The 55711-nt window shown below is 74.2% G+C and carries 54 protein-coding genes and 1 pseudogene (1 of these 55 cut by a window edge); 29 read left to right on the top strand and 26 right to left on the bottom strand.

The window, feature by feature from the left end; genetic code table 11:
- The 6 genes from thpD to ACZ66Z_RS19100 all read right to left on the bottom strand — a co-directional run.
- Window positions 1–122, bottom strand: the 5' portion of a protein-coding gene (gene thpD, locus ACZ66Z_RS19125; RefSeq protein ID WP_469935374.1) for an ectoine hydroxylase. It extends 775 nt beyond the left edge of the window; only the first 122 of its 897 coding nucleotides appear in the window; the start codon lies at window positions 120–122; its stop codon lies beyond the left edge, outside the window.
- Between the two features lie 52 nt (window positions 123–174).
- Window positions 175–594 carry an ectoine synthase gene (locus ACZ66Z_RS19120; protein ID WP_469935372.1) on the bottom strand — a complete coding sequence of 140 codons (420 nt, stop codon included), beginning with the start codon at window positions 592–594 and terminating at the stop codon, window positions 175–177.
- A gap of 37 nt (window positions 595–631) precedes the next feature.
- Window positions 632–1897 carry a diaminobutyrate--2-oxoglutarate transaminase gene (ectB, locus tag ACZ66Z_RS19115; RefSeq protein ID WP_469935732.1) on the bottom strand — a complete coding sequence of 422 codons (1266 nt, stop codon included), beginning with the start codon at window positions 1895–1897 and terminating at the stop codon, window positions 632–634.
- Between the two features lie 109 nt (window positions 1898–2006).
- On the bottom strand, window positions 2007–2537 hold the full coding sequence (ectA, locus tag ACZ66Z_RS19110; protein WP_469935370.1) for a diaminobutyrate acetyltransferase: 531 nt from the start codon (window positions 2535–2537) through the stop codon (window positions 2007–2009).
- 331 nt (window positions 2538–2868) lie between these two features.
- Window positions 2869–3672 (bottom strand): endonuclease I family protein, encoded by an 804-nt coding sequence (locus ACZ66Z_RS19105; RefSeq protein WP_469935368.1) that lies wholly within the window; start codon window positions 3670–3672, stop codon window positions 2869–2871.
- A 198-nt stretch (window positions 3673–3870) separates the two neighbouring features.
- On the bottom strand, window positions 3871–4335 hold the full coding sequence (locus ACZ66Z_RS19100) for an Lrp/AsnC family transcriptional regulator (protein WP_030689075.1): 465 nt from the start codon (window positions 4333–4335) through the stop codon (window positions 3871–3873).
- 120 nt (window positions 4336–4455) lie between these two features.
- Between ACZ66Z_RS19100 and ACZ66Z_RS19095 the strand changes: the two genes are divergently transcribed.
- The 3 genes from ACZ66Z_RS19095 to ACZ66Z_RS19085 all read left to right on the top strand — a co-directional run bounded on the left by ACZ66Z_RS19095 (window position 4456) and on the right by ACZ66Z_RS19085 (window position 9049).
- Entirely contained in the window at window positions 4456–5571 is a 1116-nt protein-coding gene (locus ACZ66Z_RS19095) for an asparaginase (RefSeq protein ID WP_469935366.1), read from the top strand.
- Window positions 5572–5857: 286 nt separating this feature from the next.
- A complete protein-coding gene (locus tag ACZ66Z_RS19090; RefSeq protein ID WP_469935364.1) occupies window positions 5858–7291 on the top strand; it encodes an aspartate ammonia-lyase in 1434 nt (477 codons plus the stop codon).
- 108 nt (window positions 7292–7399) lie between these two features.
- The gene (locus tag ACZ66Z_RS19085) at window positions 7400–9049 is read left to right on the top strand and encodes a GMC oxidoreductase (protein WP_469935362.1); all 1650 of its coding nucleotides are present in this window, start codon (window positions 7400–7402) and stop codon (window positions 9047–9049) included.
- A gap of 54 nt (window positions 9050–9103) precedes the next feature.
- Here the strand turns inward: ACZ66Z_RS19085 and ACZ66Z_RS19080 are convergent, their stop codons facing one another.
- From ACZ66Z_RS19080 to ACZ66Z_RS19065, 4 genes are all read right to left on the bottom strand, one after another.
- The gene (locus ACZ66Z_RS19080) at window positions 9104–9592 is read right to left on the bottom strand and encodes a carboxymuconolactone decarboxylase family protein (protein ID WP_469935360.1); all 489 of its coding nucleotides are present in this window, start codon (window positions 9590–9592) and stop codon (window positions 9104–9106) included.
- The gene (locus ACZ66Z_RS19075) at window positions 9589–10668 is read right to left on the bottom strand and encodes an NAD(P)H-dependent amine dehydrogenase family protein (RefSeq protein ID WP_469935358.1); all 1080 of its coding nucleotides are present in this window, start codon (window positions 10666–10668) and stop codon (window positions 9589–9591) included. The genes ACZ66Z_RS19080 and ACZ66Z_RS19075 overlap by 4 nt, the downstream gene beginning before the upstream one ends.
- A gap of 80 nt (window positions 10669–10748) precedes the next feature.
- A complete protein-coding gene (locus tag ACZ66Z_RS19070) occupies window positions 10749–11189 on the bottom strand; it encodes a GNAT family N-acetyltransferase (RefSeq protein WP_469935356.1) in 441 nt (146 codons plus the stop codon).
- A gap of 73 nt (window positions 11190–11262) precedes the next feature.
- Window positions 11263–12675, bottom strand: a complete 1413-nt coding sequence (locus ACZ66Z_RS19065) for a pyridoxal phosphate-dependent decarboxylase family protein (protein WP_469935354.1) — start codon at window positions 12673–12675, stop codon at window positions 11263–11265.
- Between the two features lie 279 nt (window positions 12676–12954).
- On the opposite strand from ACZ66Z_RS19065, the gene ACZ66Z_RS19060 reads away from it, so the two are divergent.
- Complete coding sequence (locus ACZ66Z_RS19060; protein WP_469935352.1) at window positions 12955–13752, top strand: hypothetical protein; 798 nt, start codon at window positions 12955–12957, stop codon at window positions 13750–13752.
- A 117-nt stretch (window positions 13753–13869) separates the two neighbouring features.
- Here ACZ66Z_RS19060 and ACZ66Z_RS19055 read toward each other — a convergent pair whose 3' ends face one another.
- Window positions 13870–15249 (bottom strand): NAD(P)/FAD-dependent oxidoreductase, encoded by a 1380-nt coding sequence (locus ACZ66Z_RS19055; RefSeq protein WP_469935350.1) that lies wholly within the window; start codon window positions 15247–15249, stop codon window positions 13870–13872.
- 146 nt (window positions 15250–15395) lie between these two features.
- Here ACZ66Z_RS19055 and ACZ66Z_RS19050 point away from each other — a divergent pair, with 146 nt between their 5' ends.
- Entirely contained in the window at window positions 15396–15968 is a 573-nt protein-coding gene (locus ACZ66Z_RS19050; protein ID WP_469935348.1) for an NADPH-dependent FMN reductase, read from the top strand.
- A 6-nt stretch (window positions 15969–15974) separates the two neighbouring features.
- Here the strand turns inward: ACZ66Z_RS19050 and ACZ66Z_RS19045 are convergent, their stop codons facing one another.
- The 3 genes from ACZ66Z_RS19045 to ACZ66Z_RS19035 form a co-directional block, all read right to left on the bottom strand.
- A complete protein-coding gene (locus tag ACZ66Z_RS19045) occupies window positions 15975–17198 on the bottom strand; it encodes a hypothetical protein (RefSeq protein ID WP_469935346.1) in 1224 nt (407 codons plus the stop codon).
- A 170-nt stretch (window positions 17199–17368) separates the two neighbouring features.
- Window positions 17369–17950, bottom strand: a complete 582-nt coding sequence (locus ACZ66Z_RS19040) for a dienelactone hydrolase family protein (protein ID WP_469935344.1) — start codon at window positions 17948–17950, stop codon at window positions 17369–17371.
- Window positions 17951–18061: 111 nt separating this feature from the next.
- Window positions 18062–18331, bottom strand: coding sequence for a hypothetical protein (locus ACZ66Z_RS19035; protein ID WP_469935342.1), 270 nt, complete (start codon window positions 18329–18331; stop codon window positions 18062–18064).
- 192 nt (window positions 18332–18523) lie between these two features.
- Between ACZ66Z_RS19035 and ACZ66Z_RS19030 the strand changes: the two genes are divergently transcribed.
- The 6 genes from ACZ66Z_RS19030 (at window position 18524) to ACZ66Z_RS19005 (ending at window position 24807) form a co-directional block, all read left to right on the top strand.
- Window positions 18524–19732, top strand: a complete 1209-nt coding sequence (locus ACZ66Z_RS19030) for an RNA ligase (protein WP_469935340.1) — start codon at window positions 18524–18526, stop codon at window positions 19730–19732.
- Window position 19733: 1 nt separating this feature from the next.
- Window positions 19734–20651 carry a phosphatase domain-containing protein gene (locus ACZ66Z_RS19025; protein ID WP_469935338.1) on the top strand — a complete coding sequence of 306 codons (918 nt, stop codon included), beginning with the start codon at window positions 19734–19736 and terminating at the stop codon, window positions 20649–20651.
- Between the two features lie 143 nt (window positions 20652–20794).
- Window positions 20795–21517 carry a ribonuclease H family protein gene (locus ACZ66Z_RS19020; protein WP_469935336.1) on the top strand — a complete coding sequence of 241 codons (723 nt, stop codon included), beginning with the start codon at window positions 20795–20797 and terminating at the stop codon, window positions 21515–21517.
- Between the two features lie 288 nt (window positions 21518–21805).
- Window positions 21806–22489, top strand: coding sequence for a GNAT family N-acetyltransferase (locus ACZ66Z_RS19015; RefSeq protein ID WP_469935334.1), 684 nt, complete (start codon window positions 21806–21808; stop codon window positions 22487–22489).
- Window positions 22490–22807: 318 nt separating this feature from the next.
- A complete protein-coding gene (locus tag ACZ66Z_RS19010) occupies window positions 22808–23887 on the top strand; it encodes an enoyl-CoA hydratase/isomerase family protein (RefSeq protein WP_469935332.1) in 1080 nt (359 codons plus the stop codon).
- On the top strand, window positions 23884–24807 hold the full coding sequence (locus ACZ66Z_RS19005; RefSeq protein ID WP_469935330.1) for a glutaminase: 924 nt from the start codon (window positions 23884–23886) through the stop codon (window positions 24805–24807). Before ACZ66Z_RS19010 ends, ACZ66Z_RS19005 begins: the two co-directional genes overlap by 4 nt.
- A gap of 21 nt (window positions 24808–24828) precedes the next feature.
- Here the strand turns inward: ACZ66Z_RS19005 and ACZ66Z_RS19000 are convergent, their stop codons facing one another.
- Window positions 24829–25437 carry a TetR/AcrR family transcriptional regulator gene (locus tag ACZ66Z_RS19000; RefSeq protein ID WP_469935329.1) on the bottom strand — a complete coding sequence of 203 codons (609 nt, stop codon included), beginning with the start codon at window positions 25435–25437 and terminating at the stop codon, window positions 24829–24831.
- Between the two features lie 92 nt (window positions 25438–25529).
- Here ACZ66Z_RS19000 and ACZ66Z_RS18995 point away from each other — a divergent pair, with 92 nt between their 5' ends.
- The gene (locus tag ACZ66Z_RS18995) at window positions 25530–25955 is read left to right on the top strand and encodes a DUF4345 domain-containing protein (RefSeq protein WP_469935327.1); all 426 of its coding nucleotides are present in this window, start codon (window positions 25530–25532) and stop codon (window positions 25953–25955) included.
- 58 nt (window positions 25956–26013) lie between these two features.
- Here the strand turns inward: ACZ66Z_RS18995 and ACZ66Z_RS18990 are convergent, their stop codons facing one another.
- A complete protein-coding gene (locus tag ACZ66Z_RS18990; protein ID WP_469935325.1) occupies window positions 26014–26682 on the bottom strand; it encodes a lysophospholipid acyltransferase family protein in 669 nt (222 codons plus the stop codon).
- Between the two features lie 178 nt (window positions 26683–26860).
- Here ACZ66Z_RS18990 and ACZ66Z_RS18985 point away from each other — a divergent pair, with 178 nt between their 5' ends.
- Window positions 26861–27307 carry a hypothetical protein gene (locus ACZ66Z_RS18985; RefSeq protein WP_469935323.1) on the top strand — a complete coding sequence of 149 codons (447 nt, stop codon included), beginning with the start codon at window positions 26861–26863 and terminating at the stop codon, window positions 27305–27307.
- 146 nt (window positions 27308–27453) lie between these two features.
- Window positions 27454–29739 (top strand): protein translocase subunit SecD, encoded by a 2286-nt coding sequence (gene secD, locus ACZ66Z_RS18980; protein ID WP_469935321.1) that lies wholly within the window; start codon window positions 27454–27456, stop codon window positions 29737–29739.
- Window positions 29740–29797: 58 nt separating this feature from the next.
- Here secD and ACZ66Z_RS18975 read toward each other — a convergent pair whose 3' ends face one another.
- From ACZ66Z_RS18975 to ACZ66Z_RS18960, 4 genes and pseudogenes are all read right to left on the bottom strand, one after another.
- Window positions 29798–30196: a nuclear transport factor 2 family protein gene (locus ACZ66Z_RS18975; RefSeq protein ID WP_469935319.1), complete on the bottom strand. Its 399-nt coding sequence runs from the start codon at window positions 30194–30196 to the stop codon at window positions 29798–29800.
- Between the two features lie 43 nt (window positions 30197–30239).
- Entirely contained in the window at window positions 30240–30518 is a 279-nt protein-coding gene (locus ACZ66Z_RS18970; protein ID WP_469935317.1) for a hypothetical protein, read from the bottom strand.
- A gap of 90 nt (window positions 30519–30608) precedes the next feature.
- Window positions 30609–31929: pseudogene (gene mgt / locus ACZ66Z_RS18965) on the bottom strand (macrolide-inactivating glycosyltransferase).
- Window positions 31896–32648 carry an FAD-dependent monooxygenase gene (locus ACZ66Z_RS18960; RefSeq protein WP_469935315.1) on the bottom strand — a complete coding sequence of 251 codons (753 nt, stop codon included), beginning with the start codon at window positions 32646–32648 and terminating at the stop codon, window positions 31896–31898. Before ACZ66Z_RS18960 ends, mgt begins: the two are co-directional and overlap by 34 nt.
- A 140-nt stretch (window positions 32649–32788) precedes the next feature.
- Between ACZ66Z_RS18960 and ACZ66Z_RS18955 the strand changes: the two genes are divergently transcribed.
- From ACZ66Z_RS18955 to ACZ66Z_RS18945, 3 genes are all read left to right on the top strand, one after another.
- Window positions 32789–33247, top strand: a complete 459-nt coding sequence (locus ACZ66Z_RS18955; RefSeq protein WP_469935730.1) for a TetR/AcrR family transcriptional regulator — start codon at window positions 32789–32791, stop codon at window positions 33245–33247.
- A 115-nt stretch (window positions 33248–33362) separates the two neighbouring features.
- Window positions 33363–34130 (top strand): NPP1 family protein, encoded by a 768-nt coding sequence (locus tag ACZ66Z_RS18950; RefSeq protein ID WP_469935313.1) that lies wholly within the window; start codon window positions 33363–33365, stop codon window positions 34128–34130.
- 97 nt (window positions 34131–34227) lie between these two features.
- Complete coding sequence (locus ACZ66Z_RS18945) at window positions 34228–36291, top strand: CASTOR/POLLUX-related putative ion channel (protein ID WP_469935311.1); 2064 nt, start codon at window positions 34228–34230, stop codon at window positions 36289–36291.
- Between the two features lie 72 nt (window positions 36292–36363).
- Here ACZ66Z_RS18945 and ACZ66Z_RS18940 read toward each other — a convergent pair whose 3' ends face one another.
- Window positions 36364–37134: a class I SAM-dependent methyltransferase gene (locus tag ACZ66Z_RS18940; protein WP_469935309.1), complete on the bottom strand. Its 771-nt coding sequence runs from the start codon at window positions 37132–37134 to the stop codon at window positions 36364–36366.
- A gap of 243 nt (window positions 37135–37377) precedes the next feature.
- Between ACZ66Z_RS18940 and ACZ66Z_RS18935 the strand changes: the two genes are divergently transcribed.
- The gene (locus tag ACZ66Z_RS18935; RefSeq protein ID WP_469935307.1) at window positions 37378–38577 is read left to right on the top strand and encodes an alpha-hydroxy-acid oxidizing protein; all 1200 of its coding nucleotides are present in this window, start codon (window positions 37378–37380) and stop codon (window positions 38575–38577) included.
- Here the strand turns inward: ACZ66Z_RS18935 and ACZ66Z_RS18930 are convergent.
- Together ACZ66Z_RS18930 and ACZ66Z_RS18925 are read right to left on the bottom strand one after the other, a co-directional pair.
- Window positions 38540–39787 (bottom strand): FUSC family protein, encoded by a 1248-nt coding sequence (locus ACZ66Z_RS18930; protein ID WP_469935305.1) that lies wholly within the window; start codon window positions 39785–39787, stop codon window positions 38540–38542. The genes ACZ66Z_RS18935 and ACZ66Z_RS18930 overlap by 38 nt on opposite strands.
- A gap of 223 nt (window positions 39788–40010) precedes the next feature.
- Entirely contained in the window at window positions 40011–40568 is a 558-nt protein-coding gene (locus ACZ66Z_RS18925; protein ID WP_469935303.1) for a mycothiol transferase, read from the bottom strand.
- 191 nt (window positions 40569–40759) lie between these two features.
- On the opposite strand from ACZ66Z_RS18925, the gene ACZ66Z_RS18920 reads away from it, so the two are divergent.
- On the top strand, window positions 40760–41323 hold the full coding sequence (locus tag ACZ66Z_RS18920; protein WP_469935301.1) for a hypothetical protein: 564 nt from the start codon (window positions 40760–40762) through the stop codon (window positions 41321–41323).
- Window positions 41324–41334: 11 nt separating this feature from the next.
- Here the strand turns inward: ACZ66Z_RS18920 and thpR are convergent, their stop codons facing one another.
- Both thpR and ACZ66Z_RS18910 read right to left on the bottom strand, forming a co-directional pair.
- Window positions 41335–41952 carry an RNA 2',3'-cyclic phosphodiesterase gene (thpR, locus tag ACZ66Z_RS18915; protein WP_469935299.1) on the bottom strand — a complete coding sequence of 206 codons (618 nt, stop codon included), beginning with the start codon at window positions 41950–41952 and terminating at the stop codon, window positions 41335–41337.
- Between the two features lie 82 nt (window positions 41953–42034).
- On the bottom strand, window positions 42035–42790 hold the full coding sequence (locus tag ACZ66Z_RS18910) for a TetR/AcrR family transcriptional regulator (protein ID WP_469935297.1): 756 nt from the start codon (window positions 42788–42790) through the stop codon (window positions 42035–42037).
- A 153-nt stretch (window positions 42791–42943) separates the two neighbouring features.
- On the opposite strand from ACZ66Z_RS18910, the gene ACZ66Z_RS18905 reads away from it, so the two are divergent.
- From ACZ66Z_RS18905 to ACZ66Z_RS18895, 3 genes are read left to right on the top strand one after another with little or no spacing between them, the layout of a single operon-like run.
- Window positions 42944–44449, top strand: a complete 1506-nt coding sequence (locus ACZ66Z_RS18905) for a flavin-containing monooxygenase (RefSeq protein WP_469935295.1) — start codon at window positions 42944–42946, stop codon at window positions 44447–44449.
- Window positions 44446–45405: an AurF N-oxygenase family protein gene (locus ACZ66Z_RS18900; RefSeq protein WP_469935293.1), complete on the top strand. Its 960-nt coding sequence runs from the start codon at window positions 44446–44448 to the stop codon at window positions 45403–45405. The genes ACZ66Z_RS18905 and ACZ66Z_RS18900 overlap by 4 nt, the downstream gene beginning before the upstream one ends.
- 54 nt (window positions 45406–45459) lie before the next feature.
- A complete protein-coding gene (locus ACZ66Z_RS18895; RefSeq protein ID WP_469935291.1) occupies window positions 45460–47097 on the top strand; it encodes an FAD-dependent oxidoreductase in 1638 nt (545 codons plus the stop codon).
- On the opposite strand, the gene ACZ66Z_RS18890 is transcribed toward ACZ66Z_RS18895, so the two are convergent.
- Window positions 47094–47258, bottom strand: coding sequence for a hypothetical protein (locus ACZ66Z_RS18890; protein ID WP_469935289.1), 165 nt, complete (start codon window positions 47256–47258; stop codon window positions 47094–47096). The genes ACZ66Z_RS18895 and ACZ66Z_RS18890 overlap by 4 nt on opposite strands.
- Before the next feature lie 552 nt (window positions 47259–47810).
- Between ACZ66Z_RS18890 and ACZ66Z_RS18885 the strand changes: the two genes are divergently transcribed.
- The 7 genes from ACZ66Z_RS18885 to ACZ66Z_RS18855 all read left to right on the top strand — a co-directional run.
- Window positions 47811–50162, top strand: a complete 2352-nt coding sequence (locus ACZ66Z_RS18885) for a collagenase (RefSeq protein WP_469935287.1) — start codon at window positions 47811–47813, stop codon at window positions 50160–50162.
- A gap of 78 nt (window positions 50163–50240) precedes the next feature.
- The gene (locus tag ACZ66Z_RS18880; protein ID WP_469935285.1) at window positions 50241–51200 is read left to right on the top strand and encodes a proline racemase family protein; all 960 of its coding nucleotides are present in this window, start codon (window positions 50241–50243) and stop codon (window positions 51198–51200) included.
- Window positions 51201–51331: 131 nt separating this feature from the next.
- Entirely contained in the window at window positions 51332–52261 is a 930-nt protein-coding gene (locus tag ACZ66Z_RS18875) for an ornithine cyclodeaminase family protein (RefSeq protein WP_469935728.1), read from the top strand.
- 68 nt (window positions 52262–52329) lie between these two features.
- Window positions 52330–53496 carry an NAD(P)/FAD-dependent oxidoreductase gene (locus ACZ66Z_RS18870; protein WP_469935283.1) on the top strand — a complete coding sequence of 389 codons (1167 nt, stop codon included), beginning with the start codon at window positions 52330–52332 and terminating at the stop codon, window positions 53494–53496.
- A gap of 32 nt (window positions 53497–53528) precedes the next feature.
- Window positions 53529–53843 (top strand): (2Fe-2S)-binding protein, encoded by a 315-nt coding sequence (locus ACZ66Z_RS18865; protein ID WP_469935281.1) that lies wholly within the window; start codon window positions 53529–53531, stop codon window positions 53841–53843.
- The gene (locus ACZ66Z_RS18860; protein ID WP_469935279.1) at window positions 53824–55293 is read left to right on the top strand and encodes an FAD/NAD(P)-dependent oxidoreductase; all 1470 of its coding nucleotides are present in this window, start codon (window positions 53824–53826) and stop codon (window positions 55291–55293) included. Before ACZ66Z_RS18865 ends, ACZ66Z_RS18860 begins: the two co-directional genes overlap by 20 nt.
- Before the next feature lie 73 nt (window positions 55294–55366).
- On the top strand, window positions 55367–55711 hold a 345-nt coding region (locus ACZ66Z_RS18855), incomplete at its 3' end, for a dihydrodipicolinate synthase family protein (protein ID WP_469935277.1).

Below are 55711 nucleotides of genomic sequence, written 5' to 3'. Positions count from 1 at the left end.
GTCCAGAAGGGGCCGGGAGTGCCGGGCTCGGACCACACCACGGGGTCCTTGCGGCCGATGAGCTCCTCCCGGGAGCCGCGGGTGGGGTAGAGGTCGACGGGACGGGCGGGTGCGGAGGTCATGGGGCGGGGTGCTTCCTTTCGCGCGAGGGGTCGTCGGAGGTGCGGGCCGGCCTCAGGCCTGGCCGTCGTGGTCGGGCTCCGGTTCGGTGAGGAGCGGGTAGACGCCGTTCTCGTCGTGGTCCTCGCGTCCGGTGACGGGCGGGTTGAAGACGCACAGGCAGCGGAAGTCCTGCTTGACCTTGAGGGTGTGGCGTTCGTGCCCGTCGAGGAGGTACATCGTTCCGGGCAGGATCGTGTACGTGCGTCCGGACTCGTGGTCGGTGAGCTCGGCCTCGCCGGCGGTGCAGACGACGGCCTCGACGTGGTGGGCGTACCACATGGAGGTCTCGGTGCCGGCGTACAGCACGGTCTCGTGGAGGGAGAAGCCGACCCGCTCGCGGGCCAGCACGATGCGCTTGCTCTCCCAGGTCCCGGACGCGGCCCGGACGTGCCGCTCGGTGTTCTCCAGCTCGTCGAAGGTACGGACGATCATGGGCGGTGGCCTTTCGGGTGGATCTGTCGGTGCGGTCTCAGGCGGAGTGGCGTACGGAGCGGGCCAGCATGCCGAGCCCCTCGTCGAGTTCGTCGTCCGTCGCGGTCAGCGGCGGCAGCAGCTTGACCACCTCGCCGCGCGGCCCCGAGGTCTCCAGGAGCAGACCGATCTCGAAGGCCCGCCGGCACACGGCCGCGGCGCGCTCCCCGTCGGCGAACTCCAGGCCCCACACGAGGCCGCGTCCGCGCACCGCCAGGCCGGAACGGCCGTCGTCGCCGCACAGGTCGAGCAGGGCGCGCTCGACCCGGTCGGCCCGGCCCAGGGTGCGTTCGCGCAGGGCGCCGTCGCGCCAGTAGGCGTCGAGGGCGGCCGTGGCGGTGACGAAGGCGGGGTTGTTGCCGCGGAAGGTGCCGTTGTGCTCGCCGGGCTCCCACAGGTCGAGCTCCGGCCGGAACAGGCAGAGGGACATGGGCAGCCCGTAGCCGCTGATGGACTTGGACAGGGTGACGATGTCGGGCGTGATGCCCGCCTCCTCGAAGGAGAAGAAGTCGCCGGTGCGTCCGCAACCCATCTGGATGTCGTCGACGATGAGGAGCATCTCGTGCCGGCGGCAGAGCTCGGCCAGCGCGCGCAGCCACTCGGCCCGTGCGACGTTGATGCCGCCCTCGCCCTGGACGGTCTCGACGATCACGGCCGCCGGGTGGTCGAGGCCGGAGCCGGAGTCGGCCAGGAGCCGCTCGAACCAGAGGAAGTCGGTGACCTGTCCGTCGAGGTAGTCGTCGAAGGGCATCCGGGCGGCGTGGTGCAGCGGGACGCCCGCTCCGGCGCGCTTGGCGGCGTTGCCGGTGACGGCCAGCGAGCCGAGCGACATGCCGTGGAAGGCGTTGGTGAAGGAGACGACCGTCTGGCGCCCCGTGGCCTTGCGGGCGAGTTTGAGGGCGGCCTCCACGGCGTTGGTGCCGGTGGGGCCGGGGAACATCACCTTGTAGGGCAGGGCGCGGGGTTCGAGGATCGTCTCGCGGAAGGTCTCGAGGAAGGCGCGTTTGGCGGTCGTCGACATGTCGAGGCCGTGGGTGATGCCGTCGTCGGCCAGGTAGTCGAGGAGGGCGCGCTTGAGCACCGGGTTGTTGTGGCCGTAGTTGAGCGAGCCCGCCCCGGCGAAGAAGTCGAGGTACGGGCGGCCGTCCTCGTCGTACAGCCGGCTCCCGCCGGCGCGTTCGAAGACGACGGGCCAGGCACGGCAGTAGCTGCGGACCTCCGATTCGACGGTTTCGAAGACGGAGGGGGCGGCGATGTCGGTCAGGGTCACGGAGTCTCTTCTCCAGGGTGTGGTGCGAAGGGGCGGTGCGGATTCGGCTCTGGACGCCGGGGCGGCTCGGGACGCCGGAGCGGCTCGGGGCGCCCGGAGCGGCTCAGGACGCCGGAGGTGCGAGGGGACCGATGCGGTACAGCACCTCGGCCTCGTGTTCCGCCACGGGGAAGGAGGCGGACGGGAAGAGGACCTCGCGTGTCAGGTCCGCCCCGTGCCGGCGGGCGTAGGACCGGAAGAGCCGGTCGGACGCCAGGTTTCCCGGTGTGACGGTCGCCTCCATCCGGTCGAGTCCGTGCTCGGCCGCCACTCGGGCGGACAGAGCGTCGAGCAGGGTCCCGGCTACCCCGCTTCCGCGGTACGAACCCTTCACGGCGACCTGCCAGACGAAGAGCGTCCCGGGGGCGTCGGGCCGCAGGTAGCCGGTGACGAAGCCGACCGGTCGTCCGGAGGCGTCACGGGCGACGGCGGTCGTGTCGGCGAAGTCGCGGCACCACAGCAGGTAGCTGTAGGGCGAGTTGAGGTCGAGTTCTCCCGAGCCGCGGGCGATCCGCCAGAGTTCGGCGCCGTCCGCGATCTCGGCGGGGCCGACGGAGAAGCCGCCGACCGTGGATGTCAAAGGGGCAGTGGTCATGGGCGCCGAAGCTACCGAGCGGGCCGCGGAACTTCCTGGGTCGAAGGTCTTGTTCGGGGCGGTGATGACGTGATAGATGCGCCGACCGCTTCCGGGGTGAGAATCCACTCCCGAGCGCATGGCAAATTCAATCAAAAACGGTCAAAGTCACCGTTTATAACGGATGGATAACGCCTTTTTCTTGTCGGAGTCAGTCTTTCAAAAACGTGAGATGATTCGCGATTTCGCGTTTGAAGGCGTCGGTAGCGGTCATGCGTACGGGTCGACATGGCGGGAGCCGGGCCGGACGCGTCGCGTCCGGCCCGGCTCCGTCACGTCCGTGGCGCTCGGGCTACCAGATCGCCTCGACCCACTCCGGGTGGTCGATGAACGGGTTCCGATTGTGCTGGTAGGTGGTGTAGATGACGTCGTTGCGACGCTCCTCGAAGGCGCTCGGCGGGTCCTGCTCGTTCCACTGCTTCAGGACCGAGAGACGGCCGTGGAAGGGGACGCTGCCGTTCGTGGAGGACTCGTTGGGCTCCAGGTTCGGCCAGCCGTCGTCGCCCTCGTAGCGTACGGCCATGTAGAGGATCATGCGGGCCACGTCGCCCTTGTCCGCGTCCCGCGGCTCGAAGGAGTCGCCGTCCGTGTAGCTGCCGGGTGCGCCGCCGACCGCGCTGCCGCCGTTGTCCCAGTCCTTGTTGCCACGGGTGCTGTTGACCTGTACGTCGCAGGCGCGCAGGTGGTGCAGGTCGGTGCCGGGGCCGGCCGAGGTGCCGAAGTTCCCGTGGGACTGGGCCCAGGTGTGCTCGCGGTTCCAGTCGCCCACGGAGCCCCCGTTGAGGGACTTGCTGCGCGAGGCGCCGCTGTAGAGCAGGATCACGTTGCTGGTGTTGTTCGGGTCCTGGTCGGTCGCCTTCAGGGCGTTCCAGACCGCGTCGTACGAGATCTTGCTCTGGCTGCTGACGATGGTGTGCAGCGAGGACTTGAGGCTCGTGCCGGTCTTGCCCATCGCGTTCTTGTAGTACGTGGTGTCGTACGCGGTGGTCGTGGCGCTCGCGGGAGTCGCGGTGACCGTGGGGAGCGTGATGCCGACGAGGGTGGCGGCGACGGCGGTCGCCCACACCTTCCATCTGCCGGTCCGCACAACGGACATGGGGGGCCCTTTCCCGGGGACGGCACGCGCGGGACGGCGGGCGTCGGCTCGACGACGCCTTTGTCTACGCGTGTTGACTTCGTGTCACCGGGAGGGTGGCACACGTCAGGTACCTGTCATGTAACGGGGAGGAGGCTGTTTCGTGACGTTCTCGCATAGAGTGCAACCCCCCGCGCCCCGGGAGGAGTCACGGGGACCTCAGGCGCCCCGGACGTCCACCGGCATCCCCTTCGGCTCCTTGATCCGCTTCATGATGATCTGCGAGTTGACCTCGGTGACCCCGGCCAGCGTCGTCAGCCGTTCGATCCACAGCCGCTCGTACGCCGCGAGGTCCGCCACCGCGATCCGCAGCAGACAGCCGGGGCTTCCGAACAGCCGGTACGCCTCGATCACGTCCGGCACGTCCTGGAGCGCCTCCTCGAAGGCCTCCACCGTCTCCCGGTCCCGCTTCACCTCCACCGAGACGAGGACCTCGAAGCCGCGCCCCACCGCCTCCGGGTCGATGATCGCCCGATAGCCCTGGATCACCCCGTCCTGCTCCAGCTGGCGGACCCGCCGCAGACAGGGGGAGGGGCTGAGCCCGACCCGCTGGGCCAGCTCCTGGTTGCTCAGTCGGCCGTCGTTCTGGAGCTCGCGCAAGATGTGGAGATCAATCCGGTCCATGGCGCAATTATCCACCACGATGAAACAGAACAGCGGCTCATTTCGCAATCGTCTTGCGCACCGCCTGACCTATCGTTGCGACCGCAGGAGACAGCTGGGTACGGAGTGAGGACGGCAGGCATGAAGCGGACGAACGACGGAGGAACGCGCAGGATCGTCGTCATCAGCACCGGCGGCACGATCGCCAGCCGCTGGCAGGGCACCGGCTACGCGGCCGACGCCTCCGGCGACGACGTCCTGGCCACCGCGCCCCTCCCCGAGGGCGTCACCGTCGAGGTCGTCGACCTGTTCAACGTGAACAGCTCCCGCATGACCTCGGCCCACCAGCTCGCCCTCCTGCGCACCGTCCACGAGACCTTCGCCGACCCCGGCGTCGACGGCATCGTCGTGACCCACGGCACCGACACCCTGGAGGAGACGGCCTTCCTCCTGGACCTCCACCACGCCGACTCCCGCCCGGTCGTCCTCACCGGCGCCCAGCGCCCCTTCGGCACCGGCGACGGCGACGGCCCCGGCAACCTCTACGACGCGCTCCAGGTCGCCTCCTCCGTCCGCGACCTCGGCGTCCTCGTCGTCTTCGACGGACGCGTCCACGCGGCGCGCGGCACCGTGAAGACCCGGACCCTCGCCGCCGACGCCTTCTCCGACCCCTCCGCCGAGCGCCTCGGCCGCGTCGGTTTCTCCCGCGTCGACATCGAGCGGCAGCCGGAGCGTCCCGCCCCGCTGCCCCTGCCGGCCGCCGCGCGGACCGCGGCACCCGGGGCCGCCGACGCCGCCCCGCTGCCCCGCGTCGACATCGTCACGCACCACTCCGACGGCGACCCGTTCCTCCTGAACGCGGCCGTCTCCGCCGGCGCCCGGGGCGTCGTGCTCGTCGCCACCGGCGCGGGCAACGCCACGCCCGAGATCGCCGCCGCCGTCGCCGACGCGGTGGCCCGGGGCGTCCTCGTCGCCGTGACCACCCGCGTCCCCGCGGGACCGCTGGCCGAGATATACACCGGCGGCGGCGCGGTCGACCTCGTCGCCGCCGGCGCCCTCCTCACCGGCACGCTCCGGGCGGGCCAGGCGCGGATCGCCCTCCTCGCCACGCTCCTCGCCGAGGGCGCCACCGGCGCGGGCGACCCCGCCCGCAGCACCGCCCTCCTGCGCCGCCTCCTCGAAGGACCCGTCCGCGCCGAGCCGGCCCTCGCCACCGGCGGATCCCGCTCGGCCTCGGCGGTCGCCGCCCGCGCGTAGGGCCCTTCCCGAGACCCGCCCCCAGGCCCGTCCTCCGGACCGGAGTCCGACGGGCGCACCCAGAGCCCCGGCTCGCGGACGGCGCACCCCCCCCGCCCGTCCGCGAGCCGGAATCAACCTCCTCCACCGGCGCACCGCGCCCGCCGGGTCCGCCCGGCGGCTCCGCCCTGCCCGGAAACGGTCACCGGGGCCGTACGCGCACGCGTGGAGAGCGGACGCGCCCTCCCGGCGCCGCGCACCCTCCGCACCCCGCACCCTCCCCTCCCCTCCCCAAGGACGGCCCCCCATGGTTCCCGCACCGGCCCCGCACGACGTCCCCGTCCGCCGCGAGCACGACCTGCTCGGCGACCGGGACGTCCCCGCCGACGCCTACTGGGGCGTCCACACGCTGCGCGCCACCGAGAACTTCGCCATCACCGGCACGCCCCTTTCGGTCTACCCGCTGCTGATCGACGCGCTCGCCGCCGTCAAGGAGGCCGCCGCCCGCGCCAACGAGGAGCTCGGCCTGCTGCCCTCCGACAAGGCCGACGCCATCGCCGGGGCCTGCCGGGAGATCCGTACGGGACGCCTGCACGACCAGTTCGTCGTGGACGTCGTCCAGGGCGGGGCGGGCACCTCCACCAACATGAACGCCAACGAGGTCGTCGCCAACCGGGCCCTGGAGCTCCTCGGCCACGCCAAGGGCGACTACGGCCGGCTCCACCCCAACGAGGACGTCAACCTCGGCCAGTCCACCAACGACGTCTACCCGACCGCGATCCGCATCGCGGCGATCGGTGCCGCCCGCGAGCTCCTGAAGGCCATGGCGGTCCTCCAGGACGCCTTCGCCGCCAAGGCCCTGGAGTTCCGCGAGGTCGTGAAGATGGGCCGCACCCAGCTCCAGGACGCGGTGCCCATGACGCTGGGCCAGGAGTTCTCCACGTACGCCGTGATGCTGGAGGAGGACCGCGGCCGGCTCGCCGAGGCGATCGAACTCATCCACGAGATCAACCTCGGCGCCACCGCCATCGGCACCGGCCTCAACGCCGCCCCCGGCTACGCCGAGACCGCCCGGCGCAACCTCGCCGGACTGACCGGCCTGCCGCTCGTGACCTCCGTCAACCTCATCGAGGCCACCCAGGACTGCGGCGCCTTCGTCCAGCTCTCCGGGGTCCTCAAGCGGATCGCGGTCAAGCTCTCCAAGACCTGCAACGACCTGCGACTGCTCTCCTCGGGCCCGCGCGCCGGCCTCGGCGAGATCAACCTGCCGCCGGTGCAGGCCGGTTCCAGCATCATGCCCGGCAAGGTCAACCCGGTGATCCCCGAGGTCGTCAACCAGGTCGCCTTCGAGGTGATCGGCAACGACATCACCATCACCATGGCGGCCGAGGCGGGGCAGCTCCAGCTCAACGCCTTCGAGCCGGTGATCTTCCACGCCCTCTCGAAGAGCCTGCTCTCGCTGCGCGCCGCCTGCCTCACCCTCGCCGACCGCTGCGTCACCGGCATCACCGCCAACACCGAGGCGCTCCGGGCGGCCGTGGAGAACTCCATCGGCCTCGCCACGGCGCTCAATCCGCACCTCGGTTACACCGCCGCCACGGCCATCGCCCAGGAGGCGCTCGCCACCGGCCGGGGCGTCATCGAGCTCACCGTGGAGAAGGGCCTGCTGCCCGCCCACCGCCTCGCCGAGCTGCTCACCCCCGAGCGCCTCACGGGCGCCCCGGGCCCGGTCGTCCTCTGACGCGCAAGGGGGCCTCTCCGGCCTGAAGTTACCCGTCAGTTTCTCGTGACTTCCTCGGCGGGCGGTCGTAGAACGTGTTCCCATTCACTCGCGAGTGAGGAAGATCACATGAGTGAACACCCCCTGTCCGCCCAGGGATATCCACGGGTCAGCCGCCGCCGCTTTCTCGCGGGAACAGGTTCTGTTCTCGGCGCCGCCGCCCTCGCCGGCACGATCACGACCCCCGCCCGCGCCGAAGTCCCCGGCCTGAACTGCACCCCCATCCCCGACGGCGCCCGGGTGCGCGCCCTCGTCGTCGGCACCGGCTACGGCGGCTCCGTCGCCGCCCTGCGGCTCGCCCGCGCCGGTGTCGACGTCCACATGATCGAGATGGGCATGGCCTGGGACGCCCCCGGGCCGGACGGCAAGATCTTCGCCAACACCACCAGGCCCGACTACCGCTCCTTCTGGCTGCGGACCCGCACCAAGCAGCCGCTGAGCCGGTTCCTCGGCTTCCCGCTCGACAAGGACGTGCCCGTGCACACCGGCATCCTCGACGCGGAGGACTTCGCCGGCATCACCGTCTACCAGGGGCGCGGCGTCGGCGGCGGCTCCCTCGTCAACGGCGGCATGGCCGTCACACCGCTCCGGGAGCGCTTCCCGGCGATCCTCCCGACCGTCGACCCGGCCGAGATGTACTCCACCTACTACCCGCGCGCCAACGCGGGCCTGGGCGTCACGTCGGTGGACGTGAACTGGTGGGAGAACGCGGACTGCTACCAGTACGCGCGCGTGGGCCGCAAGCACGCCGAGCGCTCCGGCTTCCCCTTCGTCTTCGTGCCCAACGTCTACGACTGGGACTACATGAAGCAGGAGGCCGCCGGGACCGTCCAGAAGTCCGCCCTGGAGGGCGAGGTCATCTACGGCAACAACGTCGGCAAGAAGAGCCTCCAGAAGACCTACCTCGCCCAGGCCGCCGCCACCGGCCGCGTGAACGTCTCCCCGCTCCACCGGGTGACCTCCGTCAGCCCGGCCGCCGCCGGCGGCTACACCGTCGTCATCGACCAGATCGACACCACCGGCGCCACCCTCGTCACCAAGACCGTCCGCGCCGACCGGGTCTTCTTCGCCGCCGGAAGCGTCGGCACCAGCAAGCTCCTCACCCGCCTCAGGGCGACCGGTGCACTGCCCTCCCTCAGCGAACACGTCGGCAAGGGCTGGGGCGACAACGGCAACGTCATGTGCGGCCGTGCCAACCACATGTGGGACCCCACCGGAAAGCTCCAGTCCTCCATGCCCACCGCGGGCATCGACAACTGGGACGCCGGCGGGGCCTTCGCCGAGGTCGCCCCGCTGCCCACCGGCATCGAGACCTACGCCTCGTTCTACCTGTCCATCACCCGCACCCCGCACCGCGCCGAGTTCACCTGGAACCCGTCCACCGGCAAGGTCGACCTGAGCTGGGACCGGGCCTGGAAGCAGACGTCCGTCGACATGGCCAGGTCCATCTTCGACAGGATCAACGGCAAGGAGGGGACGATCTACCGGACCGACCTCTTCGGCACCTACAAGATCTGGGGGGACCACCTCACCTACCACCCGCTCGGCGGCGCCGTCCTCGGCCGGGCGACCGACAACTACGGCCGGCTCCACGGCTACTCCGGCCTCTACGCCATCGACGGCTCGCTCATCCCCGGGAACACCAGCGTCAACCCCTTCGTCACCATCACCGCGCTCGCCGAACGCAACATCGAGCGCATCATCGCCGAGGATTTCTGAGGCGCGACGAGGAAGGGCCGGCCGGGAGACCGGCCGGCCCTTCCGCACGACCCCTCAGTGCGTCGGCAGCACGCACACCGTGTCGAGTCCGAGCACCCGGTTGAGCCGTCCGAACGCCAGCCACGACCCCAGGCTCATCGTCAGCTCCACGATCTCCGCCTGGCCGTACCGCGCCGTCATCCGCGCCCAGAACTCCTCGTCGAGGCCGTGGTGGTCGAGCGCGTACCGCTCCGCGTACTCGGCGGCCAGCCGCGTCCGCTCGTCGAAGAGCTCCGAGACCTCCGTCTCCCGCCATGCCGCGACGAGCGCGTCGAACCCCTCCTCGACCTTCACCCCGTCCCGCTCGGTGCGCCAGTCCAGACAGAATCCGCAGCCGTTGATCTGCGCGATCCGCAGCCGCGCCGCCTCGAACTCGCGCAGTCCCAGGGTCGTATGGGCGTACACGGACAGCGAGAAGTTCGCCGCCGCCGTCCCGATCTCCGGGACCATGTCGCCCCACACGTACCCGATCGGCTCCTGGCCCTCGGGAATGTCGATGATCACCGCGGTCTCCTTCCCAGCTTCCCGACCGCCGGCCGCAGCGGCACGTCCAGCGCGTCGTACAGTCCCGGCTCCGCCGCCACCAGCCAGTCGATCGCCCCGACGAGCCGTCCCACCGCCGTGGCGTTCCCGCCCGCCGAACGGTTCTCGCCCTCGTCGGTCGCCGCCACCGTCACCTCGATCCGGGGGCTCCCCTCGACGATCACCCGGTGCGCCCCGGCGCCGTCCGGGGGCACCGGCCAGTCCGGCGCGCACGAGGGGTGGATGCGGGTGACGTGCTCGATCACGATGCGGGGCTCCCCGCCGACGATCCCCTGCACCTCGAAGCGGACCGCGCCCTGCGTTCCCGCCTCGAACACGCCCATCGTCCGCGTCCGCACCGTGGACTCCAGCGGGCGCCGCTCCAGCGTCTCGCGGATCTCCTCGATCTCGGCCCCGAGCGCGCGGGCCATCAGCCGCACCTGGCCGCCCCAGATCATGGTGGGCACCGAGGGCCACAGCATGGGCGGCTCGTACTCCATCGGCCGGCCCATCCCCACCAGCTCCCGGACCGAATCCTCCTGCTCGTACGTCGAGTAGTCGAAGATCTCCTGGCAGCGGATCACGTCCACCGTGGCGGCGAGGCCGCTCACCAGGAGCGGCAGCACGTCGTTGCCCCAGCCCGGGTCGACGCCCGACACGAAGAGCGAACCACCGCCCTCGGTGACCGCCGCGAGCACCGGGTCCCGGAACTCGGGCGGTGCGTTGCGCTGGTCGTACAGCGGGTACAGGGCGGGCGTCACCACCGCCGCGCCCGCCGCCACCGCCCGGGCCACGTCGGCGAGCGCCCCGTCGGGCCGGGTGTCGCCGGAGGCCGCGTACACCACCGCCGCCGGCCGCCCGCCGAGCACCGCGCCGACGTCGTCGTCGGCGACCACCCCGAGATCGCGCCCGAGCCCCGCGAGCCGGCCCGCGTCACGGCCCACCTTGGCCGGGTCGGACACGAGCACGGCCGCGAGTTCGAGGCCCGGATGGGCGTCCACGGCGCGAATGGCCGCGCGCCCCACGTTCCCGGTACCCCACACCACCGTCCGAATCATGCGCGGAGGGTAGCGCCGGGCCCCGAAGGTTCCCAGACCCGCGACACAATCTCCTGACGCTTCGTCAGAAATGGTGTCCGTCAGGCCAGGCGCAGCGCCACGAACGGGATCGTGTCGCCCGGCAGGACGTACCGCTCCACCTCCACGAAGCCGCGCGCCAGGGCGAACCGCAGCCCCTCCTCGTTCGACGCGAGGACCACCGTCTCCACGCCCTCGTCGCTCAGCGTCCGCGCGTGCGCGAGCCCCCGCTCGTACAGCGCGGTCCCGAAGCCCCGTCCCCGGTGCTCCGGCAGCGTCCGCGCGATGACGGTCGCCGCCGGAGTCTCCTCGTCCGGCGGGCGCACCGTCGAACAGCCCACCGCCACGTCCCCGAGGTACGCCACGTCCAGCCGGTTCCGGCCCGCGCGCTCCCGCACCTCCTCGACGGAGAGCACCGCCGTCGGGACGATCGTGTTGTGCACGGCCCGCCAGTCGGCGAGCTGCTCCCCGGTCCGGGCCCGTTCGATGCGAAGATCACTCATCGGAGCATGGAACCGCGTCCCGCCGGGCGGGTCAACCGCTTTCGGCGGGCCCCGGCGGCCCGTCGCCGGGCGCTCACGCGTCCTCCGCCGCGGGGAGCCCCCGGACCGCCCGCGCCAGCGCGTCCCGGACCCGGTCCGTGTCCTCCTCCGTCGTGCGCCAGTTGCTGAACGCGGCGCGCAGCGCGGGCGTCCCGTGCAGGACCGTGGGGGTCAGGAACGCCTCGCCGGAGTCGGCGACCGCCCGTGCCACGGCGGCGAGCCGCTCCGCCGTCGGGTCGTCGGCGAGGGTGAAGCAGACGACGTTCAGGTGCACCGGCGCGAGGAGCCGCAGCCCGGGCACCGCCGAGATCCCCTCGCCGAGGCGCCGGGCCAGCGCGACGCAGCGCTCGACGATCTCGGCGTGCCCCTCGCGCCCGTACGCGGTCAGCGAGAACCAGGTGGCCAGGGCGCGCAGCCGCCGGGAGTTCTCCGGCGTCAGATGGAGGAAGTCGGGCGTCCCGGCGGGGAGGCCGAGGTACGGCGACTCGTTGTGGAAGACCCGCACCTGGAGGTCCTGACGGCGGGTGAACTGGACGGCGGCGTCGTACGGGACGTTCAGCCACTTGTGCAGGTCCACGCAGATCGAGTCGGCCGCGTCGAGTCCGTCGACGAGCCCGGCGCGGGCGGGGGAGAGCGCGGCGAACGCGCCGAACGCGGCGTCGACGTGCAGCCAGAAGTCGTACCGCTCCTTGAGCGCGGCGATCGCCCGCAGGTCGTCGAAGTCGACCGTGTTCACCGTCCCGGCGTTCGCGACCACGACGGCGGGCCGCCCGTCCAGCGACTCCAGCGCCCCGGCCAGCGCGGCCACGTCCACGGCCTCGCGCTCCCCGCCGAGCAGCGGCACCGACCGCAGCCGGTCCCGCCCGACGCCCAGCACGGACAGCGCCTTGGCGACGCTGGAGTGCGGGCTGCCGGACAGCACGTGGACCGGGCCGAGCGCGGCCGTCCCGGCACGGGACACCGAGACGCCCAGGCGCTCGCCCAGCCACTCCCGGGCGACGGCGAGGCCCACGGTGTTGGACATCGTGGCACCGCTGACGAACGCGCCCCCGTGCGCCTCGCCCAGTCCGAAGAGCTCCCGCAGCCAGCCCAGCGTCTCGTGCTCCAGCGCGGCGACGGTCGAGCCGCCGCCGCTGGAGCCGTTCTGGTCGTAGGCACCCGTGAGCCAGTCGCCGGCCAGGGCCGCGGGGGTGGCGCCGCCGGTCACGAAGCCGAGGTAGCGCGGGCCCGCCGAGCCGGAGAACCCGGGCTCCCAGCGCTGCGCGAACCGGTCGAGCGCGCCCTGCGCGCCGACGCCCTCCGTCGGCAGCGGATCGGGCTCGGGAGCCTTCGCGGGGGAGGCGACGGGCCGCTCGTCGACCCCGGAGAGCACATGGGCGGCGAAGTCGCGGGCGGACTGGAGGAGTTCGGGCAGCCGGGCGAGGTCGGCGGCGAGCACGGGATGCATGGCCTCAGGGTAGGCGGGCCGTCGGGGCACCCGCAGGGGCCAATCCGAAGGGAGTGGCCTGATGCGAGGTGTCGTCAGCGGGCCGGTCGTCCCCGGTGGCACGCGACCGGTCGGCCGGCGGAGGGACACCCGGGCGGCACGCCCCTCCGGGCTCCGGCCCGACGGGTCGCGCCCGCCGCGGAGGCGGCCGTACGGGTGAGGGCGCGGCCAGGGCGGCAGCACCGCCCGCCGAACGGGTACGGATCGCTGCATTGCCCCCGGCCAGGAGGATGCCGTCCCATGTCCGTCCGCAAGGGCGCCCCCGCGCTGCTGAGCGCCGGCACACTGTGCACGGCCCTGTTGCTCACCGGCTGCGCGAGCCCCGCCCCGACCGCGCCCGCCCCGACGTCCGCGTCCGCCCCCGCGTCCGCCTCGGGCGACAGCCGCCCCGCCCCGGGGCCGCGGGCCGCGGCGGCCAACGACCTCGCCTCCGCCCCGGTCCCCGCCGCCGGGATCCCCGGCGTCGGCCCCGCCACCCGGGCCCACGTGCCCGACGGCACCACCCAGGCCTTCGTCGTCACCGGAGCCACCGCCGACTCCCACACGGCCACCGCCACCCTGTACCGGCGCGACCCGGCACGCGGCTGGATCAAGGCCGCCGGACCCTGGCCCGCCCACAACGCCCTCCGCGGCTGGACCGCCGACCACACGGCCGGCGACCTGCGCTCTCCCATCGGGGTCTTCCGGATCGGCGACGCGGGCGGACTGCTGCCCGACCCCGGCGCCCGGCTCCCGTACGACCAGGACGAGGAGTTCGCCATCAGCGGCACCGGCTTCCTGGGCGAACCGCTGGAAGGGTCCTTCGACCACGTGATCGCCATCGACTACAACCGGGTGCCCGGCCGCACCCCGCTCGACAAGGAACGCCCCCTCGGCGAGGAGAAGGGCGGAGGCGTCTGGATCCACGTCGACCACGACGGCCCCACCCAGGCCTGCGTCGCCCTGGAGCGGGAGGCGTTGCGCGAACTCCTGCGCACCCTCGACCCGGCCGCGGAACCCGTCGTCGTCATGGGCCCGGCGGCCGAACTCGCGCGGTGACGGACCGCGCGGCGCCGGAAGTCGGAGACCCGGCGCCGCGCGGACCCGGCTCCGGTCACCCGGACCGACCGTCGTGCGGATCCGGCCCCAGCCACCCGGACCGACCGTCGTGCGGAGTCAGTGGCCGCCCGAGCCCACCGCCCCGCGGAACGAGCCCGTGTGCTCGCGGACCTGCTCCGGCGTCAGATACGCGTCGGTGTACTCGAAGTCCCGCAGCGTCCCCGCCTTCGAGGCCAGGAACCCGGTCCGTACGTAGTCGTCGCCCGCGACCGCGTTGAGCAGCCAGTTCGTCATCACCCGCGTCTTGGCCACATTGGTCCGCAGCGCCGCCCAGTGGTAGCCGCGGGCCACCGCCTGGGCGGGCGCCCCGTGCAGCTCCACGCCGAGCGGCTTCGACACCCCGTCCATCCCGCCCAGGTCCACCACGAGCCCCAGGTCCTTGTGCGTGTACGGATGGGTCCGCTCGCCCCGGAGCCGCGCGACCAGGTTGTCGGCGACGGCCTTGCCCTGCCGCATCGCGTGCTGCGCGGTCGGCGGGCAGATCGCGCCCTCCTCGCCCTTGGCGAGGTCGGGGACGGCGGCGGCGTCGCCCAGCGCCCACACCCCGTCGAGCCCCGGCACGTCCATCTCGGCGGAGACGACGAGCCGGCCCCGGAGGGTCTCCGCGCCGAGGGTGCCGATCAGCGGACTCGCGGCCACGCCGGCCGTCCAGATCAACGTCCGGCTCGGCAGCACCCGTCCGTCGGTGAGCGTCACCGACTTCTCGTCCACCGCGCCCACCGACACGCCGAGCGACACCTCGATGCCGCGCTTCGTCAGGATGTCCAGGGCGGCGGCGCCCAGCTTGTCGCCCAGCTCGGGCATCAGCTTCGGGGCGATGTCCACCAGGTGCCACTTGATGAGGGAGGGGTCGAGCCGGGGGTACCGCTTGACCGCGTTGTGCGTGAGGAGTTGGAGACAGGCCGCCGTCTCCGTCCCCGCGTATCCGCCGCCGACCACCACGAACCGCAACCGCGCGGCCCGTTCCTCCTCGTCGTCGCTCGCGTCCGCCAGGTCCAGCTGGGCGATGACGTGGTCGCGGATGTAGACGGCCTCCGCGAGGGTCTTCATCCCGCGCGCGTGCTCGGCGAGCCCCGGGATGTCGAAGGTGCGGGTCACACTGCCGGGCGCGAGGACGAGATGGTCGTACTGCTCCGTCACGAGCTCGCCGGAGATCGTCCGCACCACGCAGACCTTCGCCGCCGTGTCGATGCCGACCACACCGCCCGGGACGATCCGGGTCCGGTGCCGCCGGCTGCGCCGCAGGGACAGCGCGACCGACTGCGGGGTCAGCACGCCGGCGGCCACCTGGGGGAGCAGCGGCAGGTACAACTGGTACGAGAACGGTGAGAGGAGCGTGAGCACCGCCTCCCGTTCGGTGAGGCGCCGTTCGAGCCGCCGCACGCAGCCCACTCCGGCGAAGCCGGCGCCCACCACGAGGATCCTCGGTCGTGTCACGCTGTCCGCCTTTCCCTCTGAGCCGTGGGTAATCCTTTCTATCGCGATTGGTGGCATGTCGCTCATCGGGTTACGTTGCGGAAGGCCCCGTGGACGGCCCACGGAAGGCCTTCGGAAGCACCCCGGCGGAAGGCAGGACAACGCGGATGAGCACCTACCAGGTCGGCTACTTCGTCGGCAGCCTCTCGACGAAGTCCGTCAACCGGGTCCTGTCCCGGGCCCTGATCCGCGTCGCGCCCCCCGGGCTCGAGTTCCGGGAGATCCCCATCAAGGACCTCCCGCTCTACAACCACGACTTCGACGCCGACTACCCGCCCGAGGGCAAGGCGCTCAAGGAGGCCATCGCGGCCGTCGACGCGGTCCTCTTCGTGACGCCGGAGTACAACCGGTCCATCCCCGGTGCCCTCAAGAACGCCATCGACTGGGCCAGCCGCCCCTGGGGCACGAACTCCTTCACCCACAAGCCGTCCGCCGTCATCGGCGCCTCGCCCGGCAAGATCGGCACGGCCGTCGCGCAGCAGAGCCTCCGGTCCGTGCTCAGCTTCTGCAACTCCCCGCAGATGAACGCCCCGGAGGCGTACATCCAGTTCCTCCCGGGGCTGTTCGGCGAGGACGGGGAGGTCACCGACCCGACGACCCAGCAGTTCCTGACCGACTTCATGACCGACTTCAAGGCCTTCGTGGAGCGCGTCCTCACCGTCCTGCCGCCCCGGCGCTGAAGCGCGCTACAGGACCGCCACGCCCAGGGGCCGGGAGCCCGCGGGGAGTCGGCGGGCGTCGCCCGTGCGGAGGTCGACGACGGTCAGGCCGTCCCAGGACCCGTCCCGGGTGAAGCCGCCCGTCACATAGGCGGTGCGGCCGTCGCGGGACACGGCCACGCTCTCGTGCGGACCCTCCAACGGGTGGATCCGCTCGGCCCCGTCGGGCGTGCGCACCGTCAGGGAGGGGCCGCGGTCCACGTCCGGGTCGATCGGTCCGGTGCCGACGGCCAGCAGCGTTCCGTCGGCGGTCACGGTCACGCCGTGCTGATGGGTGTTCGCGGTCATCGGCTCGACCGTCGTCCGGCCCGTCCGGGGGTCGACCACCGCGAGCCGTTCGCCCTCGAAGGGCAGCAGGAGCCTGCCGTCCGAGGGCCGCACGGCCGTGTAGTGCGGCTTGAGCCAGGAGCCGAGTCCGCCCTCCGTGCCGTACGGGGCGACCTCGATCCGGCGCGGGGTCAGCGTCTTCGCCGTGACGACCGTGACGTCGAAGGAGTCGTGGCCCGTCGCGTACGCCTCGGCGCCGTCCCGCGACACGTCCACGTCGAACGGGCGCCGGCCGACCGGGACGGTGTCCGTGACCCTCAGCGCCGCCGTGTCGACGACCTCCAGAGTGCCGTTCCCGCCGGGCACGTTGACCCCCACGTACACCCGCCGCCCGTCCGGGGCGAGCGCGATGCCCATGCCGCCGCCCCGGTACTCGCCCGTGGCCACCGGCCCGGTGTCCGTGCGGTACGGGATCAGCGCGAGGCGTTCGCGGCTCGCCGTGTCCACGACCGCCACGCCCTCGGCGGTCGCCACCCAGGCGCGCCCGTCCCCGCCGACGGCCAGACCGTACGGCGCGGTGCCGACCCGCACGGAACCGGTGGCGCCCCGTGCGGGGTCGACGAAGGTGACCGTGTCGGAACCGAAGTCGGTGACGAGCAGGGTGCCCGGGACGACCGTGCCGTCCGGGCCCGGCGTCACGGCGGCGGCCGAGCCCGGAGCAGCCGAGCCCGGAGCAGCCGAGCCGGGGGCGGGGGAGTCGAGGGTGGGGGAGTCGAGGGTGGAGGAGGCCCCGGCGGACGGCGTCGTACCGGTGGCGGAAGCCGCCCCTCCGGCGCCCTGGGCACAGCCCGCGAGCAGGACCGCGGCCACCGCGCCGGGCACGAGCGCCCGGGCGGCACGGGACCGGCGGTGGAACTTCGGCATGGCGCACTCCTCGGGGCGGCGACCGCGCGGACGGCCCCGCCGGGACGTCCGCGCCCTGCCCCGATCCTCCGCCCGCGCCCGCCCCCGCCGGATCCACCGCCCGTCCCCTCCCGGGCGGCGGGACGGCCGACCCCGGGGTCCCCCGATCGGTGGACCCCGCCGCGCGAGGCTCAGACCCCGAGGGCGTCCAGGAAGCGCAACGCCCGCTCGGCGCACAGCGCGGCCGCCTCCGGCACGTGGTCGGGCCCACCGCGCTCCGCGAACAGATGGGCCGTGCCCGGGTACAGGAAGAGTTCCCGGTCCTCGGCGCCCGCCACCAGTGCGCGCGCCGCCTCCAGGTCCCCCTCGCCGGCGAAGTACGGATCGGCGTCCATGCCGTGCACCTGGACGGGCACGCCCTCCGGCCAGGCCGCGCCGAACGCGTCCACCGGCACGCAGGCGCCGACCAGCAGGGCACCGGCCGCCCCGGGTCGGGTCTGCGCCAACTTCTGCGCGGGCAGCACGCCGAGCGAGAGCCCCGCGTACACGACGTCCTCCGCGAGTCCCCCGGCCGCCCGCTCGCCCCGCGCCACGAGCGTGTCGAAGCCGACCTCCCGGGCGTACCCGGCGCCGGCCTCCAGGTCCTCGAACACCCGCCCCTCGTACAGATCGGGCACGTGCACCGTGTGCCCGGCCCGCCGCAGTCCGTCGGCGAACGCGCCGACGCCCTCCGTCAGCCCGAGCGCGTGGTGGAAGAGCAGTACCTCGGCCATGTCGTCTTTCCCCGGGTCACCGCACGAGGCCCGCTCGCGTCGAGACAGGCCGCTCGGGAGGCAGCATGACGCAGGCCACTGACAACGGCCGGGGACGCCGGTCCCGTCGGGTCAGCGCATCGGCCGGTGCGGGACGACGGCGCCCGCCTGGCCCATCATGCCCCCGGGACCGCCGACGCCCATGGGGCCGCCGACACCGGGGTGCGGCGCACCGGCCTGCACGACGGCACCCTGCTGCGGAATCCCCTGCGGAGGCATCTGGATCACCCGGCTCAGATCCCGCAGGACCTCCTCGGCGACCTGGCGGACGTCACCGGGAACGTCCCCCCGCTCCCGTATGAGCTCGGCGTAGATCGGTGCCGTGCCGTCCGCGTGATTCATGGGGCTCGCTTCCTTCGTCTGGGGCCGGTTCCGTCACCGACGGGCAGACGGCGAGTCTACGGGGCACCACCGACACGCCGGGATCGGGAGCCCGCTCGACGGCCCCCGCCCGCCCCCTCCACCGCGAAATTCGGTGTCCCGCACGGCTCTCCCCGCCCCAGAATGGATCATCGAACACACGGGAGGGACCCCATGAGCCAGGTGACCCTGACTCTGCACGACCTGATGCCGTCCGACGAACTCGCCGCCGCTCTCGCGAACGGGCACGTCACGCGCAAGCACCACCCCGAGCTGCCGCTGTCGATCTACACGTACACGCGCGCGTGCCAGTACGCCCAGCACTGGAACCGGGCCACCACGCGGTGTCGCGGACTCGTCGCCGACGACGCCACCGGGCGGATCGTCGCGCTCCCCCTCCCCAAGTTCTTCAACCTCTCCGAGCACACCGGCGACCGCCCCTACGCGCCCCCGCTGCCCGACGAGCCCTTCGAGGTGTACGACAAGGTCGACGGCAGCCTCGCCGTCGTCTTCCACTACGCCGACCGCTGGCACGTCGCCTCCAAGGGCTCCTTCACCAGCGGCCAGGCCACCTGGGCCCAGCGCCGCCTCGACGCCGCCGACACCACGGGCCTGACCCCCGGCGTCACCTACCTCGCCGAGATGCTCTACCCGGGCAACCGCATCGTCGTGAACTACGGCGAGCGCCGCGACCTCGTGCTGCTCGCCGCCTTCCGCGCGGACGGCACCGAGCTCCCCCTCGCCGAGGCCGCCGAGGCGTGGCGCCCCCTCGGCTCCGTCGTCCGCACCTGGCCCGCCATGGACGTCGCCGAGCTCGTCGCCCTGACCGAGTCCAACACCCTTCCCGGCGGCCGCCGGGCCACCGGCACCGACGCCGAGGGCTTCGTCCTGCGCTTCGCCTCCGGCCTGCGCGCCAAGGCCAAGCTCAGCGAGTACGTGCGCCTGCACAAGGTGCTCACCGGGGTCACCGAGCGGGACATCTGGCGCGGCCACGGCATCCAGCGCTTCTCCGGCCTCCCGGCCGGCGAGCTCGCCAAGGGCCTCGGCTGCGCCGTCACCGACGTCGAGGCCTCCGGCGGCAAGCCCCTCGACGCCCTCCTCGAACAGGTCCCGGACGAGTTCGACGCCTGGGTGCGCGGGGTGATCGCGAAACTCGAGACGGCCGCGGCGGACCGCGAGCGGGCCGTCGACGAGGCGTACGCCCGCCTCGCCCACCTCGCCGGCGACCGGGCCGCCTTCGCCCGCGCCGCCGGGGACCTCGGCGACCGGGCCCTGCGGGCCCTCCTCTTCCTGCGCCTCGACGGGCGCCCCACCGACCTCCTCGTCTGGCGCCAGCTGCGCCCCGAGGCCACCGACCCCTTCGCCCACGACGAGGAGAACTGACGTGCCTGTCGTCCATCTCATGACCGGCCTCCCGGCCTCCGGGAAGACGACGGCCGCCCGCGCCCTCCAGACCGCGGCCGAGGGGCGGATGCGCCGCGTCAACCTCGACGACCTCCGCGCCATGCTCGACGTCCCCTCGGCGGACCGCGGCCGGTCCCACAAGCACGAGCAGACGGTGCTCGGCATCCAGGACGCGGCGGTCCGCGCCGCCGTCGACGACGGCTTCGACGTCGTCGTCGACAACACGCACCTGACCCCGCACGTCCCCAAGCGGCTCAAGGCGGCCGTCGCGGGCCTGGCCACCTTCGCCGTCCACGACTTCACCGACGTACCCGTCGACGAGTGCGTCCGCCGTGACGCCGCCCGCGAGCGGCCCGTCGGCGAGGAGATCATCCGCATCCTCGCCGACAAGCACGCCAAGGCCACCCGGGGCGGTTGGCGCCTCACCGCGGACTGGCTCAACGACCGCCCCACCCTCGGGGAGCCCTACGTCCCCGACCCGGCCCTCCCCACCGCCGTCATGTGCGACATCGACGGCACCCTCGCGCTGCGCGTCGACCGGGGCCCGTACGACTTCAGCCGCTGCGACCGCGACCTGATCAACCCTTCCGTGCGCGACGCCCTGCGCGCCTTCCGGCACAGCGAGCGGGACCGGATCGTCCTCCTCTCCGGGCGCAGCGAGGACCACCGCGCCCTCACCGAGAGCTGGCTCGCCCGGCACGAGGTGCCGTACGACGAGCTGTGGATGCGCGCCTCCGGCGACGGCCGCGGCGACGACCTCGTGAAGGCGGAGCTCTTCGACGCCCACGTGCGCCACCGGTACGCGGTCCGGGTCTCCCTGGACGACCGCGACCGCGTCGTCGCCCTCTGGCGCCGGATGGGCCTCCCCACCTGGCAGGTCAACTACGGCGCTTTCTGACCCGGCCCGGCCGGGCGCCGACGGGCGTGGGCGGCGTCGGGCGTGGGCGGCGTCGGGCGTGGGCGGCGAAGTCCACGCCCGGCGGAGCCGGGTTCCGACGGGGGCGGGACCGGCCGCCCCCGTCGGCGTGTCAGGATCGTGGGATGGTGGAGAAGATCATCGCGGCGTGCGACGGCGCGTCGAAGGGAAATCCCGGCCCCGCGGCCTGGGCATGGGTCGTCGGCCGCGCCGACGGGGCGATCGACCGGTGGGAGGCGGGCCCGCTGGGCCGGGCGACCAACAACGTGGCCGAACTCACGGCCCTGGAGCGCCTCCTGGAGGCCCTCGACCCCGCACTGCCCGCCGAGGTCCGCATGGACTCGCAGTACGCGATGAAGGCCGTCACGACCTGGCTCCCCGGCTGGCGCCGCAAGGGCTGGAAGACCGCGGCCGGCACCCCGGTCGCCAACAAGGACCTGGTCGTACGGATCGACGCGCTGCTCACCGGCCGGGACGTCGAATTCGTGTACGTCCCCGCGCACCAGGTCGACGGCGACCCCCTCAACGACGCCGCCGACCGCGCGGCCAGCCACTCCGCCCGCACCCAGGAACCCCTCGCCTCCGTCGACGGAGCCGAACTGCCCCCGGCGGAGGCTGCCGCACGCCCCTCCACGCCCCGAGCGCGCTCCTCTGCGCCCCGTAGGAGCCCCGCGGGCTCCGGTGCGGGACCCGCGGGTTCCGGTGGGGGCTCCGCCCGCGGGACTCGCCCGTCCGGGCGCACCCTCAACGCGAAATTCCCGGGCCGCTGCCGCTGTGGTCGTGCCTACGACAAGGGCGAGACCATCGCGAAGAACGCCGACGGCTGGGGCCATCCCACCTGCGTCTGAACCGACGGGCCGTCCGACTGGCGGGCGGCCCCGTCCGGCCCGTGAGACCGCCCGCCGCGGTCGCACGACAGGCTTCATCCTCGCGTGGACGCGGGTTCTCCCGGGGTTCTGTTCTCGGAGCGGTTGTGGCTGCATACTGATCCTCCTCGCACCCGGTGGCGGACCGTTTTACCTGCTCATTTGTCGTTCTCACGACACTTTCCGGCACCGGGCGAGAACCCCCTCCTGCTGCCGCCGCGGACTCCCCGCGGCGGGAGTCGTCCCTGCCCGTGAAAGACCCGAGGTTCCGTGCCAGTACCTGTTCTCCTGACCGGGCGCTCCGTGCGCCTGGAGCCGCTGGCGATGCGGCACGCCGAAGCCCTCGCCCGGGCCGGCGGGGCGGACCGATCGGCCTACGCCTTCACCCCCGTACCCGATGGCTTCGAATCGGCCCTCGACTACATCGCCCGCGCCCTCGCCGATCAGGCGGCAGGCCGTTGCCTGCCCTTCGCCCTGGTCAGTACGGCCGACGAGAGAGTCATCGGCTCGACCCGCTTCCTCGAACTCGACTACTGGCGGGGCCCGCTGGTGTGGCCGCCGGTGCCCGGCATGCCCCACGGCGATCCGCTGACCGCCGTCCCGGACGCCGCCGAGATCGGCAACACCTGGATCGCCGCCGACGCCCGGGGCACCGGAATCAACACCGAGGCCAAGTACCTCATGCTCCGGCACGCCTTCGAGGCATGGGGCGTGCGCCGCATCACCATGCGGGCCGACGCCCGCAACACCCGCTCCAGAATCGCCATCGAACGCCTCGGTGCGACCTGCGAGGGCATCCGCCGCGCCCACTCCCGCGGGCTCGACGGCGCCGTCCGCGACACGGCCTTCTACTCGATCCTCGACGAGGAGTGGCCCACCGTCCGGGACATCATCGAGCTGCGCCTCTCCACCCCCCGGCAGGTGCGCGTCCCCCAGGACCTGCTGCCCGCCTGAGGCAGCGGAGGCCTCCTGCCGTCCCGGCCTCCCGACGGACCCCGCCGGGAGGCCGGGACGGCGCGCGTCCGGCCCGTCGCCCCTGGTCGGGGGCTCGCGCCCCCGGCCCGCCGGTGGTTCCATGGAGGTGACGGGAAGGGCTCGGCGTGAGGACGCGGGGTAGCGGCCCCCACCGGACCGCGCACCGTGCGATCAGGATCCGCGAGAAGCGGATGAGCCCTTCCCGTCCCTCCGCTCCACCCCGTCCCGGAGGGTGCGACGCGCCCCGGTACGGTGGCCGGGACAGCGAGCCGTGCCACCCGAAGGGACCGAGTGATCGTGCCGACCGGAACCCCCGACGTACTCCTCCGGACGGAGGGCCGGGCCGGATTCATCACCCTGAACCGCCCCCGCGCCATCAACGCGCTCACCCACGCCATGGTCCTCGCCGTCGACGGCGCGCTCACCGCCTGGGAACACGATCCTGCCGTCACCACCGTCGTCGTCGAAGGCGCCGGGGAGCGAGGCCTCTGCGCCGGCGGCGACATCCGCGCCATCCATGACGACGCGCGCGCCGGCGGCTCCGCCTCCGCGGCCTTCTGGCGGGACGAGTACCGGCTCAACGCCCGCATCTCCCGCTACCCGAAGCCCTACGTGGCCCTCATGGACGGCATCGTGATGGGCGGCGGCGTCGGCGTCTCCGCGCACGGCTCCGTCCGCGTCGTCACCGAGCGCTCCCGGGTCGCCATGCCCGAGACCGGCATCGGCTTCGTCCCCGACGTCGGCGGCACCCGCCTCCTCGGCCGCGCCCCCGGCGGACTCGGCACCCACCTCGCCCTCACCGGCGTCCCGGTCGGCGCCGCCGACGCGATCCTCACGGGCCTCGCCGACGCCTGCGTGCCCTCCGCCGAACTCCCCGCCCTGACCCGCGACCTGACGGACCTGCCGGCCGAGGAGGCGCTCGCCCGCCACGCCGTCGCGCCGCCCGCCGGCGTCCTCGCCGAGCAGCGGGAGTGGATCGACGCCTGTTACGCCGCCCCGACCGTCGAGGAGATCGTCGAGCGCCTCTTCGACACCGGCGTGCCCGCCGCCAAGGAGACGGCCGAGACCCTCCTCGCGCGCTCCCCGGCCGCCCTCAAGGCGACCCTGGCCACGCTCCGCCGCTCCCGCGCCCTCGCCACCCTCGAAGAGGTCCTCGACCTGGAGTACCGCGTCTCCTGCGCGGCCCTCGCCACCCCCGACCTCGTCGAGGGCATCCGGGCCCAGGTCGTCGACAAGGACCGCGACCCCCACTGGACCCCGGCCACCCTCGCCGAGGTCACGGAGGCCGACGTCGCCCGCTACTTCGCCGTGCCGGCCGACGGCGACCTCGGCCTGGCCGCCGCGACCGCCGGACACGGTGGGCGAGGCGGCGCGTGACCGCGAACACCTCCTTCCAGCCCGTCCTCGACCGCATCGCCGAGGAGATCGCGGAGCTCACCGACCGGGGCACCCCGGCCGACTACATCCCGGCCCTCGCGGCGGGCGACCCGCGCGACTTCGGCATGGCCGTGGCGGAGCTCGACGGCACGGTCTACGGCGTGGGGGACTGGCGCCGCCCCTTCTCCACGCAGTCCGTCACCAAGGTCTTCACCCTCGCGCTCGCCCTCGCCGGGGAGGGCGAGGCGCTCTGGGCGCACGTCGGCCGGGAGCCCTCCGGCGACCCGTTCAACTCCCTCGTCCAGCTGGAGTACGAACACGGCATCCCGCGCAACCCGTTCATCAACGCCGGCGCCCTGGTCGTCACCGACCGGCTGCACCGTCTGACCGGCGACGCCTCCGGCGGCCTGCTCGCCTTCCTGCGCGCCGAGAGCGGCAACCCGGACCTCGCCTTCGACGCCGGCGTCGCCGCCTCCGAAGCCGCCCACGGCGACCGGAACGCGGCCCTCGCCCACTTCATGGCCTCCTACGGCAACATCACCGGTCCCGTCCCCGAGCTGCTGCGCGAGTACTTCCGCCAGTGCTCCCTGGAGGCCTCCTGCGCCGACCTGGCCCTCGCCACCGGCTTCCTGGCCCGGCACGGGCTCCGCGCCGACGGCAGCCGTCTGCTGACCCGCAGTCAGGCCAAGCAGGTCAACGCCGTCATGCTCACCTGCGGCACCTACGACGCGGCCGGCGACTTCGCCTACCGCGTCGGGCTCCCCGGCAAGAGCGGCGTCGGCGGAGCCGTCGTCGCCGTCGTCCCGGGCCGCTGCACCCTGTGCGTCTGGAGCCCGGGCCTGGACAGCCGGGGCAACTCGGTGGCGGGAGTGGCCGCGCTCGACCGCTTCACGACCATCACGGGGCTGTCGGTCTTCTGACGGGGGCCGCCCCTCCGGGGGTCAGCGGGGCCAGTCGGGGGCCGGGTCCTCGTCGAGGAGGGGCCGGAGGGCGCCCACGACCGCGCCGACGCACACGTCGCGCAGCTCGGTGCGCGTACAGGTCTCGTGGGCCAGCCAGTCCACGCACGACACCTGCACGAAGACCAGCCAGCTCTTCAGGACGCCCGACACGGTCGCCCGCGTCCGGTCGTCGGCGAGCGGCAGCACCCCGAGCAGCCGCTCGCGCAGGGCGTCCAGTTCGTCGGTGATGATCGTCCGGACGAGGCGGTCGCCGGCCAGGACGCGGTTCGCCGCGAGGACCGTGTTGCGGTTCGCCGCGAAGTATTCGATGTGCGCGTCCAGACCCTGCGTCAGCTGTTCGACCAGGGTGTCGGCGGGGTCGAGCCGCGTCTTCGCGAGCAGCTGCGCGGAGACCTCCTGGTAGAGGGCGGCGAAGAGGTCCCGCTTGCCGGGGAAGTGCTGGTAGAGCAGTGCCCGGGAGACCCCGGCCCGCTCGGCGACGTCCTCCATCAGCACCTCGTCGTACGGCAGCGCGGCGAAGAGCCGGGCGGCGACGTCCAGGAGCTGGGCGCGGCGTTCGGCGGGGCTGAGGCGTCTGCGGGGCGGCACCCCGCCATGGTACTTGACATGTGTCCAGTAAGCGGCCGTACGCTGACCCGCGCACCACTACTGGACGCGTGTCTACTGAAGGGGTCGCGGACATGACCAGAGCCAAGGCGCTTCGGGGGCTCGCCCGGGCCATGGGGTACGCCTGCGTGGCGATCGGACTCCTCCACGTCCTGCTCGGCAACGCCGCCGTTCCCGGGGCCGCGTCCGCCGGTCCCACGGTCGACAGCCTCGGCCGGTTCTTCGGCGCGATCTTCGCCGGCTACGGTCTCGCCTGGCTCTGGGCGGCACGGCAGTCGCCCGTCCCCACCGCGGCCGTGCGGGGGCTCACCGCCGTGTTCCTGCTGGGAGCCCTCGGGAGGCTGCTCTCCCTCGCCGCCGAAGGGCGGCCGCACTGGTTCCAAGTGGCGCTCACCGCCCTCGAACTCGCCCTCTCCCCGCTGCTGTTCGGGCTGGCGGACGCGGACGAGAGGGCACGGGCCGGGGCGGGCCCGGAGCGGGTCCGGGGCGAGGCCCCCTGACGCGGGGTCCCGGCCCCCGGCGCCGGGCCGGCCACCGCAGCCATTCCGTGGGGAACCGTCAGGCACCCCCACGGGCCGCGGGCTCGCCCAGGGCCCCGGCCGCCGTCCGCCAGGCCTCGGTCACGGCCCCGTGCGCGAGGGCCGTCGCGGCGGCCACGTCGTCGGGCAGCCGCAGCGGCGTGCCGATGTGGACGTGCAGGCCCGGCCTGCGGACGGGCGCGGTCAGCACTCCGGCGAGCTGCTTCGCCCGCCCGCCCGAGGTGATCCGCCGGGCCCCGGCCTGACCGATCGGCACGACCGGGGCGCCCGTCGCCCGCGCGAGCCGCGCGAGGCCGGTGCGGAACGTCTCCGGCGGGTTCTCGGCGGCGTCCCGGCGCGGCGGGATGCGCCCCTCCGCGTACAGCATCACGTGCCGCCCCGAGGCGAGCGCGACCGCCGCGTGGTCCAGCGCCGCCGCCGCGTGCGCCGAGCCGCGGTGGACGGGGACGTACCCCTCGCGGGTCAGCGCCCGGCCGAGGACCGGGATCCGCCAGAGCCCCGAGGCGGCGAGCAGGACGGGCTCGACGGCCAGCCGTCTGCGGAGCGCGGCGAGCACGAGCGCCGGGTCGGCGAGCGACGTGTGGTTCACGACGAGGATGCTGCCCGGCTCGACCCGGGCCCCGGGGTCCGAGGTGACGGTCAGCCGCCCGAAGAACGGGACGACGTGGGCGGCGAGACGACTGAGCACGGGAGGCCCCCTGGATCCGAGGCGGAACGGTGACGGGACCATCGTCCAGGGGCCCCGCGGCCCGGACATGAGCATCCGTACTCAACCGCCGGGCACGCCCCCGTACTCAACCGCGTCCCCCGCCCCGTCTAGGCTGAGGCCTCTCACGGGATCACGGGCGACGGGGAGGGGCGGCACGGTGAGCAGTTCCGCACGCCGACTCGCGACCCTCGTGCCCGCGATGCTCTGCGTGCTCTGGTCCTTGCTGTCGGCACCGGCGCACGGCGCCCCGGCGCACGGCGCCCCGGCGCACGGCGCCCCGGCGCGGGAGGCCCGGGCGGCGGCCGGACCCGCACGGGACCTCTCGGCTGCGGGCACCACCCACCGGGCCGGCGCCCGCCCCGCGCCGCGGACCGACGCGCAGGAGCCGCGCTTCGCGCCCGCCGCCGTCGCGGGTCTCCCGGCAGCCGTCGAGAGCCCCGTGCGGTTCCCGGTGCCGCCCGTCGCCCCGGCCGTCGTGCCGGCCGGTCCCTCCGTACCCGCGCGCGGTCTCCTCGAAGGCGACCCGCGCCGAGAGCGGGCGCCGCCCGGCGGCCCCCGCGTCCCGCGCGAGTCGCGCGGCCCACCCTCCACCCGGCACAGCTGACGTCCTCCCGCGTCGCCGTCCGGGTCCTCGGCATGCCCGCGGACCGGTCCCCGACGCGCATCCGACCGTACGTCCCGCACGGGCGGCGGGCGCCCCTCCCCACGGAGGCGGGCGCCCGCCTCCGTGCGCCCGCCCGTGGAGACCCCATGTCCTCTCGTGCCTCGCTCCGGCACGCGCTCCTCGCGCTCGCCGTCGTCGCGCTCTCCCTCTGGATCGCCCTGACCACCCCGCCCCGCCTCGGACTCGACCTCCGCGGCGGTACCCGCATCGTCCTGCAGACCGAGGACGGACCCGCCACCCGCGCCGACGCCGCCGCCACCGACCGCGCCCTGGAGGTGCTCCGCAAGCGGGTGGACGGCCTCGGCGTCGCCGAACCGTCCCTCGCCCGTTCCGGCGAGCGGCGCATCGTCGTCGAACTGCCGGGCCTGCACGACCCGCGCCGGGCGGCCGAGACCATCGGCCGTACGGCGCAGCTCACCTTCCACGCCGTCACCGGCGCGGCCCGGGGACCGGCCGGACCGGCCGCCGCCGACGGGACGCGCGTCCTGGCCGACCCCGACGCCCCCGGCGGCTTCCTCGCCCTCGCCGCGCCCGCCCTCACCGGTGACGGGGTCGAGAGCGCCGAGGCCGTCCTCGACACCGCGACCGGCCGGGGCTGGACCGTCGACCTCGCCTTCCGTGACCGCGCGGCCGAGGACTGGGCGCGGCTGACCGGCGACGCCGCCTGCGCCGCCCCGGCGGACCCGGCGCGCCGGGTCGCGATCGTCCTCGACGGCCGGATCGTCTCCGCGCCCGGCATGCAGGCCGGCGTGGGCTGCGGGGCGGGCATCGGCGGCGGCTCCGCGCAGATCACCGGCGGCTTCTCCGCGCGGGAGGCCCGCGACCTCGCGGCGCTCGTCCAGGGCGGCGCGCTGCCCGTCCCGGTGACGACGGTCGAGCAGAGCACCGTGGGTCCGACGCTCGGAGCCGAGGCGATCAGGGCCAGTGCCCTGGCCGCCGCCATCGGTCTGGCCTGCACGGGACTCTTCGTGATCGTCGTCTACCGGCTCCTCGGCGTCCTCGCCACGATCGCCCTGCTGTTGTACGGACTGATCTCGTACGCCGCCGTCGTCGCCCTGGGCGCCACCCTCACCCTGCCCGGCCTCGCCGGCTTCGTCCTCGCCGTCGGCATCGCCGTCGACGCGAACGTCCTGGTCTTCGAACGGGCCAGGGAGGAGTACGCGTCGCTCGGCCGGGCCGCCGGGCGGGATCCGCGACGGCCGGTCGCGACGGCGTTCGGCAGGGTGGGGAGCGCGGTCGCGGACTCGCACGTCACCACCCTGCTCGCGGCCGGCCTGCTGTTCGTCTTCGCCACGGGGCCCGTCAAGGGCTTCGGCGTGACGCTCGCGGTCGGTGTCCTCGCCTCCCTGGTCACCGCAATGGTGATCACCCGGCTCCTCGCCGACCTGACGCTGTGTCTGCCCGCCGTCCGCAGGCGGCCGGCGGTGACCGGCATGGCCGCGCCCGGCAGGCTGCGGACCGCGCTGGCCCGCCGGGCGCCCCGACTGATGGCGCACCGGCGCCGCTGGCTGACCGGGTGCGCCGGGCTGCTGCTCGTGGCCCTCGCCGGAACCGGCGTGCGGGGCGTGGAGTTCGGCGTCGAGTTCACCGGCGGCCGGGCGGTCCGGTACGCCGCCGACCGCCCGGTGGACGCGGACGCGGCCCGTGCGGCCGTCATGGGCGCCGGTTTCCCCGACGCCGTCGTGCAGACCACCGGTGACGGCGGCGTCTCGGTGCGCGTCCGGGAGACCGGGGACGGCGAGCAGCGGGAGATCAGGGAGGCGCTCGCCCGGGTCGCGGGCCCGGTGGAGGCGGATCGGGACGACCTGATCGGCCCGAGCCTGGGCGGAGAGCTGCGCACCCACGCCCTCCTCGCGCTCGGCCTCGCCGTGGCGGCGCAACTGGCCTATCTGACGCTGCGGTTCCGCTGGACGTACGCGACGGCGGCCGTGGCGGCCATGGCCCAGGACGTGCTGCTCGTGGTCGGTCTGTTCGCGTGGCTGGGCAAGCCGGTGGACGGCGTCTTCCTGGCCGCGCTGCTCACCGTCGTCGGCTACTCGGTCAACGACTCCGTCGTCGTCCTCGACCGGCTGCGGGAGCTGCGCCGCCGGGGCGGGGGAGTCCCGCTCGCGGACCTCGCCGACCGGGCCGTGGCCCAGACCCTGCCCCGTACGGTCAACACGGGGATGGGGGCGCTCTTCGTCCTGGTGGCCCTCGCGGTGCTGGGCGGGGACTCGCTCACCGACTTCTCCGTCGCGCTGCTCGCGGGCGTCGTCCTCGGCATGGCGTCCACGGTGTTCACGGCGATGCCGCTGGCCGTCGCCCTGGAGGCCCGTCACCCGGCGCCGGCCGCCACCGCGTCGGCGCGGCGCGGCGCGGGAGCGGTGGTCTGACAGGACGGCCCGTCGCCCCTCTCCGTACGCGGAGGGACGACGGGCCGCCGTCGACCGGTCAGGGACGGTCGAACCAGGAGAGGGCCGCGATCCGCCAGCCGTCCGGCGTCCGGACGAACTGGATCGTCTTGGTGCCCTCGCCCTCGTAGGGCTCCCCGTCGAGGACCCCGGACTTGCGGTAGGTGCCGAACCGCGAGGCGATGTCGCCCTCGATCCGCGTCTCCTCGGAGGTCTCCCACTCGGAGAACCCGACGAGCCGCCCGTCGGAGAGCAGTCGCTCGCGCGGCCCGACGAACTCCTCCACGGAGTACGCGGTGAACGTGGGCGCGGTGCGGACGATGACCCCCTGGGGCAGTACGAGCCGCCGGATCCGGTCCACGTCGGCGGCCTTGCCGTCCCGGTTGTCGAACGCGCCGTGGAACTCGGCGGTCACCCGGTCGATTTCGGTCCTGGACACGGCCTGACCCTACGCCTCGCCGGGCGGCTCCCGGCGGCTTCGGTCACGACGTCCAGTAGTTGTGGAGCTGGTGGATCTCGGGCTGGGAGCCCTGGGGGAGGCCCATCTCCTCGGCCATCGGCATCACGATGCCCATGAACTTCTTCATGTGCTGCTCCGACTCCCACAGGTCGTGGATCACCAGGCCCGAGCCGGTCGACACGCAGGCGTGGGACAGGCAGCCCTCGAAGGGGTTGCCGGGCAGTGCCTGGAGCCTGCCGTTCAGGGCGTCGTACTGGTCGGTGGTGACACCCGGCATCTCGGACTTCACCAGAATCGCCATCGGGATCTCCTTCGTGCGGCCGACCCCTCCGCACCACCACGGTGACGGTGCGTGTCGAGGTCAGGACGCACCGTACTCGCGAGGTCGGCGTCAGGAGGTGCGACCCGCCCCCGCGGGATCCGCCGTGTCGCCCTCGCCGGGCGCGCCGCGCCGGACGAGCTCCGCCTCGACGAGGTCGGCGGCGCGGGACGTGCCGCCCTCGCGGGCCATCGCCTCCTGGACCTCCCGTGCGCGGCGCGCCACTTCGGGGTCGTCCACGAGTGCCAGCACGGCCTCCCGCAGCCGCCCGGGGGAGACCTCCTCCATGGGCAGGTGCCGTGCCACGCCCAGGGACTGGAGCACGTCCGCGTTCCCGAACTGGTCGACGGCCTGCGGCACGGCCACCATGGGCGTGCCGGTGGCGAGCCCCTCCTGGCTGCCGCCCGCGCCCGCGTGGGTGATGAACGCATCGGCCTGCCGCAGGATCGCCAACTGGGGGACCCAGGAGTGCGCTTCCACGTTCGGCGGCAGCTCGCCGAGTTCTGCGGGGTCGACGAACCTGCCGATCTGCAGGACGACGTGCCAGCCCGGGAGGCCGGCGAAGGCCTCGACGCAGTCCCGGTAGAAACCGGGCTGCTTGGTGAAGGAGGAGCCGAGGGAGACGAGGAGCACCTTCTCGGCCCCCGTCGGCCGGCGCCACCCGCCCTGTTCGGCGCGGGTGCCCTGGCAGGCGCCGACGAAGGTGTAGACGGACTCGTCGACCCGGTCGGCGTGCGGCTGGAGGGCCCGGGGGATGAGGACGATCGCGCGGCGCGGGCGGGCTACGAACCGGTCGGGGTGGGTGTCGATCCCGTGCTCGCCGAGCCACCCCTCGAAGCGCGCGTAGTACGCCCTGCCGCGCGGCGAGGCCTTGAGCTCGGCGAACATCGGCTCGGCGACCTCTTCCTCGTACCCCTCCCACGGCACCAGGTTCGGCCACAGCGAGACGGCGGGCACGCCCCAGGCGTGGGCGAGGACGGGGGCCGGATAGGAGGCGATGTCGTGGAGCACCAGGTCCGGCCGGTCCTCGGCGAAGGCCTCGGCGAGCTGCGGCAGCGCCTGGATCGCGTCGGCGAGGAACGGTTCCAGGTTGTCGATCAGCTCGGTGCCCCAGGCGTCCGGGTCGTCGTCGGTCGGCAGGGTGGAGGTGTAGACGACGGGGGTCGCCCCGGTCTCCGCGACCTTCTCGGCGAAGGACGCGGGGACGGCGTAACTGACGCGGTGGCCCCGGGCGACGAGCTCGCGGACGACTTCGAGGCTCGGGTTCACGTGGCCGTGGGCGGCGATGGAGAACATGGCGAGGTGTGCGGGGGAGGCGGTGGTCATGTCGATCACCATAGACGAGACGATACGTATCGTCTAATGCTTTGCGCGGAGGGTCGGCGGCGTCCAGTCGGCGTGCCGCAGGACGGCGCGCAGGGTCGCCCGGCCGGGAATCGCCCGCAGGGCCGCGTTGCGCACGGAGACGGCGACCGGATGCGAGAGCTGCTGGCCCATCCGGCCGGCCTGGCGGGCGGCGCGGGCGACGGACTGGTTGCGCGGGCGCCGCTCGGCGTCGTACCGGGCCGGCGCCGCGCCGACGTCGGGGGCGGAGGCGAGCGCCGCGGCCAGTGACACCGCGTCCTCCAGGGCCTGGCAGGCGCCCTGCCCGAGGCTCGGGGTCATGGCGTGGGCGGCGTCGCCGAGCAGGGCGACCCGGCCCGCGGTGAAGGTCGGCAGGGGAGTGGTCAGTTCGTGGACGTCGTGGTGCAGCACGGCCTCGGGACGGGTCGCCGCGAGCAGGGCCGGGACCGGCTCGTGCCAGTCCCGGAAACGGCGGCGCAGGACGGTCAGGGGATGCGAATGGCGCACGCCCGGCGGGAAGTTGAGCACGGCGTGCCACTCGGCCCGCCCGTCGGTGAAGGCGATGTGCCCGAACTCGGCGCCCCGCCCCCGGGTCAGCTCGAAGTCGGAGGCCAGCGGCACGGGGGAGTCGGTGAGGGCGCGCAGGACGGTGGACCCGCTGTACTCCGGTCCCGGGTGGCCGGGGAGGAGCTGGGCGCGGAGCGCGCTGTTCACGCCGTCGGCGGCCACCACCAGATCCGCCTCCCGCACCCCCTCCCCGGTGACCACCCCCACCCGGTCGGGAGAGGTCAGGTCCAGGGAGGTCGCCTCCGCCCCGACGACCAGGCACCCGGCGGGAAGCGCCCCGCGCAGCAGCCGGTGCAGGGCCGCGCGGGCTCACCCACCGCGCGGTCGACCGGGCCGCCGGCCTGCCGCCCGGTACGACCTCCGCGTACCACCGCACCCGCCGGTCGCTCCTGACCGCGCTCGTGAGCCGCCTCGTCGAGCGCGACCAGGCCGAGATCCAGGAGGCGGGCCGGCGGGCCGGGGCGCCCCGCGATGCCGAGGAACTCGCCGCCGGACTCACGGCGTTCGCCGCCCTCCGGCTCACCGGGGAGGGCCGCCGCCGTTCCCTCGCACGCTACGCGTGCGCCCTGGAGAGCGTGCACCACCCCGAGTTGCGGGAGATCCTCGTCCCGCGCGACAACGCGGCCCGGAGCTCCGTCGAGGAGTTCCTCGCGGCCCGGGGCCTCGAAGACGCCCATGGGCGCACGGTCACCCTGCTCACCTGCGTGGACGGCCTGGTCTTCGACCGCCTGGTCAACGGCGGGACCGTCCCCGTCGAGGAGGTCCGCCGACTGGTGGCGGCCGCGCTGCGGCAGGGGTGAACCCGGGGCGGCGGGCCGGTGAAGGCTCTTCCGAGGGGGCCCGGCCCCCTCGCCTCTGTGGGATGTGCATGCCAAGATGCGCTCGGTTCCTGCCCACCGACCCAGGGGGACGCAGTTGAAGACACGGCCGTACGCCACCAGGGGCGCGCTCGCCCTCGCCGGCGCCCTCGCGCTGATCATCGCCCTGCCGGGCAGCGCGCTCGCCGCACCGCCCACCGCCCTGCCCGCCCACGCCGACGCCCTGGAGCAGACCTTCCAGCCGGCCTACGACTACGACACCGACGGCTGCTACCCCACCCCGGCCATCGGCCCCGACGGAACGCTCAACGCCGGCCTCAACCCCTCCGGCGCCCTCAACGGCCAGTGCCGTGACGCGTCCGACCTCACCAACACCAACGGGTACGCGCGCGCGAAGTGCAACAACGGCTGGTGCGCGATCATCTACGGCCTCTACTTCGAGAAGGACCAGGCTCTGCCCGGCAGCAGCCTCGGCGGACACCGCCACGACTGGGAGCACGTCGTGGTCTGGGTGCAGAACGACCAGGCCCAGTACGTCTCCACATCCGCCCACGGGAACTTCGACGTCCACGGCCGCGACCGGATCCGCTGGGACGGCACCCACCCGAAGATCGTCTACCACAAGGACGGCATCGGCACCCACTGCTTCCGCCCGGCGAACTCCAACGACGAACCGCCCGAGAACCATCAGCACACCTGGCAGTTCCCCAGCCTGGTCGGCTGGAACGGCTACCCCGCGGGCATCCGCGAGAAGCTCGTCCAGGCCGACTTCGGCAGCGCGGTCTTCGGCCTCAAGGACGGGAACCTCGCCTCCCACCTCGCCAAGGCGAAGCCGGCCGGCATCCCCTTCGATCCGTACGCCTGACCGGCCGGTCCCACCCGTGTGACGCGGGCCGATCACGAAGGGATGAACCTGCCCCGATGCCGCCCCGCCGCCGTCGGCGGGGCGGCACCCTGCTGACGTGCGAAAAGAAGGCAAAAAGGTCGTACCCCGGCAGCGGGGCGCCGCACGGGACGCCGGCCCCGGCCGGACCGAGGAGCCCCGGACCGCGGACCGCCGACCCGCGGACCGCACCCGGTCGGCCTCCCGGATCCGGTCCGTCTCCCGAAGCGGCTCCGGCGGGCGGACGCGGCCCGCCCACCGCGGCCACTCCACCGAAGAACGCCTCCGCTACTGGTTCGACACCGTCCTCACCCGCGGCATCGCCGTGCTCTGCGGCTGGCTGGCCCTCGTCTGCCTCGCCCTCGTCGTCCCCCTCAGCACCGTCCTCGTCTGGACCGACCGGCACGCCCCCGCCTCCCTCGGCCCCAGGATCGCCGCCGTGTGGCGCAACACCGGACAGACCATGCGCCTCGGCGGCGAGGTCGGACCCCCGCTGCGCGTCGCCCTGTCCGTCCTCCTCGCCCTCATCGCGCTCGTCTACGTCTCCACCCTGGTCAGCCTCATCACCACCGGCCTCACCGACCGCCTCATCGCCCTCAACCGGGGCCACGCCAGGATTTTGGAGAGCGGGCACACCGTCGTGCTCGGCTGGTCCGAGCAGATCCCCACCGTCCTCTCCGAACTCGTCGCCGCCCGCACCGACCGGCGCCGCCGGATCGTCGCGGTCCTCGCCGACCGCGACAAACCCGCCATGGAGGAGGACCTCCGCGCCTCCGTCGGCGCCTCGGGCCGCACCAGGGTCCTCTGCCGCACCGGCCGGCCCACCGACCCCGCCGCACTCGCGCGCGTGAGCCCGGCCACCGCGGACTGCGTCCTCGTCCTGCCCCGCGACGACCCCCGCGGCGACGCCGAGGTCGTCAAGACCCTGCTGTCCCTCTCGGCGACCGTGGGGGAGACGGCCCCCGTACGCGTCGTCGCCGCCGTACGCGACGACCGCCACCTCGACGCCGCCCGCCTGGCCGGAGGACCCGGCGCCACCGTCCTCGACACGGACGACATCGCGGCGCGCCTCCTCGTCGACTGCGCACGACAGCCCGGACTCTCCCTCGTCCACCAGGAACTGCTGGACTTCGCCGGGCACGAGTTCCACGCCTTCCGGGAACCGGCCCTGTCCGGCCGCACCTTCGACGAGGCCGCCCGCGCCTGTCCGGTGTCGACCGCCGTCGGCATCGTCCACGGCGACGGCACCGTCGCGCTCAACCCGCCCCGCTCCACCCCGCTGCTCGCCGACGACACCCTCCTCGTGATCGCCGAGGACGAGCACGCGACCCACCTGTCGCTCACCCCCACCCCCTACGACCCGACCGCGCTCACCCATGCTCCGCCCGAGACCCCCGGACGCCCCCGGCGCGTCCTCCTCCTCGGCTGGAACCGCCGGGCACCCCGGATCGCCACCCGGCTCGCGAGCCGTACACCGCCCGGCTCGTCCCTCGACGTCGTGGCCGAAGCGGACACCGACGCCCTCACCGGCATCCGGACCGTCGCCGAAGCCGTCGGCGGACGCATGACGGTCCTCCACCGGCCCGGCGACCCCACGCTGAGCGGGACCACGGACGCGGTGGACCCCGACCGGTACGACGCGGTGATCGTGCTCGGCCCCGACCACCGGCCCGGCCACGCCGACCCCGACGACCGGACGCTCGTCACCCTCCTCCACCTGCGGGCCGGGCGGCGGGCGAACGGCCGACGCCTCCCCGTCGTCACCGAGCTGACCGACGACCGCAACCGGCTCATCGCACCTCCCCTCCCCGACGTCGACTTCGTCGTCAGCGGCAGGCTCATCGGACTCCTGATGACCCAGATCTCCCGGAACCCCCACCTCACCGCCGTGTTCGAGGAACTCCTCGCCCCGGACGGCAACGCCCTCCGACTCCGCCCGGCGGCCCACTACGTCCGCACCGGACGCACCGCCTCCTTCGCCACCGTCGCCGAATCGGCCGCCCGCCAGGGCGCCTGCGCCATCGGCTACCGCTCCGCGACCGCCCCCGGCCCGCGCCTCAACCCGCCCAAGGCACACGTCCGTCACTGGCACCCGGACGACCGGGTCGTGGTCATCGCACGGGGCACGCCCCCACCACCGTGAGCGGACGGGGCGCCGCCCGGGACACCGCGCACCGGCCCGGCGACCGGACCCCCGCAACGGGCTGACGGGGCCCTACGCGGCCGGCCCGGAGGGCTTCCTCGCCTCGATCAGGGTCCGCGCGGAGTGCGCCACGAACGGCCCCTCCGCGCGGATCCGCGCGTCGAGCTCGCGCAACCGGGGCAGCCGGTCCTGCACCGTGAACCCCGGCACGATCCAGATCACCTTCCGCAGGAACCAGACGACGGCGCCGATGTCGTGGAACTCCATGCGCAGCCGCTCGGCGCGCACGTCCACGACGTCGAGCCCGGCGGCGCGCGCGGCGGCGGCCTCGTCGTCGGGGCGACGGTGCCGGGCCGCCTCGGGCTGCGGCCCGAGGAACCACTCGACCAGCTCCCACACGCTCGCGGGGCCCACGTGCTGGGCGAAGTAGGTGCCGCCCGGCCGCAGGACCCGCGCGATCTCCGCCCACCACACGGTGGCCGGGTGCCGGCTGGTGACGAGGTCGAAGGCGGCGTCGCCGAAGGGCAGCGGCGGCTCGTCGGGATCGGCGACGACGACCACCCCCCGGGGATGGAGCCGTGCGGTGGCCCGTGCGACGTTCGGCGGCCACGACTCGGTCGCCGCCATCGTCGGCGGCAGCACCGGGACCCCGTCCAGGACCTCCCCGCCGCCCGTCTGGACGTCGAGCCCGGCCGAGGCGGTCGCCAGCCGCTCGCCGAGGAGCCGCTGGTATCCCCAGGAGGGCCGCTCCTCGCTCGCCCGTCCGTCGAGCCAGGAGAAGTCCCAGCCGTCGACCGGGGCGTCGGAGGCTTCCGCGACGAGCTCTTCGAAGGTGCGTGTCATCCCCTCATGATCGCGGGAGCGGGCGGCCCCCGCACCCCTGTGCCCCCGACCGACCCGGCCGCCGGGAACGACCTCCACGGGCGGGGACCACCGGGTCGCACCGCTCGCCGGGCTCCGGCCGCGCCCGGCGCCGCGTTCCCGGGTACCGCACCGTGGTCACGCGCGCGCGTGACGGGCATGGTGGGGGCACCACCGCGGGCGAGCCGAGCGCCCCGACGAGGAACCGGAAGGGACGACGCCCCCATGCCCCAGCAGTACGGCGACTACCAGAACGAGATCTACCTCGACGGGCTCTTCGGCGTCGCACCCGCCCTGCCGATGACCTTCGCCGAGCTGGAGGCGAAGGCGCGCGCGGCGCTGCCGCCCTCGCTCTGGTCGTACGTGGCCGGCGGCGCGGGCGCCGAGCACACCCAGGAGGCCAACGTCACGGCCTTCCGGCAGTGGGGGCTCGTCCCGCGCATGATGGTCGGCGCCGCCGCACGCGACCTGTCCGTCGACCTCTTCGGCCTGGAACTGCCGTCCCCGCTGTTCATGGCGCCCGTGGGAGTGATCGGGCTCTGCGCCCAGGACGGGCACGGCGACCTCGCGACGGCCCGCGCCGCCGCCCGTACCGGCGTCCCCATGATCGCCTCCACCCTCACCGTCGACCCGCTGGAGGAGGTCGCCGCCGCGTGCGGGGACACCCCCGGCTTCTTCCAGCTCTACACCCCCACCGACCGAGCCCTCGCGGAGAGCCTGGTGCACCGCGCGGAGGCGGCCGGCTTCCGGGGCATCGTCGTCACCCTCGACACCTGGGTCACCGGCTGGCGCCCCCGCGACCTCGCCACCGCCAACTTCCCGCAGCTGCGCGGGCACTGCCTGGCCAACTACACCTCGGACCCGGTCTTCCGGGCGCGCCTCGCCAAGACCCCCGAGGAGGACCCGCGCGCCGCCGTCGCGGAATGGGCGGGGATCTTCGGCAAGCCGCTGGTCTGGGACGACCTCGCCTGGCTGCGCTCCCTGACCGACCTGCCGATCCTCCTCAAGGGCATCTGCCACCCGGAGGACGTCCGCCGCGCCAGGGACGGCGGCGCCGACGGCGTCTACTGCTCCAACCACGGCGGACGCCAGGCCGACGGCGGCCTGCCCGCCCTCGACGCCCTCCCCGGTGTGGTCGCCGCCGCCGAGGGCCTGCCCGTGCTCTTCGACTCCGGCGTCCGCACCGGCGCCGACGCCGTGAAGGCCCTCGCCCTCGGCGCCACGGCGGTCGGCATCGGCCGCCCGTACGCCTACGGCCTCGCCCTCGGCGGCGAGGACGGCATCGTCCACGTCCTGCGCTCCCTCCTCGCCGAGACCGACCTGATCCTGGCCGTCGACGGCTACCCGACCCTGGACGCCCTCCGGGAGGAGGGCGCCCTGAGGCCCGTCACGGCGTACGGCGCGCCCGGGCCGCGAGCGAGGTGACGCGGCGGCGCCGCTCCGCACGCATGCGCGTGTGCCGGTCCAGCTCCTCCATCAGCCGGCGGCCGCGGTGATCCGGATCGATCTCGTCGAGGACCCGGTCGATCTCGGCGAGCAGCGCGCCGTACAGCTGCCAGCGCTCCGGATCGTGCGCCGCCTCGTCCTTCAGCAGCCCGGCGGCGTGGTCACGGGCGGCGCGGGCCGCCCCGAGCTCCTCGCCGAGGCGGTCCTCCGCCGTCTCCGCTCCGGAGCTCGAATGCGAGGTGACGAGGTCGGCGAAGCTCACGAGGGTGTCCGCGAGGTGCCGCAGCGTCTCCCGGAGGGCCAGACCCGTCTCCCGGTTCACGAGCGGGGCCCCCTCCCGCTCCTTCGCGAGGTCGGTCAGGGAACGGGCGAGGACGCGCAGCACGACCGCGCAGATCTCCAGGGTGTCGAGGCCCGTGCGCAGCACGATGCGGTGCAGCAGCCCCTCCTTCACCCTCGGGTTCAGCCGGAGGCTGTCCTCCGCCTGCCGCAGCGCCGCGTCGACGTCGGCGACGTCGTTGTCCAGGCGCCGCGCCTCGTGCAGCCGCGCCGCGGCCCGCTCGAAGGGGGCGGGGGAGGCCGCCTCCGGAACCGGTGCCTCCTCGGGCCGCGCATCCGGATCCGCGAGCTCCTCGCCGATGTCCAGGAGCAGCCGGCGCATCCGCCGGGCCAGGTCGACGATCGAGTCGCCGGCGGTGTCCACCCAGACCGGGGGCACGAGCACGACGTTGAAGAGCAGACCCACGACCGCGCCGATCAGCGTCTCCAGGACGCGGTCCCACGCCGTGTCGGTGACCTGCGTGACGCCGAGGACCAGCATCGCGCTGATCGCCACCTCGGGAACGAACTCCTCCACCTTGACGAACCGGCCCACGACCAGCGACGCCAGAATGATCAGCGCGAGACTCCACCAGGTGAGCCCGACGAGCACGCTGAACGCGATGGCGATGAGGACGCCGACGACGACGGAGTTCACCCGCCGCAGGCTCGTCGTGAGCGTCGAGTACAGCGTCACCTGCACGACGAGCAGCGCGGTCAGCGGGGCGGTCAGCGGCGCCGGTTCGGAACTGAGCCGGAGCGCGACGACGTACGAGATCGTCGCGGCGGCGGTGGAGCGCAGGGTCTGCACCACCACCGGGTCCCGCCCCCATCGCTGCCACCACTTCCATCGGCGCCACGGGTGCGGCATGGCGAACTCCTCCTCCGGTGATCGGGAACCTGTCGACGCCTGCCCTCCCCCGGACCATCGAATCGCGAGGCCCGGCCACGAGGACGCGTCGGCGCGCCGGAGATCCCGGTGAATCCTCGCGGTGCCACCGTTCCGTACGGAGCCGGATCCCGTCCGCCGACCGGCCCCCGGATGCCCTGGTGAAGCCCTGCCGGGGCATCCGGTGCCGGGCGCTCCGTGTCCGCTACCGGCCGACCCTTCCGTCGACGCACTCGCGCAACAGGTCGGCGTGCCCGCAGCGGCGGGCGTACTCCTCGATCCGGTGCACCATCAGCCCCCGTACCGCGATCCCGTCCCCGGGGAGCCGCTCACCCGGATCCGGGTGAGCGGCGAGGGCGGCGTCGGCCGCGGCCTGCTCGCGCTCCAGATCGGCGTACGCGGCGTCGACCACCGCTTGATCGGCGACGGCCTCGTCGAAGTCCGCGTCACGCCTGCCGTACACCTTCGGCAGCGGTCCGCCGGTGATCCAGGTGATCCAGTCCCGTTCCACCTCGGCGAGGTGCCGGACCAGGCCGAGCAGCGACATCGTCGACGGGGGGACCGAACGGCGGGCCGGCCGCTCCGGATCCAGGCCCTCGCACTTCATCCGCAGGGCCGGCCGGTAGCGGGAGAGGAAGTCCCGCAGCGTCGCGAGCTCGCCCTCCGGAGCCTCGCCGACGTTCTCGCGGGGGCCGTCGGCCGGGTCCGCCCCCATGTCGGGGCAGACGGTCGCCCGGCTCCACCGTTCGGTTCGATCATCCATGCGCCCCTCCTCGTGCGCGAGGAAGCGGGCCCACCACGGAATCGTCCGGGCCGAGCCGTGCGGCCGACCCGAACGGGGCCGGTCGCCCGCGGGGGCATGGCTCCGTCCACGGACGGCGGCGGTTCACTCGTCACGGTGGACTCGGGCCGAGGCGCCGTCCGCGTCCGCCGGGCCTCGGGCACCGTGACTCCATGCACGCCCGCCGCACGACGTTCCTGCTGCTCATCGCGCTCCTCGCCACCGGATGCGTGGCCGTCCCGCACGGTTCCGCCCCACTGCCGGCGACCCGCCCCGGCGGGCTCGCCCCGGCCGCGGACCGGCTTGCGGCCCCGCTCCCCACCTGGCCCGCGCCCACGGAGCCCGCCCCGCGCGAGGTCCTCGCCCCCACCGATCCCCGCCCGGCCCCCCGGTCGTCCCGGAAGGCCGCCGAGGAACCGGTCGCCGGCCGTCCGCTTCCTCCCGAGGAGGCCGGTCACCGCCCGCGCCCTCCGGCGGCCGGGCCCGGGAAGCCCGCGGACAGGAAGCGCGCGAACGGCGGACGCGCGGACGGGAAGCGGACGAACAGGAGGCCCGCGCACGACGGGCCCGGCAGGCGGACCCCGCCCCGCCCCCGGCACGGCCGGACCGTCCCGCCCCGCCCGCACCCACGGACGGACCCCCGCACGCCCGAGATGCGCCGCCTCTGCCGCCAGGGCGAGGACGTCCGGGCCCCCATGGGCGCGGCCGACCTCTGCCGCGGCCTGTACGGCGGCTGACCGCCGTACGGTTACCGCCGGGCGAACTCCCAGGCCTCGATGTCGCGGTACCGGATCGGACCCGGGCCGCGGCCGTAGTCGCTGCCGACGAGGTGGAGGCGCTCGGTGGCCCATCGGCGGCCGGCGAAGCCGGCGAGTCCGGCGGCGGCCTCCGGCACCGACGTCGGATCGTCGCGGCGGGCCCGGGCGAGCGTCAGATGGGGGCGCAGCGGCCGGTCCTCGAAGGGGATGCCGCACGCCTTGACGACGGCCCGCACCTCGGCGGCGAGCCGGTGCAGCCCGTCCAGGTCGCCGTCGATCCCGCTCCACAGCACCCGGTCGTCGAAGTGCCCGCCACCGCGCAGCGCCAGCTCCACGGGGCCCCGCGCCGCTGCGACCCCCGCCAGCGGCGGCCGCAGCAGGGGGACGGTCTCCACCGGGAGTTCCCCGAGGAACGCCAGGGTGATGTGCCAGTCCTCGATCCGGTTCCACCGCATGCGCGGGTACGCCTCGTAGGCCGGGCGCAGCTCGCGCGCCAGCTCGTCCTTCGCGTCGTCGGGCGGGGCGAGCGCGACGAACACGCGCACGGTCGCGGTCCGCGCCCCGTCGTCGTCACCGGACTCCGTCACCTGCCCGGGCGCCTCAGCCATCGTCCGTACCCCGCCCGCCGTCCGTCCCGCAACCGTCGGAGGCGAGGGTACGCGGTGGTCGGGGGCGGGGAGGGGCCGGGGCTCAGCGGCCGTCGTCCGTCGTGCCGTGCGGGGTTCCCGGCTCCGGCGGTTCCGGGAGCGGCCCGATCGGCTGGTCGGGGTCGAGCTTGAGGCCCAGGCGCGGGGTGGCGCCCGCGAGCAGGCCCCAGAGGGCGTCGCTCAGGAAGTGGGTCAGGTCGTCGAGGGAGCTCCGCGACTCGGGGTGGGCGGCCCACTGGTTCACCACCCCGTCCACCAGGCCGACCATGCCGAACGCCAGGTTGAGGTTGAACCCCCTGGGCGCCGCCTCGCCGTCGAGGAACCGCTCGGCGTACGTGTCCAGGAGCCGGGCGAGGTGGAGGGCGACGGCGGTGCGGGTCCCCGCGACCGCGCGCGAGCCGGCGGCGGGCTGCCCGGGCGAGCCGGTGCCGAGGAAGCGGTGGAGGTGGGGGTGGAGCGCCACCCAGCCCACGTAGGTGGCCGCGGCGAGCTCGATCGCCTCCCGGATGGTGCCCCTGGGGTCCAGGGCGGGGGACAGGGCGGTCATCAGGTCGTCGGTGATGCGCGCGCGGATCTGTTCGTCGAGGTCCTCCCGGCTGCGGAAGATCCGGTAGACGACGGAACGGGGCATGCCGGCCTCGGCGCCGATCGCCGCCACGCTGACCGTCGTTCCCTCACGGCCGATGACGGCGAGGGCCGCGGTGAGGACCTGGTCCCGGCGTTCGGCACGGTGGCCGGTCCAGCGGGTGTCGCGGCCGTCGGGGCGTCCGTCGTTGCGTGTGTGTCTGTCCTCGGCCACGGCGTGGATCGTACCCGGCGGCGGGGACGAAGCCGGGCGAGAGGGGTGGCGCAGGACACGTTACCGCCGGTACCCTGGACGCGCTGACACAGGTAAATTCCGGGGCCTGGGGAAGAACGCCCGCCGGTGCGACCGGCAGGGGAGGGGACGGACATGGAGAACCGGCACGTCGACGTGCTGATCATCGGCGCGGGGCTGTCCGGCATCAGTGCCGCCTGCCACCTGCTCGCCGGAAACCCCGGAGCCACGTACGCGATCGTCGAGCGGCGCGCCGGGATCGGCGGCACCTGGGACCTGTTCCGCTACCCCGGCATCCGCTCGGACTCGGACATGTACACCTTCGGCTACGGCTTCCGCGCCTGGCACGGCACCAAGGTCCTCGCCGCCGGTCCGGACATCCGCCGCTACATCCGGGCCACCGCCGAGGAGCACGGCGTCACCGGGCGCATCCGCTTCGGCCACCGGGCCCTCCGGGCGGACTGGTCGAGCACCGAAGGCCGTTGGACCGTCGAGACCCTCGACGAGGCCACCGGCGAGACCCGTCTCCTCACCGCCCGCTTCCTCGTCGGCGCCACCGGCTACTACGACCACGACGCCGGTCACCGCCCCGAGTTCCCCGGCGAGGAGCGCTTCCGCGGCACCCTCGTGCACCCGCAGCACTGGCCCGAGGACCTCGACCACACGGGCAAGCGCGTCGTGGTCATCGGCAGCGGTGCCACCGCCATCACCCTCGTCCCCGCGATGGCCCCCGAAGCCGCCCACGTCACCATGGTCCAGCGCTCGCCCACGTACGTCCTGGCGCTCCCCACGGACGACCCCCTCTCCGTCCTCCTGCGCCGGCTGCGCGTCCCCGCCGCGCTCGTCCACCGGGTCGGCCGCACCCGCAACATCGCGATGCAGCGCGCCCTGTACGCCCTGTGCCGCAAGGCCCCCCGCCTCATGCGCACGGTGCTCCTCGGCGCCGTGCGGGCACGGCTCGGCAAGAGCGTCGACATGCGCCACTTCACCCCCTCGTACAAGCCCTGGGACCAGCGGTTGTGCGTCGTGCCCGGCGGCGACCTCTTCACGACGCTCAGGAGCGGCCGGGCGTCCGTCGTCACCGACCGCATCGAGACGTTCACCGAGACCGGCGTCAGGGTCGGGTCCGGCGAGGAGATCCCCGCCGACATCGTCGTCACGGCCACCGGCCTGCGCGTGCAGCTCGCCGGCGGCATGGAACTCGCGGTCGACGGAAAGCCCGTCGTCACCCGCGAGCACCTGCTCCACAAGGGCGTGATGCTGGACGGCGTCCCCAACCTGGCGATGATCATCGGCTACACCAACGCCTCCTGGACGCTCAAGGCCGACCTCGCCGCCGCCTACGTCAGCCGGCTCATCGCCCACATGGACCGCCACGGCCTCACCACCGTCACCCCCGTCGCCACCGAGGCCGACCGCTCCTCCGTCTCCGTCATGGGCGAGTCGCTGACCTCCGGCTACATCGCCCGCGGCGACGCCGTCATGCCCCGCCAGGGCACCCGCGACCCGTGGCGGATCCGGAACGACTACTACCACGACCGCCGCGCGCTGCGGCGGTCCCCGATCGAGGACCCCGCGCTCCGCTTCGACACCCTGCTCAGCTCCGGACAGCCGACCGCGAGAGACCGAGGACGACGATGACCAGCGTGCAGAGTTACCACGAGAGGCTCCGGACCCTGTCCGAGGCCTCGGTGCACATCCACTTCGACGCGTTCGCCGACATCGACTGGGACCACCCCGACTTCGCCATCGACCCGACGGACCCCCGCTGGGTGCTCCCCGCGGCCGACCCCCTGGGCGGCCACCCCTGGTACCAGGAACAGCCGTTGGAGGTCCGCACGCGCATCGGCCTGTGGCGGTACGCCAACATCGTCAAGGTCGGCATGCAGTTCGAGAACGTCCTCATCCGCGGGGTGATGGACTACCTCTTCGCCCTGCGCAACCAGAACCCGGAGTTCCGCTACCTCACCCACGAGGTCACGGAGGAGTGCCACCACACCCAGATGTTCCAGGAGTTCGTGAACCGGGCGGGCGCCGACGTGCCCGGCGGGCGCCGCTCCTTCCGGGTGCTCAGCCGCTTCCTGCCCCTGGCCGGCTCGCTGGTCCCCGAGTCCTTCTTCACCGGCGTCCTCGCCGGCGAGGAGCCCATCGACCACCTCCAGAAGGCGATCCTGCGCGGCGGCGAGGACATCCACCCGCTGATGCGCCGGCTCATGCAGATCCACGTCGCCGAGGAGGCCCGGCACATCTCCTTCGCCCACGAGTTCCTGCGCGTCAAGGTCCCCGGCTACGGCCGGGCGCGCCGGGGCGCGCTCTCGGTGGCCTTCCCCGTGATCATGCGGGTGCTCGGCGACGTCATCATGGTCCCCGACCGGAGGGCCGCCGAGGCGATAGGCGTGCCCCACCGGGTGATCAAGGACATCTTCTGGAAGTCGCCCGACGGCGAGAAGATGCTCCGCGACCTCTTCTCCGACGTGCGGATGCTCGCCGAGGACATCGGCCTGATGAACAGGGCCTCCCGGCGCGTGTGGAAGGCGCTGCGCATCGACGGCCGCCCGTCCCGCCATCGCGGCGAGCCCGCCCCGCACGCCGCCTGACGCGGCCGATCGAGCGAGAGCCCGCCGTCCCGGCGGCCCCGTGAACGGAGAGCCATGACCTACGTCGTCACCCGGTCGTGCTGCGCCGACGCCTCCTGCGTCCTGGCCTGCCCGGTCAACTGCATCCACCCCGCCCCCGGCGAACCGGGCTTCGGACAGACCGAGATGCTGTACGTCGACCCCCGCACCTGCGTCGACTGCGGCGCCTGCACGACGGCCTGCCCGGTGGACGCGCTCAAACCGCACACCCGGCTCACCGAGGCGGAACTGCCGTTCCTCGAACTCAACCGGGCCTACTACGACGCGCATCCGCACGAGGACCGGGCACCCATGGCCGTCGTGCCCCCGCAACGCCGCACCGACACGGCCGGGTTGCGGGTCGCCGTCGTCGGCGCCGGGCCGGCCGGACTGTTCGCCGCCGACGAGCTGCTCCGGCACCCGGGCGTCACCGTCACCGTCCACGACCGGCTGCCCACCCCGTACGGGCTCGCCCGCGCGGGAGTGGCCCCCGACCACCAGGACACCCAGCAGGTCGCCCGGTTGTTCCGCGCCGTCGAGAGCCAGCCCGGCTTCTCGTACCGGCTCAACACGGAGATCGGCCGCGACCTGCACCACGAGGACCTGGTCCGCGACCACCACGCCGTCGTCTACGCCGTCGGCGCGGCCACCGACCGGCGGCTCGGCATCACCGGCGAGGAACTGCCCGGCAGCGCCTCCGCCACCGACTTCGTGGCCTGGTACAACGGCCACCCCGACCACAGCGCCACCTCCTACGCCCTGGACGGCGAACGGGCCGTCGTCATCGGCAACGGCAACGTGGCCCTGGACGTGGCCCGCGTCCTCACCGCCGACCCCGACGCCCTGGCCCGCACCGACATCTCCGACCGGGCGCTCGCCGCGCTGCGGACGAGCCGCGTCCGCGAGGTCGTCGTGCTCGGGCGCCGCGGACCGGCCGAGGTCGCCTTCACCCTGCCGGAACTGCTCGCCCTCGCCGCGCTCGACGGCGTCGACGTCCTCGTCCAGGGGTGGCCGGCCGACGTGCCCGCGGACGCCACCCCGAAGACCGCGGTGCTCGCCGAGCTGGCCGCCCGGGCCCCCGTGCCGGGGCGCCGCCGCATCGTCCTGCGCTTCCGGACCCGGCCGGTCCGGTTCCTCGGTGACGACCGGGTGACCGGCCTGGTCGTCGAGGCGGCCGGGGACGTGGGGGCGGCGGGGCCTGCGGAGACGGCCGGGGCCGTGGAGACCATCGAGGCCTCGCTCGTCCTGCGCGCGATCGGCTACCGCGCACGGCCCGTCCCCGGCCTCCCGTTCGACGGGACGACCGGCACGGTGCCCCACCTGAGGGGCAGGGTCCGGCCCGGCGTGTACGTGGCCGGCTGGATCAAGCGCGGCCCCGACGGGTTCATCGGCACCAACAAGTCCTGCGCCCGGGAGACCGTCTCCGCGCTCCTCGACGATCTCGAAGCCGGCCTGCTCACCGCCCCCGTCGACGGGGCCCCGGCGACCGACGGGCACCCGGAGGCCGTCGGCCTCGACGGCTGGCGGGCGATCGACGAGGGCGAGCGGGCGGCGGGCCGCCGCCAGGGACGCCCCCGCGTGAAGATCGTCGACAGGCAGGAGCTGCTCGCCGCCGCGCGCTCGGGGAGCCCGTACGGGCGTGGCGCGCCGCCGCGCGCCTGGGGGAGGCCCTAGGAACGGAGGAAGGCGCGGACTCCCCGGGAGACCGCGTCGTCGCCGAGCAGCGCGTTGTGGTCGAGGCAGCCGGCGCCGTCGTTGACGGCGCCGGCCAGCGGCACGCTGTCGTCGGGGTCGACGACCTCGTCGCAGTTCGACCGCCAGGTGGCGTGGCGCACGGCCCGGGCGTCTCGTCGCCCTTCGCGAGCTTCTTCTGGACGTAGGAGCCCGGGGTCATGTCGCGGCAGGCCTGGTCCCACAGCGTGCACGCCCACGCCGTGCCGGTGCCGTGGTTGGGGCCGGCGAGGGAGACCCCACGCCGGGGCCGGCGTCGTACCCGTGGACGAACACGACGGGGGCGCGGGCGGGGGAGCCGGGCGCGGGCGTCCCGGCCCGCACGGGCGCCACCGACGGGAACAGGGACGCGACGACGGCGATCGGCGATCCGGCTGCGGAGTCTCGACGTGCCTTCCCCCACGAGGAGTTGCGCGCGAGTGGTCAGGAGCATGGTGGGGGCTGAGGGGCCGGATGAACAGCCCTCCGCGCGGCCCGGTCCGCCCGGCGCAGGACTCCCGGCGGAGAACTGATGTCGTCCCAAGGCTTGTCAGTGCAATTTCACATTACTATGTTACAGCGCACACGGTTCGATGAACGTCCGTCATACGCCGTGCGAACCGGACCAGTTCGCGAACGCATCCCCGAACCAACCCCCCTCACCAGCAGGAGTCCTGTTGTCCCTCCACCGACGCGTGCGCTCTTCCCTGCTCGCCTCCGCCGTCACGGTCACCCTCCTCGCCTCCGCCGGCCAGGCCACCGCCACCGCCACGGGCGCGGACGACCGATCCGCCCCGGCCCCCGCGCTCGGCGCGCCGGGCCCACAGGCACGGCCGGCGGCCAACCCCTTCGACGAGGTCGAGCACCGGGCGTCCGCCCCGCGCACCACCTTCGGCCCCGCGCCCGCCCCCGGCGGCCACGCCGCCGGCCGCGTCCCCGGCCGGGCGCCGGCCGCCACCGCGCGGTCGCTCGCCGCGGCCGCCACCGGCACCACCGCCGCCGGCGTCCCCTGCACCCTCGACGGGATCACCGGCCTCGCCCCCGAGCGGTTCGCCGACTTCCTCGCCGACCCGGCGGTCACCGCCGACGGCTGCCTCCGCGGCCTCATATGGACCTGGGACGCCCGGCTCGCGCCCGTGATGTCCGACGCCCACGTCCAGGCCGTCGCCCGCCGGATATCGACCCTCGCCGCCTCCCACGACGGACGGAACACCTCCCACCTGGAGGAGATGTTCACGTACCTGCACGCCGTCGCCTACCACGACTTCTCGCGCGACGAGATCGACGCCACCGACGCGCCCACGGTCGACGCGATCCGCCGGGCCGTCGCCGACTTCGGCGCCGCCGCCCACACCTTCGACGTCACGAAGACCAACGCGAACACCCTCCGCGAAGCGCTCTACGCGGCCAGTTCCCCCGGCCTCCGCCAGCACCAACTCGGCCTCGTCAAGCGGGTCCTGGCCACCATGGACCCCGCGCACCCCGCGACGAACCTCGACCCGGCCTGGGCGGGCGCCGCGCTCGCCGGCCTCTCCGTCAACTACCTCGGCGTCTACCCGGGCAACCAGGACGGCGCCTTCCACGCGGCCGTCGCCGCCGACCCGGCCTACCGCGCCACCTTCAAGGCCTTCGCGGGCTACCGCCACCTGAAGGGGACCGCCAACGCCTGGGTCGCCCGCGACGCCCTCGGCGAGTACGGCCGCTTCGGCCAGGTCGACGGCCTCAGGGACGGCGTCGTCGCCGACCTCGGCGCCACCCTCACCACCGTCGTCGACGCCTTCGGCCGCGGCAGCGAACAGTGGGCGAAGGTCGTCTCCTGGCTCAACACCTACGAGGCCTGCAAGCCGTACGGCGTGTGCAAGGAGGACATCGAGAAGCAGCTCTTCCCCTACGCGTACAGCTACGACAACGGCGCCATCAAGGTCCGCACCGCCCTCGACCGGGCCACCGTCGACCAGCTCTACTACGCGAGCAAGCAGGTCAAGGCGCAGTACCACCGCGTCCTCGGCACCGACCGGCCGCTCGCCGGCGACCCCAACACCACGCTGAACGTCGTCCTCTACGCCTCCCGCGCGGACTACGAGAACTACCACCCCATCCTCACCGGCATGGGCACCAACAACGGCGGCGTCTACATCGAGCGCGGCGCGACCTTCTACACGTACCAGCGGCGCGTCCCCCAGGACTCCTCGCTGACCCTGGAGGAGCTCTTCCGCCACGAGTACACCCACTACCTCAACGGCCGCTGGGCCGTCCCCGGCTTCTTCGGCGAAGGCCCCTGGTACCAGGGCGACCGCACCACCGCCATGGACGAGGGCACGGCCGAGTTCTTCGACGGAGCCACCCGCGACAACGGCATCGCCGTCCGCAGGTCCCTCGTCCGCGGGATCATCAACGACACCGCGGGCGGCGGCCCCCGGATGAACCTGCGCCAGATCCTCAACGCCACCTACGACGGCGACGGCTTCCGCTTCTACAACTACGCGGGCACGTTCTTCGAGTTCCTCTGGACCGAGAAGCCCTCCCTGCTCCGCGAGATGTACACCCACCTGCGGGCCGACGACGTGGCGGCGTACGACGCCTGGCGCAACCGCCTGGGCTCCGACGCCGGCCTCCAGCGCGACTACGACCGCTTCCTCGACGCGCAGATCGCCAAGGTCGACCAGCTGTACGTCCCCGACACGAGGTACACGCCCAACGCCCAGCTGCGCGACGCGGACCTCGCGTCCGTGAGGTCGTCCTTCGCCACCGCCACGTACAACACCCCCGACTGCGTGGAGAACGGCGAGCCCGGCAAGCGCCGCTTCCTGTGCACCGGGCGGATCACCGCCAACCTGTCCGACTCGACCAGCGCGGACCGGAACTTCAAGGACATGTCCGAGACCGTCGACTACTTCATCCTGGACCGCGCCGGCGCCGCCTCGAACAACCTGGCCGACATGAACTGCAGCTTCGGCCCCGTCGAGGTCTGGTCCACCAAGGTCGCGGGCACGTCGAGCTACAGCTGCGAGGGCCCCCTCCGCAGCTGACCCCGCCCCACCGCCCGGGCCGGTCCTTCCACGGGGAGGACCGGCCCGGCACCACGACCCCCCTGGAGGCCGCACTCCGTGAGCACCGTCCCGCACCCGGTCCGCACCACCGACTACCACACCGCCGGCGAGCCCTTCAGGATCGTCGACGAGGACCTGCCCCCGATCCCCGGCGACACCGTCGCCGAGCGCCGTGCCCTCGCGTCCCGGCTCGGCCCGCTCGACGAGCTGCGCCGCCTGCTGGTACGGGAACCACGCGGACACTCCGGCATGTACGGCGGGTTCGTCGTCCCGCCCGACGACGACGGCGCCCACTTCGGCGTGCTGTTCTGGCACAAGGACGGCTACTCCACCGCCTGCGGCCACGGCACGATGGCCCTCGGCGCCTGGGCTGTCGACACCGGCCGCGTCCCGGCACCCGACGACGGCGACGTCCCCGTGCGCGTCGACGTGCCCTCCGGGCGCGTCACCGCGACCGTGCACCGCGCGGGCGGCCGCACCACGGGCGTCACCTTCCGCAACGTCCCGACGCGCGTCCTCGCCCGCAAGGTCCCGGTGCCCACCGCGTCCGGCACCGTCGAGGTCGACCTCGCCGACTCCGGCGCCCGCTACGCCTCGGTCCCCGCGCGCGCCCTCGGCCTCGACACCGGCCGGGCCTCCCTGCCCGCGCTGGTCCGGGCCGGGCGGGAGATCCGCGCCGCGCTCCCCGGGCACGACCTGTACGGCGTCGTCCTGTACGACGAACTGCCCGACACCCCCGCCGGGCCGCACCAGCGCAACGTCACCGTCTTCGCCGACGGGCAGGTCGACCGGTCGCCCTGCGGATCGGGCACCTCCGCCCGGCTCGCCCTGCTCGGCGAGGACGGGCGCCTCGGGGCCGGGGACGTCCTCACGCACGAGTCCGTGGCCGGCACCGTCTTCACCGGCCGCCTGCTGCCCGGCGGCATCACCGAGGTCACCGGAGCCACCCACCGCACCGGCACCCACACCTTCGTCCTCGACCCGCACGACGACCTGGGAACGGGGTTCCTGCTGTGACCGCCGTGCCTCCTGCGCCCGCCACGACCGCGGCGTCCGCCACGACCGCCGTGACGGCCACGACCGCGGCGTCCGCCACGACCGCCGCATCCGCCACGACCGCCGCGACGGCCACGACCGCGGCGTCCGCCATGAGCGACCTGCTCCTGATCGACGCCCCCGCCGTGACCCGCCTCCTGACCCCGGCGGCGACCGCCGACGTCCTCGCCGAGGTCCTGCGCGCCGGATTCGACCCCGAGACCGCCCCGCCCCGTACCGCCGTCCCCGTCCCGGCCGGTGAACTCCTGCTCATGCCCGCGGCCTCCGGCGCGTACGCCGGCGTGAAGATCGCGGGCGTGGCCCCCGGCAATCCGGCCCGCGGCCTGCCCCGCATCACCGGCTCCTACCTGCTCCTCGACGGCGCGGACCTCCGGCCCCTCGCCCTCCTCGACGGCGCGGCCCTCACCGAGCTGCGCACCCCGGCCGTCTCCGCGCTCGCCGTGCGCCGTCTGACCCCGGACGACCGGCCGTTGCGCCTCGTCCTCTTCGGCACCGGACCCCAGGCGTACGGTCACCTGGAGGCCGTCCTCGCGGTGCGCGAGCTCGCCGAGGCGGTCGTCGTCGGGCGCGATCCGATCGGCGCGCGGGCCCTCGCCGGATACGCGCGGACGCTCGGCGTGCCCGCCCGCGCCGGGACGCCCGACGACGTGGAGGGGGCCGACCTCGTCGTCTGCTGCACCACGGCCCGGGAGCCCCTCTTCGACGGCGCCCGGGTGGCTCCGGACGCCACCGTCGTCGCCGTCGGTTCGCACGAGCCGACGGCCCGGGAGACGGACACCGCACTCGTGGTCCGCGCCGAGGTGTACGTCGAGGCGCGCTCGGCGGCGCTCCGCGAGGCGGGGGACCTGCTCGTCCCGATGGCCGAGGGGGCGATCCGCGAGGACCACGTCGCGGGCACCCTCGCCGACCTGGTGAACGGCCGTGTCCCCTCCGGGCGGCCACGGTTCTTCAAGAGCGTGGGCATGGCCTGGGAGGACCTCGCCGTCGCCGGTGCCCTGTACCGCGCGGCCCGCGGGGCATGAGGGATCGTCAAGGAACCGCGTTCCGCGCGGGTCTTGGCAACCGCAGTGCCATGTGAAATATTACTGCTGTGCCCACGAGAAACACCTCGGACGTCATCGTCGTCGGCGCCGGCGTCGTCGGCGCGGCCTGCGCCCACTACGCCGCCCGGACCGGCCTCTCCGTCACCGTCGTCGACCGCGGTCCCGTCGCCGGCGGCACGACGGGATCCGGCGAGGGAAACCTCCTGGTCTCCGACAAGGAGCCGGGACCCGAGCTCGAACTCGCCCTGATCTCCACCGCGTTGTGGCGGGAGCTGGCCGAACGGCTTCCGCCCGGGGTCGAGTACGAGGGCAAGGGCGGCCTCGTCGTCGCCTCGGACGAGCCCGGGATGCGCGCCCTGCGCGCGTTCGCGACCCGCCAGGAGAAGGCGGGCGTCGCCAGCCAGGAGGTCCCCGAGGACCGGCTCCACGACCTGGAGCCGCACCTCGCGCCCACCCTGGCGGGCGGCTTCCACTACCCCCAGGACGCCCAGGTGATGCCCGCCCACGCGGCGGCCCGGCTGCTGCGCACGGAAGGCGGGAGGATCCGGCTGCGCCTGGGGGAGGAGGTCACCGGTCTCCTCACCGGCCCGGCCGGGGAGATCCGCGGCGTACGGACCGCCGCCGGCGAGATCCACGCCCCGTACGTGGTCAACGCCGCCGGCACCTGGGGCGGCGCCCTCGCCGCACTCGCGGGCGTCCACCTGCCCGTACTGCCCCGCAGGGGCTTCGTCCTCGTCACCGAGCCGCTCCCGCGGGTGGTGCGCCACAAGGTGTACGCCGCCGACTACGTGGCCGACGTCGCCAGCGGTTCCGCGGCCCTCCAGACCTCCGCGGTCGTCGAGGGCACCCCCGCCGGTCCGGTCCTGATCGGCGCCAGCAGGGAACGCGTCGGCTTCGACCGGACGCTCTCCACCGAGGTCCTGCGCCGGCTCGCCGCCGGAGCCACCGCGCTGTTCCCCGTCCTCGGCACCGTACGGGCCCTCCGCACCTACCTCGGCTTCCGTCCGTACCTGCCGGACCACCTGCCCGCCGTCGGACCCGACCCGCGCGTCCCCGGCCTGCTCCACGCCTGCGGCCACGAAGGGGCGGGCATCGGACTCGCCCCCGTCACGGGGCGGATCGTCGCCGCCTGCCTGACCGGTGACGAACCGCCCCTCGACATCCACCCGTTCCGGCCCGAACGCTTCGACGACGCCGCACCCGCCGCACCCTGAGGCGCACCCCCACCGTCACGAGAGGAGGGCCCGTGGCCCGCACCCCCGCCGACCTCGTCGGCGCACGGCCCGATCCGCCGTTCGAGATCACCTTCGACGGCCGCCGCGTCACCGCCCTGCCGGGCCAGACCCTCGCCGCCGCCCTCTGGAGCGCCGGCATCCTGGCCTGGCGCACCACCCGGGACGGCGGCCGGCCGCGCGGCGCCTTCTGCGGCATCGGCCAGTGCTACGACTGCCTCGCCACCGTCAACGGCGAACCCAACCGGCGCGCCTGCCTGGTCCCGGCCCGCCCCGGCGACGCGATCACCACCCAGGAGGGACACGGCCATGACCGCCTCACCGTCTGATCCGGAGGCGCGGCGCGAGCCGTACGACCTCGTGGTCGTGGGAGCGGGCTCCGCGGGCCTCGCGGGCGCCGTCACGGCCTCCGAACTCGGGCTCTCCGTGGCCATGGTGGACGCCTCGGCCCAGATCGGCGGACAGTTCCACCGGCACCCGGCGCCCGCCCTGGGAGCCGGGCGCCCCGAGGCCCTGCACCACGACTGGTCCGCCTTCACCGACCTCCGCCGACGCCTCGCCGCGAGCGGCGTCACCCATCTCGCCGGGCACCACGTGTGGTCCACGGTGAAGGAGGGCGACGGCACCTGGACCGTGCACGCCGTCACCGGCACCGACGCGGCCGCCGAGCGACCCGCCCGGATCCGGGCCCGGGCCCTGCTGCTCGCCACCGGCGCGTACGAACGCCACCTCCCCTTCCCCGGCTGGACCCTGCCCGGCGTGGTGGGGGCGGGCGGAGCGCAGGCCATGCTCAAGTCCGGCCTCGTGCTGCCGGGCCGCCGCGTCGTCGTGGCCGGCAGCGGTCCCCTGCTGCTCGCCGTCGCCGCCTCCCTCGCCGCCGCCGGCGCACGGGTGCCGGCCGTGGTCGAGGCCGCCGACTACCTCCGGTACGCCCGCAGCCCCCTGGTCCTCCTCGCCAACCCGGCGAAGGCGGCCGAAGCGCTGTCGCACGGAGCCGCGCTGCTCCGGCACCGCGTCCGCGTCCGGACGCGCAGCGCCGTCACCGAAGTGCACGGCACCGACCGGGTGGCGGCCGTCACCGTCTCCCGCCTCGACGCCGATTGGCGCCCCGTGCCGGGGACGGGCCGCCGGATCGCGTGCGACGCCCTGGCCGTCGGCCACGGCCTCGTCCCGCAGATCGAACTGGCCACGACCCTCGGCTGCGCCACCCGGCGGCTCCCCGACGGAACCCTGGGCCTCGCCCTGGACGACCTCCAGGAGAGCTCGGAGCCCGGCCTGTGGGCGGCGGGCGAGACCGGGGGAGTCGGCGGTGCCCGACTCGCGCGCACGGAAGGCGAACTGGCCGCGCGCGCCGTCGCCGCGCGGCTCCTCGGCCGCCGCGTCGACGCGGACCGGACCGCCGGACTGCGCCGTCGCCGGGACCGGCTGCGCGCCTTCGCCGACGTGATGTCCACGGCCCACGCCCCGGGTCCCGGCTGGCAGGGCTGGCTCACCGACGACACGGACGTGTGCCGTTGCGAGGAGGTCGCCGCCGGACGGATCCGCGAGGCGGTGGCCGAGCTCGGCGCGCGGGACGCGAGGACCGTCAAGCTGCTCACCCGGGCCGGCATGGGCTGGTGCCAGGGACGGATGTGCGGGACGGCCGTCGCCTGCCTCGCCGCGCGCGGGGGCGCTCCCGAACCGCCCGCCGAGCGCCGCCCGTTCGCCGTACCGGTCCGCCTCTCGACGCTCGCCGGGCTCGACGGGGAGCCGGCGGATCCACACCCCCAGGGGCCCTGAGGGGAGGGGCCCGCGCGGGCCCCTCTCCTTCGCCCTTCTATAAAATGTCACACGCTACAGAAAGGTCATCGCCATGACCACCACCTCCTGGAACACCGACCGCCCCTGGCGCGGGATCATGGTCGCCACCACCCTCCCCTTCCGCGAGGACCTCTCCGTCGACCACGACGCCTACGCCGAACACGTCGCCCGGCTGATCGCCGAGGGCTGTGACGGCGTCGTCCCGAACGGCTCCCTCGGCGAGTACCAGACCCTCACCGACGCCGAGCGCGCCCAGGTCGTCCGTACCGCCGTCGAAGCGGCCGGCGACGGGGCCAGGGTCATGCCCGGCGTCTCCGCGTACGGCAGCGCCGAGGCCCGCCGCTGGGCCGAGCAGGCCGCCGAGGCCGGCTGCGGCTCGGTCCTGCTCCTGCCGCCC

It is taken from the genome of Streptomyces sp. NPDC107498 (assembly GCF_055582805.1).
Note: the sequence above shows the minus strand (reverse complement) of the source record. Positions and strands in the feature narration are given on the sequence as shown.

What these genes read in the sequence shown, in the direction of transcription:
- ACZ66Z_RS19120 (WP_469935372.1), bottom strand. Translation starts at nt 594, where the DNA reads ATGATCGTCCGTACCTTCGACGAGCTGGAGAACACCGAGCGGCACGTC.
- ectA (WP_469935370.1), bottom strand. Translation starts at nt 2,537, where the DNA reads ATGACCACTGCCCCTTTGACATCCACGGTCGGCGGCTTCTCCGTCGGC.
- ACZ66Z_RS19105 (WP_469935368.1), bottom strand. Translation starts at nt 3,672, where the DNA reads ATGTCCGTTGTGCGGACCGGCAGATGGAAGGTGTGGGCGACCGCCGTC.
- ACZ66Z_RS19100 (WP_030689075.1), bottom strand. Translation starts at nt 4,335, where the DNA reads ATGGACCGGATTGATCTCCACATCTTGCGCGAGCTCCAGAACGACGGC.
- ACZ66Z_RS19095 (WP_469935366.1), top strand. Translation starts at nt 4,456, where the DNA reads ATGAAGCGGACGAACGACGGAGGAACGCGCAGGATCGTCGTCATCAGC.
- ACZ66Z_RS19090 (WP_469935364.1), top strand. Translation starts at nt 5,858, where the DNA reads ATGGTTCCCGCACCGGCCCCGCACGACGTCCCCGTCCGCCGCGAGCAC.
- ACZ66Z_RS19085 (WP_469935362.1), top strand. Translation starts at nt 7,400, where the DNA reads ATGAGTGAACACCCCCTGTCCGCCCAGGGATATCCACGGGTCAGCCGC.
- ACZ66Z_RS19075 (WP_469935358.1), bottom strand. Translation starts at nt 10,668, where the DNA reads ATGATTCGGACGGTGGTGTGGGGTACCGGGAACGTGGGGCGCGCGGCC.
- ACZ66Z_RS19070 (WP_469935356.1), bottom strand. Translation starts at nt 11,189, where the DNA reads ATGAGTGATCTTCGCATCGAACGGGCCCGGACCGGGGAGCAGCTCGCC.
- ACZ66Z_RS19065 (WP_469935354.1), bottom strand. Translation starts at nt 12,675, where the DNA reads ATGCATCCCGTGCTCGCCGCCGACCTCGCCCGGCTGCCCGAACTCCTC.
- ACZ66Z_RS19060 (WP_469935352.1), top strand. Translation starts at nt 12,955, where the DNA reads ATGTCCGTCCGCAAGGGCGCCCCCGCGCTGCTGAGCGCCGGCACACTG.
- ACZ66Z_RS19050 (WP_469935348.1), top strand. Translation starts at nt 15,396, where the DNA reads ATGAGCACCTACCAGGTCGGCTACTTCGTCGGCAGCCTCTCGACGAAG.
- ACZ66Z_RS19045 (WP_469935346.1), bottom strand. Translation starts at nt 17,198, where the DNA reads ATGCCGAAGTTCCACCGCCGGTCCCGTGCCGCCCGGGCGCTCGTGCCC.
- ACZ66Z_RS19040 (WP_469935344.1), bottom strand. Translation starts at nt 17,950, where the DNA reads ATGGCCGAGGTACTGCTCTTCCACCACGCGCTCGGGCTGACGGAGGGC.
- ACZ66Z_RS19035 (WP_469935342.1), bottom strand. Translation starts at nt 18,331, where the DNA reads ATGAATCACGCGGACGGCACGGCACCGATCTACGCCGAGCTCATACGG.
- ACZ66Z_RS19030 (WP_469935340.1), top strand. Translation starts at nt 18,524, where the DNA reads ATGAGCCAGGTGACCCTGACTCTGCACGACCTGATGCCGTCCGACGAA.
- ACZ66Z_RS19020 (WP_469935336.1), top strand. Translation starts at nt 20,795, where the DNA reads ATGGTGGAGAAGATCATCGCGGCGTGCGACGGCGCGTCGAAGGGAAAT.
- ACZ66Z_RS18995 (WP_469935327.1), top strand. Translation starts at nt 25,530, where the DNA reads ATGACCAGAGCCAAGGCGCTTCGGGGGCTCGCCCGGGCCATGGGGTAC.
- secD (WP_469935321.1), top strand. Translation starts at nt 27,454, where the DNA reads ATGTCCTCTCGTGCCTCGCTCCGGCACGCGCTCCTCGCGCTCGCCGTC.
- ACZ66Z_RS18970 (WP_469935317.1), bottom strand. Translation starts at nt 30,518, where the DNA reads ATGGCGATTCTGGTGAAGTCCGAGATGCCGGGTGTCACCACCGACCAG.
- ACZ66Z_RS18940 (WP_469935309.1), bottom strand. Translation starts at nt 37,134, where the DNA reads ATGACACGCACCTTCGAAGAGCTCGTCGCGGAAGCCTCCGACGCCCCG.
- ACZ66Z_RS18935 (WP_469935307.1), top strand. Translation starts at nt 37,378, where the DNA reads ATGCCCCAGCAGTACGGCGACTACCAGAACGAGATCTACCTCGACGGG.
- ACZ66Z_RS18930 (WP_469935305.1), bottom strand. Translation starts at nt 39,787, where the DNA reads ATGCCGCACCCGTGGCGCCGATGGAAGTGGTGGCAGCGATGGGGGCGG.
- ACZ66Z_RS18925 (WP_469935303.1), bottom strand. Translation starts at nt 40,568, where the DNA reads ATGGATGATCGAACCGAACGGTGGAGCCGGGCGACCGTCTGCCCCGAC.
- ACZ66Z_RS18920 (WP_469935301.1), top strand. Translation starts at nt 40,760, where the DNA reads ATGCACGCCCGCCGCACGACGTTCCTGCTGCTCATCGCGCTCCTCGCC.
- thpR (WP_469935299.1), bottom strand. Translation starts at nt 41,952, where the DNA reads ATGGCTGAGGCGCCCGGGCAGGTGACGGAGTCCGGTGACGACGACGGG.
- ACZ66Z_RS18905 (WP_469935295.1), top strand. Translation starts at nt 42,944, where the DNA reads ATGGAGAACCGGCACGTCGACGTGCTGATCATCGGCGCGGGGCTGTCC.
- ACZ66Z_RS18900 (WP_469935293.1), top strand. Translation starts at nt 44,446, where the DNA reads ATGACCAGCGTGCAGAGTTACCACGAGAGGCTCCGGACCCTGTCCGAG.
- ACZ66Z_RS18895 (WP_469935291.1), top strand. Translation starts at nt 45,460, where the DNA reads ATGACCTACGTCGTCACCCGGTCGTGCTGCGCCGACGCCTCCTGCGTC.
- ACZ66Z_RS18875 (WP_469935728.1), top strand. Translation starts at nt 51,332, where the DNA reads ATGAGCGACCTGCTCCTGATCGACGCCCCCGCCGTGACCCGCCTCCTG.
- ACZ66Z_RS18860 (WP_469935279.1), top strand. Translation starts at nt 53,824, where the DNA reads ATGACCGCCTCACCGTCTGATCCGGAGGCGCGGCGCGAGCCGTACGAC.